At 60.4% G+C, this 57,671-nt stretch carries 50 protein-coding genes and 1 pseudogene (1 of these 51 running past the window's edge); 25 read left to right on the top strand and 26 right to left on the bottom strand.

Translation table 11 applies throughout. The features are described 5' to 3' along the window. The 5 genes from FBY04_RS16030 to FBY04_RS16010 form a co-directional block, all read right to left on the bottom strand. Nucleotides 1-434 carry the 5' end (the start) of a gamma-butyrobetaine dioxygenase gene (locus FBY04_RS16030; protein ID WP_145315784.1) on the bottom strand. Its footprint begins 730 nt before the window's first position, so only the first 434 of its 1,164 coding nucleotides appear in the window; the start codon lies at nt 432-434; its stop codon lies beyond the left edge, outside the window. A gap of 13 nt (nt 435-447) precedes the next feature. Next, a complete protein-coding gene (locus FBY04_RS16025; RefSeq protein ID WP_145315783.1) occupies nt 448-924 on the bottom strand; it encodes a thioesterase family protein in 477 nt (158 codons plus the stop codon). A gap of 126 nt (nt 925-1,050) precedes the next feature. Continuing rightward, complete coding sequence (locus FBY04_RS16020; RefSeq protein ID WP_145315782.1) at nt 1,051-2,016, bottom strand: L-carnitine dehydrogenase; 966 nt, start codon at nt 2,014-2,016, stop codon at nt 1,051-1,053. Between the two features lie 138 nt (nt 2,017-2,154). Then, nucleotides 2,155-3,042, bottom strand: a complete 888-nt coding sequence (locus tag FBY04_RS16015; RefSeq protein ID WP_017341199.1) for a 3-keto-5-aminohexanoate cleavage protein — start codon at nt 3,040-3,042, stop codon at nt 2,155-2,157. Between the two features lie 75 nt (nt 3,043-3,117). After that, complete coding sequence (locus FBY04_RS16010) at nt 3,118-4,062, bottom strand: choline ABC transporter substrate-binding protein (RefSeq protein ID WP_145315781.1); 945 nt, start codon at nt 4,060-4,062, stop codon at nt 3,118-3,120. A gap of 210 nt (nt 4,063-4,272) precedes the next feature. On the opposite strand from FBY04_RS16010, the gene FBY04_RS16005 reads away from it, so the two are divergent. Further along, a complete protein-coding gene (locus FBY04_RS16005; protein WP_145315780.1) occupies nt 4,273-5,220 on the top strand; it encodes a GlxA family transcriptional regulator in 948 nt (315 codons plus the stop codon). A 107-nt stretch (nt 5,221-5,327) separates the two neighbouring features. Here FBY04_RS16005 and FBY04_RS16000 read toward each other — a convergent pair whose 3' ends face one another. The 4 genes from FBY04_RS16000 to FBY04_RS15985 all read right to left on the bottom strand — a co-directional run bounded on the left by FBY04_RS16000 (nt 5,328) and on the right by FBY04_RS15985 (nt 6,954). Next, a complete protein-coding gene (locus tag FBY04_RS16000) occupies nt 5,328-5,744 on the bottom strand; it encodes a DUF3010 family protein (protein ID WP_084318463.1) in 417 nt (138 codons plus the stop codon). A 32-nt stretch (nt 5,745-5,776) separates the two neighbouring features. Next, a complete protein-coding gene (locus FBY04_RS15995; RefSeq protein WP_145315779.1) occupies nt 5,777-6,100 on the bottom strand; it encodes a helix-turn-helix domain-containing protein in 324 nt (107 codons plus the stop codon). Further along, nucleotides 6,084-6,338, bottom strand: coding sequence for a type II toxin-antitoxin system RelE/ParE family toxin (locus FBY04_RS15990; RefSeq protein ID WP_145315778.1), 255 nt, complete (start codon nt 6,336-6,338; stop codon nt 6,084-6,086). The genes FBY04_RS15995 and FBY04_RS15990 overlap by 17 nt, the downstream gene beginning before the upstream one ends. A gap of 214 nt (nt 6,339-6,552) precedes the next feature. After that, nucleotides 6,553-6,954 carry a lysozyme inhibitor LprI family protein gene (locus FBY04_RS15985; RefSeq protein WP_084318460.1) on the bottom strand — a complete coding sequence of 134 codons (402 nt, stop codon included), beginning with the start codon at nt 6,952-6,954 and terminating at the stop codon, nt 6,553-6,555. A 234-nt stretch (nt 6,955-7,188) separates the two neighbouring features. Here FBY04_RS15985 and FBY04_RS15975 point away from each other — a divergent pair, with 234 nt between their 5' ends. The 8 genes and pseudogenes from FBY04_RS15975 (at nt 7,189) to FBY04_RS15940 (ending at nt 16,873) form a co-directional block, all read left to right on the top strand. Next, nucleotides 7,189-8,166 (top strand): dipeptidase, encoded by a 978-nt coding sequence (locus tag FBY04_RS15975; RefSeq protein ID WP_008033250.1) that lies wholly within the window; start codon nt 7,189-7,191, stop codon nt 8,164-8,166. 78 nt (nt 8,167-8,244) lie between these two features. Then, nucleotides 8,245-8,775 carry a DUF5943 domain-containing protein gene (locus tag FBY04_RS15970; protein ID WP_007947752.1) on the top strand — a complete coding sequence of 177 codons (531 nt, stop codon included), beginning with the start codon at nt 8,245-8,247 and terminating at the stop codon, nt 8,773-8,775. A 15-nt stretch (nt 8,776-8,790) separates the two neighbouring features. Then, complete coding sequence (gene dgcA / locus FBY04_RS15965) at nt 8,791-10,851, top strand: dimethylglycine demethylation protein DgcA (RefSeq protein ID WP_084318458.1); 2,061 nt, start codon at nt 8,791-8,793, stop codon at nt 10,849-10,851. 137 nt (nt 10,852-10,988) lie between these two features. Then, entirely contained in the window at nt 10,989-12,938 is a 1,950-nt protein-coding gene (gene dgcB, locus FBY04_RS15960) for a dimethylglycine demethylation protein DgcB (RefSeq protein WP_145315777.1), read from the top strand. After that, a complete protein-coding gene (locus FBY04_RS15955; protein WP_084318456.1) occupies nt 12,938-14,158 on the top strand; it encodes an electron transfer flavoprotein subunit alpha/FixB family protein in 1,221 nt (406 codons plus the stop codon). Before dgcB ends, FBY04_RS15955 begins: the two co-directional genes overlap by 1 nt. A gap of 15 nt (nt 14,159-14,173) precedes the next feature. Beyond that, nucleotides 14,174-14,944: an electron transfer flavoprotein subunit beta gene (locus tag FBY04_RS15950; RefSeq protein WP_084318455.1), complete on the top strand. Its 771-nt coding sequence runs from the start codon at nt 14,174-14,176 to the stop codon at nt 14,942-14,944. Nucleotides 14,945-15,067: 123 nt separating this feature from the next. Beyond that, complete coding sequence (locus FBY04_RS15945; protein ID WP_145315776.1) at nt 15,068-15,634, top strand: GNAT family N-acetyltransferase; 567 nt, start codon at nt 15,068-15,070, stop codon at nt 15,632-15,634. 79 nt (nt 15,635-15,713) lie between these two features. Further along, a pseudogene (locus FBY04_RS15940) lies at nt 15,714-16,873 on the top strand (retropepsin-like aspartic protease). 803 nt (nt 16,874-17,676) lie between these two features. Here the strand turns inward: FBY04_RS15940 and gbcA are convergent. Continuing rightward, a complete protein-coding gene (gene gbcA / locus FBY04_RS15935) occupies nt 17,677-18,972 on the bottom strand; it encodes a glycine-betaine demethylase subunit GbcA (protein ID WP_031319164.1) in 1,296 nt (431 codons plus the stop codon). Between the two features lie 281 nt (nt 18,973-19,253). Between gbcA and gbcB the strand changes: the two genes are divergently transcribed. Further along, nucleotides 19,254-20,354 carry a glycine-betaine demethylase subunit GbcB gene (gbcB, locus tag FBY04_RS15925; protein ID WP_084318452.1) on the top strand — a complete coding sequence of 367 codons (1,101 nt, stop codon included), beginning with the start codon at nt 19,254-19,256 and terminating at the stop codon, nt 20,352-20,354. Nucleotides 20,355-20,474: 120 nt separating this feature from the next. Here the strand turns inward: gbcB and FBY04_RS15920 are convergent, their stop codons facing one another. After that, on the bottom strand, nt 20,475-21,299 hold the full coding sequence (locus tag FBY04_RS15920) for an NAD(P)-dependent oxidoreductase (protein ID WP_145315775.1): 825 nt from the start codon (nt 21,297-21,299) through the stop codon (nt 20,475-20,477). 159 nt (nt 21,300-21,458) lie between these two features. Continuing rightward, on the bottom strand, nt 21,459-22,499 hold the full coding sequence (locus FBY04_RS15915; RefSeq protein ID WP_084318450.1) for a low specificity L-threonine aldolase: 1,041 nt from the start codon (nt 22,497-22,499) through the stop codon (nt 21,459-21,461). A 133-nt stretch (nt 22,500-22,632) separates the two neighbouring features. On the opposite strand from FBY04_RS15915, the gene FBY04_RS15910 reads away from it, so the two are divergent. The 9 genes from FBY04_RS15910 (at nt 22,633) to FBY04_RS15870 (ending at nt 33,430) form a co-directional block, all read left to right on the top strand. Beyond that, entirely contained in the window at nt 22,633-23,343 is a 711-nt protein-coding gene (locus tag FBY04_RS15910; RefSeq protein WP_145315774.1) for a TraX family protein, read from the top strand. A 284-nt stretch (nt 23,344-23,627) separates the two neighbouring features. Continuing rightward, nucleotides 23,628-24,881, top strand: coding sequence for a serine hydroxymethyltransferase (glyA, locus tag FBY04_RS15905; protein ID WP_084318448.1), 1,254 nt, complete (start codon nt 23,628-23,630; stop codon nt 24,879-24,881). 23 nt (nt 24,882-24,904) lie between these two features. Further along, the gene (locus FBY04_RS15900) at nt 24,905-26,155 is read left to right on the top strand and encodes a sarcosine oxidase subunit beta (protein WP_007947735.1); all 1,251 of its coding nucleotides are present in this window, start codon (nt 24,905-24,907) and stop codon (nt 26,153-26,155) included. Between the two features lie 14 nt (nt 26,156-26,169). After that, on the top strand, nt 26,170-26,499 hold the full coding sequence (locus tag FBY04_RS15895) for a sarcosine oxidase subunit delta (protein ID WP_034147448.1): 330 nt from the start codon (nt 26,170-26,172) through the stop codon (nt 26,497-26,499). After that, nucleotides 26,496-29,513, top strand: coding sequence for a sarcosine oxidase subunit alpha (locus FBY04_RS15890; RefSeq protein WP_145315773.1), 3,018 nt, complete (start codon nt 26,496-26,498; stop codon nt 29,511-29,513). Before FBY04_RS15895 ends, FBY04_RS15890 begins: the two co-directional genes overlap by 4 nt. Nucleotides 29,514-29,664: 151 nt before the next feature. Next, nucleotides 29,665-30,297 (top strand): sarcosine oxidase subunit gamma, encoded by a 633-nt coding sequence (locus FBY04_RS15885; protein WP_084318446.1) that lies wholly within the window; start codon nt 29,665-29,667, stop codon nt 30,295-30,297. 136 nt (nt 30,298-30,433) lie between these two features. Continuing rightward, nucleotides 30,434-31,291 (top strand): formyltetrahydrofolate deformylase, encoded by an 858-nt coding sequence (gene purU, locus FBY04_RS15880; protein ID WP_145315772.1) that lies wholly within the window; start codon nt 30,434-30,436, stop codon nt 31,289-31,291. 207 nt (nt 31,292-31,498) lie between these two features. Continuing rightward, nucleotides 31,499-32,698: a formaldehyde dehydrogenase, glutathione-independent gene (fdhA, locus tag FBY04_RS15875; protein WP_017341178.1), complete on the top strand. Its 1,200-nt coding sequence runs from the start codon at nt 31,499-31,501 to the stop codon at nt 32,696-32,698. Between the two features lie 183 nt (nt 32,699-32,881). Beyond that, the gene (locus FBY04_RS15870) at nt 32,882-33,430 is read left to right on the top strand and encodes a DUF2780 domain-containing protein (protein ID WP_084318444.1); all 549 of its coding nucleotides are present in this window, start codon (nt 32,882-32,884) and stop codon (nt 33,428-33,430) included. A gap of 1 nt (nt 33,431) precedes the next feature. On the opposite strand, the gene FBY04_RS15865 is transcribed toward FBY04_RS15870, so the two are convergent. Further along, the gene (locus tag FBY04_RS15865; RefSeq protein WP_084318443.1) at nt 33,432-34,319 is read right to left on the bottom strand and encodes an acyltransferase; all 888 of its coding nucleotides are present in this window, start codon (nt 34,317-34,319) and stop codon (nt 33,432-33,434) included. 310 nt (nt 34,320-34,629) lie between these two features. Between FBY04_RS15865 and FBY04_RS15860 the strand changes: the two genes are divergently transcribed. The 4 genes from FBY04_RS15860 to creD all read left to right on the top strand — a co-directional run bounded on the left by FBY04_RS15860 (nt 34,630) and on the right by creD (nt 38,897). Beyond that, complete coding sequence (locus FBY04_RS15860) at nt 34,630-35,133, top strand: ATP-dependent zinc protease (protein WP_017341175.1); 504 nt, start codon at nt 34,630-34,632, stop codon at nt 35,131-35,133. 74 nt (nt 35,134-35,207) lie between these two features. Then, nucleotides 35,208-35,888 (top strand): two-component system response regulator CreB, encoded by a 681-nt coding sequence (creB, locus tag FBY04_RS15855; RefSeq protein ID WP_145315771.1) that lies wholly within the window; start codon nt 35,208-35,210, stop codon nt 35,886-35,888. Continuing rightward, nucleotides 35,888-37,306 (top strand): two-component system sensor histidine kinase CreC, encoded by a 1,419-nt coding sequence (gene creC / locus FBY04_RS15850; protein WP_145315770.1) that lies wholly within the window; start codon nt 35,888-35,890, stop codon nt 37,304-37,306. Before creB ends, creC begins: the two co-directional genes overlap by 1 nt. 220 nt (nt 37,307-37,526) lie before the next feature. Beyond that, on the top strand, nt 37,527-38,897 hold the full coding sequence (creD, locus tag FBY04_RS15845; protein WP_145315769.1) for a cell envelope integrity protein CreD: 1,371 nt from the start codon (nt 37,527-37,529) through the stop codon (nt 38,895-38,897). Nucleotides 38,898-39,123: 226 nt separating this feature from the next. Here creD and FBY04_RS15835 read toward each other — a convergent pair whose 3' ends face one another. The 8 genes from FBY04_RS15835 to FBY04_RS15800 form a co-directional block, all read right to left on the bottom strand. Next, on the bottom strand, nt 39,124-39,753 hold the full coding sequence (locus FBY04_RS15835) for a glutathione S-transferase family protein (RefSeq protein ID WP_084318439.1): 630 nt from the start codon (nt 39,751-39,753) through the stop codon (nt 39,124-39,126). 155 nt (nt 39,754-39,908) lie between these two features. Continuing rightward, on the bottom strand, nt 39,909-40,088 hold the full coding sequence (locus FBY04_RS15830) for a hypothetical protein (RefSeq protein ID WP_084318438.1): 180 nt from the start codon (nt 40,086-40,088) through the stop codon (nt 39,909-39,911). Continuing rightward, entirely contained in the window at nt 40,085-41,215 is a 1,131-nt protein-coding gene (locus FBY04_RS15825; protein ID WP_145315767.1) for a PepSY domain-containing protein, read from the bottom strand. The genes FBY04_RS15830 and FBY04_RS15825 overlap by 4 nt, the downstream gene beginning before the upstream one ends. A 72-nt stretch (nt 41,216-41,287) precedes the next feature. Then, nucleotides 41,288-43,729 (bottom strand): TonB-dependent siderophore receptor, encoded by a 2,442-nt coding sequence (locus FBY04_RS15820; protein ID WP_145315766.1) that lies wholly within the window; start codon nt 43,727-43,729, stop codon nt 41,288-41,290. A gap of 145 nt (nt 43,730-43,874) precedes the next feature. Then, a complete protein-coding gene (locus tag FBY04_RS15815; protein WP_084318435.1) occupies nt 43,875-44,846 on the bottom strand; it encodes a FecR domain-containing protein in 972 nt (323 codons plus the stop codon). Next, entirely contained in the window at nt 44,843-45,361 is a 519-nt protein-coding gene (locus tag FBY04_RS15810) for an RNA polymerase sigma factor (protein WP_084318434.1), read from the bottom strand. The genes FBY04_RS15815 and FBY04_RS15810 overlap by 4 nt, the downstream gene beginning before the upstream one ends. 188 nt (nt 45,362-45,549) lie before the next feature. Further along, on the bottom strand, nt 45,550-46,257 hold the full coding sequence (locus tag FBY04_RS15805) for a PolC-type DNA polymerase III (RefSeq protein ID WP_145315765.1): 708 nt from the start codon (nt 46,255-46,257) through the stop codon (nt 45,550-45,552). Then, nucleotides 46,254-48,194 (bottom strand): putative nucleotidyltransferase substrate binding domain-containing protein, encoded by a 1,941-nt coding sequence (locus FBY04_RS15800; RefSeq protein ID WP_145315764.1) that lies wholly within the window; start codon nt 48,192-48,194, stop codon nt 46,254-46,256. Before FBY04_RS15800 ends, FBY04_RS15805 begins: the two co-directional genes overlap by 4 nt. 254 nt (nt 48,195-48,448) lie before the next feature. Between FBY04_RS15800 and FBY04_RS15795 the strand changes: the two genes are divergently transcribed. Then, nucleotides 48,449-48,895 carry a response regulator gene (locus tag FBY04_RS15795; protein ID WP_084318431.1) on the top strand — a complete coding sequence of 149 codons (447 nt, stop codon included), beginning with the start codon at nt 48,449-48,451 and terminating at the stop codon, nt 48,893-48,895. Nucleotides 48,896-49,054: 159 nt separating this feature from the next. Here the strand turns inward: FBY04_RS15795 and FBY04_RS15790 are convergent, their stop codons facing one another. Beyond that, on the bottom strand, nt 49,055-51,232 hold the full coding sequence (locus FBY04_RS15790) for a malate synthase G (protein ID WP_084318430.1): 2,178 nt from the start codon (nt 51,230-51,232) through the stop codon (nt 49,055-49,057). 534 nt (nt 51,233-51,766) lie between these two features. On the opposite strand from FBY04_RS15790, the gene FBY04_RS15785 reads away from it, so the two are divergent. Further along, nucleotides 51,767-52,285, top strand: coding sequence for a glycine cleavage system protein R (locus FBY04_RS15785; RefSeq protein ID WP_046045336.1), 519 nt, complete (start codon nt 51,767-51,769; stop codon nt 52,283-52,285). A 215-nt stretch (nt 52,286-52,500) separates the two neighbouring features. Here the strand turns inward: FBY04_RS15785 and rarD are convergent, their stop codons facing one another. The 4 genes from rarD to FBY04_RS15765 form a co-directional block, all read right to left on the bottom strand. Continuing rightward, nucleotides 52,501-53,388 (bottom strand): EamA family transporter RarD, encoded by an 888-nt coding sequence (rarD, locus tag FBY04_RS15780; RefSeq protein ID WP_084318429.1) that lies wholly within the window; start codon nt 53,386-53,388, stop codon nt 52,501-52,503. Nucleotides 53,389-53,538: 150 nt separating this feature from the next. Then, entirely contained in the window at nt 53,539-54,513 is a 975-nt protein-coding gene (locus tag FBY04_RS15775) for a serine/threonine protein kinase (protein WP_145315763.1), read from the bottom strand. A 196-nt stretch (nt 54,514-54,709) separates the two neighbouring features. Further along, nucleotides 54,710-56,611 (bottom strand): PhoX family phosphatase, encoded by a 1,902-nt coding sequence (locus FBY04_RS15770; protein WP_145315762.1) that lies wholly within the window; start codon nt 56,609-56,611, stop codon nt 54,710-54,712. Nucleotides 56,612-56,669: 58 nt separating this feature from the next. Continuing rightward, on the bottom strand, nt 56,670-57,434 hold the full coding sequence (locus FBY04_RS15765; RefSeq protein WP_084318425.1) for a TOBE domain-containing protein: 765 nt from the start codon (nt 57,432-57,434) through the stop codon (nt 56,670-56,672). Between the last annotated feature and the right edge of the window lie 237 nt (nt 57,435-57,671).

The following is a 57,671-nucleotide window of genomic DNA, read 5'->3' as shown; positions in this document are numbered from 1 at the left end:
TTGTCATTCATCAACGCCTGATAGTCAAACACCGGCAGCGGCAAATCGCTTCTCCAAAGCGTGGATTTGGGCTTGCCGGCCCGGCGTTCGGCGCGGGAGTCGTCGTCATAGGCATGAGCCCGCAGCCAGCCCGGATCAAAGCGGCTGAGGTGGCCGTCCTGCCACTGGACGCAGAGGCAGCCTTCGGCGTCGACACTCGTCTGTGCGGGTATCAGGTTTTCAGCCACATCGACGATTTCCAGCACCTGCTCACGGGTTACGGTGTAGACACATTGCGGGCACGGGCAGTTGTCCCGCAGCCATTGATGATGAAAGGGGCTGACACGGGTATCCGCCCATGTCACATGAATGCGATCCGCCAAGGCCTGCACGCCACTCAGCGCGCTGATCAACGGATAAGTACGAAAGTCGGCAAACGCAGCGGCGGTGTTCATGGCGATCTCCTTGTTATTTTTTTGCGGGTAGAGCGATCACTCGGCCAATGTAGTCGGGGGCAGGCAGGTCGGACTGTTCGGCAACGATGGCTTGCAGCTTGCCCAGCGTTGCTTCGCTGAACGGCGCAGATCGCGGCCCGGCGAGGTCGACGTGCAGCAGCATTTGTTCGTTGCCCGCCAGTTCCTTGTCATCGCCGACCAGATGCAGGCTGTGATAGAGGTGCAGGCGTTTGCTGTCGTGAGCAATGATCTGGGTGTGCACTTCAACGTCGGCGTCGAGCTTCACTTCGTGCAGGTAGTTGAGGTGCAGTTCGAGGGTGAACAACGAGTTGCCGCTGGCTTCGCGGTTGTTGCTGTCCATGCCCAGACGGTCCATCAGTGCATCGGTGGCGTAGCTGAAAATCAGCAGGTAAAACGCGTCGCGCAGGTGGCCGTTGTAGTCGACCCAGTCGGGGATGATGGTGGTGCTGTAAGTCGTAAGCGCGGGCATGCGATCAGTTCCTGAAGTAATGAGAACCTGTAGGAGCCGGCTTGCTGGCGATGGCGGCGGCGCGGTGTTCCTGTCAAACCGCGTTGACCTCATCGCCAGCAAGCCGGCTCCTACAGGGAGCGGTGGTTAGTCGGCGAACGCCATCCCATGCTTCTCTTTGGTGTTTTTCACCGCTTCCAGCACCGCCAGCAGGCAATCATCACGATAGCGCTCCAGCGCCGAAATGCTGTGTTTGCCCAGCTGGTCGCTGGTGCCATCCACCACATCATCAATCAATTTGTCGGTCAGCTCCGGTGCCGGCAGATAGGTCCACGGCAATTGCAGCGCCGGACCGAACTGAGCCATGAAGTGCCGCATGCCGGCATCGCCACCGGCCAGGGTGTAAGTCAAAAAGGTGCCCATGAACGACCAGCGCAGACCCGCGCCAAAACGGATCGCATCGTCGATTTCACCGGTCGTCGCCACACCGTCGTTCACCAGGTGCAACGCCTCGCGCCACAGTGCTTCGAGCAAACGGTCGGCGATAAAGCCTGGCACTTCCTTGCGCACATGCAGCGGACGCATGCCCAAGGATTCGTAGACTTTCATGGCCGCTTGAACGGCTTCCGGTGCGGTATTTTTTCCGCCAACCACTTCCACCAGCGGCAACAGATAAACCGGGTTGAACGGGTGGCCAACCACGCAGCGTTCGGGGTGGGTCGAGCTCTCGTAGAACTCGCTCGGCAACAGGCCCGAAGTGCTGGAGCCGATCAGTGCATCAGGCTTGGCCGCTGCGCTGATTTTGCTGTGCAGTTCCAGTTTCAGATCGAGGCGTTCCGGGGCACTTTCCTGAATGAAATCGGCATAGCGAACGCACTCTTCAATGGTCGCGACAAAGCGCAGGCGATCCTGCGAAGCGCCGGGTGCCAGGCCTTGCTTCTCCAGCGCACCCCAAGCATTGGCGACACGTTTGCGCAGGGCGGCTTCGGCGCCGGGCGCCGGGTCCCAGGCCACCACATCGAGACCGTGGGCGAGGGCGCGGGAGACCCAGCCGCTGCCGATGACACCGCTGCCCAGGGCGGCGAAGGTTTTGATTTCGGTAATAAAAGTCATGGCAACTTCCTGAAAGAATTCGGTGATCCTCTGTAGGCGCCGGCTTGCTGGCGATGGCGGCGCTCCTGCCACAAAAATGTGAAGGATGTACCTGCGTCATCGCCAGCAAGCCGGCTCCTACAGGGTTATGTGTCTGGCTCAGCCGCGCTTGGTCAGGCCCATTTTTGCCCGGCCTTCGGCCGGTGTCAGAACCCGGGCGCCGAGGCGGCTGAGGATTTCCGAGGCACGCTCGACCAGTTGGCCGTTGGTTGCCAGCACACCCTTGTCCAGCCAGATGTTGTCTTCCAGGCCGACCCGCACGTTGCCGCCGAGCAGCACCGCTTGTGCCGCCATCGGCATCTGCATGCGACCGATGCCGAAACCAGCCCACACGGCGTTGGCGGGCAGGTTGTCGACCATGGCTTTCATGGTGGTGGTATCAGCCGGCGCACCCCAAGGGATGCCCAGGCACAGCTGGAACAGCGGGTCGTCTAGCAGGCCTTCCTTGATCAACTGTTTGGCGAACCACAGGTGACCGGTGTCGAAGATTTCCAGCTCGGCCTTCACGCCCAGCTCTTGAATGCGTTTGGCGCCAGCACGCAGCTGCGCCGGGGTGGACACGTAAATGGTGTCGCCGTCGCCGAAGTTCAGGGTGCCGCAATCGAGGGTGCAGATTTCCGGCAGCAGTTCTTCTACGTGCGCCAGTCGGGTCAGCGGGCCGACCAGGTCGGTGTTCGGGCCGAACTCCATCGGGTTCTCGCCGGCGCCGATTTCCAGGTCGCCGCCCATGCCGGCGGTGAGGTTGACGATGATGTCGACGTCGGCCTCGCGGATGCGCTCCATCACTTCGCGGTACAGCGCCACGTCACGGCTGAACTTGCCGGTTTCCGGGTTGCGCACGTGGCAGTGGACGACCGTGGCGCCTGCTTTTGCTGCTTCTACTGCGGCAGCGGCGATCTGTTTCGGGGTGACCGGCACGTGTGGGCTTTTGCTGGTCGTGTCGCCAGCACCGGTAAGTGCGCAGGTGATGATGACGTCGTGGTTCATGAGGCGGGTTCCTTGCAGGCGTGATGATTCCGTTCGCAGCCCCGTAGGGCTGCGAGTCGGTGGTTCAATCGGGGTTTATTTGCTGGTCAGTTTCAAATTGTCAGCGGCCGGTTTGCCATCGAAAGTGGTTACACCTTCGAGCCACCGCTGTTTGTCTTGCGGGTGATCTTTCAGCCATTGTTTGGCCGATTCGAGCGCGTCCTTGTGATCCAGCAGCGGCTGCATCATCCGGCTCTCGTCTTCGGCGGTGTAGGTCAGGTTACTGAGCAATTTGCCGATGTTCGGGCACTGCTGTGCGTAGTTCGGCGCGGTGACGGTCCAGACCGTGGCCATCCCTTCATTCGGGCCCAGCGCGTCGTCGCTGCCGGTGAGGTAAGTCATCTGCACGTTGACGTTCATCGGGTGCGGCGCCCAGCCGAAGAACACCACGGCTTCCTTGCGGCGTACGGCGCGATCCACTGCCGCGAGCATGCCGGCCTCGCTGGACTCGACCAACTGGAACTTGCCGAGGCCAAACTGGTTCTTGGCGATCATCGCCTTGATCTGGGTGTTGGCGCCCGAGCCAGGCTCGATACCGTAAATCTTGCCGCCCAGTTCTTTCTCGAACTTGGCGATGTCGGCAAAGGTTTTAAGACCCTTGTCGGCAAGGTAGGTCGGTACGGCGAGGGTGGCGCGAGCGTCTTTCAGGCTTGGCGCTTCAAGGACCTTGACCTGATTGGCGTCGACGAACGGCGTGATGGTCTGGGTCATCAGCGGGTTCCAGTAGCCCAGGAACAGGTCCAGGCGCTGGTCGCGGATCCCGGCAAAAATGATTTGCTGGGACGCGCTGGTTTGTTTGGTGTTGTAGCCGAGGCCGTCGAGCAGGACCTGGGTCATGGCGCTGGTGGCGATTACATCGGTCCAGTTCACGACGCCCATGCGCACGTTCTGGCATGAAGCAGGTTCGGCCGCCATGACACTGGCGCTCAGGAAAGCGGTACCGCTGAGTGCAAGAACACAGCTGCTGATCAGTCGTTTCATCTCAGGTTTCCTCGGCAGTTCGTTATTGTGGGGCCCGGCATCTTCGTGCGCCGGTGATGACCAAGTTACGCACCAACGCCCCCGTTAAAACGCACTGCGGCGACCAGCTCTTGCACTGCAGCGACCTGACCTCTTGAATGCCGCGTGCAAGTGGCGTATCAACAGCACACGCTCCCCTCCCTCTCGTTACCCGCGAATCGAGTGCGCTCCATGTCCCAGGATTTCTACTTCATGTTGATGCCGGGTTTTTCGGCCATCGGTTTTATCTCGGCCATCGAGCCGTTGCGGGTCGCCAATCGTTTTCGCGGCGAGCTGTATCGCTGGCATGTACTGAGCGCGGACGGCGGGGCGGTGCTGGCCAGTAACGGCATGTCGGTCAATGCCGACGCGGCACTGGAGCCGCTGAAGAAAGGCGCGACGTTATTGGTGGTCGCGGGTTTCGAGCCGCTGAAATTCGCCACCCCGGCGCTGGAACACTGGCTGCGCCGGCTCGATAACGAAGGCGTGACCCTTGGCGCCATCGACACTGGCAGCTTCGTCCTCGCCGAAGCCGGCCTGCTCGACGGCCATCGCCTGACCCTGCACTGGGAAGCCATCGACGCCTTCAAGGAATCTTATCCACAGCTCAGCGTCACCCAGGAACTGTTCGAGATCGATCGTCGGCGCATCACCTCCGCCGGCGGCACGGCGTCCATCGACCTGATGCTCGACCTCATCGCTCAGGCCCACGGCCCGGAACTGGCAATCCAGGTCAGCGAACAGTTCGTACTCGGCCGCATCCGCCCGCGCAAAGACCACCAGCGCATGGAAGTCGCCACGCGGTACGGCATCAGCAACAAGAAGCTCGTGCATGTGATCGGCGAGATGGAACAGCACAGCGAACCGCCGCTGACCACGCTGGAGTTGGCGGAATCGATCAAAGTGACGCGGCGGCAGCTGGAGCGGTTGTTCAGGCTGCATTTGAACGACACGCCGAGCAATTTCTACCTGCGGCTAAGGCTGGAAAAGGCACGGCAGTTGTTGCGGCAGACCAATATGAGTGTGCTGGAGGTGAGTATCGCGTGCGGGTTTGAGTCGCCGTCGTATTTCACCCGCAGTTATCGGGCGCGGTTTGAGCGGTGTCCGCGCGAGGACCGGCGACAAACACAGAAGGCCTGACGCGGGCCCTTGCAGGAGCCGGCTTGCTGGCGATAGCGGTCTCAAGATCTGCGTAGATTTTTAGGGCCTCATCGCCAGCAAGTCGGCTCCTGCAGGGGGCGGGGCGTTTACTTTTTCATTAGGGCAGAACAGGCCGCTTTGAATGCCTCATGCTGATACTTGTTCAGTGTCCCCGGCAGCTCAAAATCAAACTTCTTGTTCTGTGCATTGATCGTCTGCGGCGACAGCAACGTCACCTCGCAACTCTCCAGCAACTGAAAAATACCCTCGATCTTGAACGTCGTCGGGCCACCCGCGAATTCGCCTTTCTTGCTGCGTTTCTTGATCGCGATCCGGTCGATGGAGTTCTCACGGACAAACGACGCGACCTGAGCGGCAAACACCTTGACGTTGGCGGCCTCGTCGTCATCGTCGAGGGCGATTTTCTTGGTATTGAGCGCGACGTGGCTCAGCACCTGATCGTCGAGGGACGCCACGGCGATGATCGCTTCGCTGCCTTTGATTTCGATGCCGCAGAATTTCATGTCGATCCCTTTCACAAATGGTTGTGTGCAGCCTACAGCTCAAGTTGACTGGCCGTGATGCCAAACGCCGCGGCAATTTTCTCGCGGGTGGCTTTGCGCGGTTTTGCAACCGTCTCTTGCTGGGCGAAGGCCGGCTGGGAAATACCCATGCGTTTGGCTACTTCATCCTGGGTAAGGTTCAGGTGTTCGCGCCAGGCGCGAATCGGTGTTGCGCCACCGACGATACGGCTGACGACTTCGTGGGGAATCAGATCGGGTTCAATCTTCTGCGCCACATATTGCGCGTAGGGAATGACCACGAAAGCAGGGTTGCCCTCCGCGTCGTTGATGATTTGAACGTCAGTAGGTGCGTTCATCGCGTTTTTTGACCTCTTGAATACTGACCACTTTGATTGCGCCATCCCAGTCGAACATGACTCGATAATTACCCACTCGAAGTCGATAGGCGTAGTCATGACCGACCAGTGCTTTGACATTGACGATGTCAGGCATGTCAGTCAGCACCGCGACGGCATCACGGACCTGGATCTGGTGAGCGGAATGCAATTTCAGAAGCTGCTTAACGGCCTTTCGAGTCCAGTGAATGCTGTTCATTAGAGAATATAAGTCTTTTATAAGATTTTCCAATCGTTACTTATATTTCTCTCTTGGCCAATTAACGAAGCATGTCGGGATATTGCCCCACTGTCAGGGTCTGTTGCGAGGTGTTGGGAGCGCTGTAGGCTTGGTCAGCGAGGTTTGTAGGAAACAGCATTTCTTGAGGGCCGAAAGCTGGCGAAGTTGCCAGCTTTCCGACGGAAGTTCGGGGTCACTCCTGCCCAATCGACTCCAAAAATTCCGACCGCTCATCACTCATCCGCGCCACGCAATCATTTTGCGCAATGGTGAACGCCTTGCTGCCGCTGGTCGCTGGAAACGCTTCAACCGCGCAATCCGCGTCCCGGGTTTTCAGCCATTGTTGCTGGGCTGCCTTGATTTTGGCGGTGATGTCGGCCAGTTGCGTCGGGCTCTTGCCGTAGAGCGTTTGCATGCGCTCGGTCAGGCTTTGATAGTTGTCCTTGAGCAGGTCTTCGGCGGTGGTTCGGCTGTAGATCGAGCATTCCAGGGTCTGGACGTCGTTTTCGACCGCGTCGCAGGGGTTGGTGTCGGACTCTTCAGCCGCCTGTACGCCGGTCGCTATCAGTGCCATTGCCAGTAAGATCGATTTCATTGCGTCTCAGCCCTTTTTTTGGCCCAAATTCCGTAATGCCGCGAATTCTGGCCCATGCGTAAGCCCTTGAACAGGTGGCCTGTGACGTTCAACGACGACCCTTTGTCGCGGATTGACGCTTTCGGCAAACCCTCTGTCGTTTTTGCACCCGGCTGCACCGGTCCTCAGGCATATGCTGGCCCCAAAGCGCCGGCACACGATTCGGCGCATGAATCGCTAATAGGGGACAGCCTGATGAGCCCAGCCGAATTGCACGCCGACAGCATCGTTATCGACGGGCTGATTATTGCCAAGTGGAACCGCGAGCTGTTTGAAGACATGCGCAAGGGCGGTCTGACCGCGGCCAACTGCACCGTGTCGGTGTGGGAGGGCTTTCAGGCCACCGTCAACAACATCGCCGCCAGCCAGAAGCTGATTCGCGAGAACAGCGACCTGGTGATTCCGGTGCGCACCACGGCCGACATCCGTAAAGCCAAGGAGCAGGGCAAGACCGGCATCCTCTTCGGCTTCCAGAATGCGCACGCGTTTGAAGACCAGATCGGCTATGTCGAGGTGTTCAAGCAGCTCGGCGTCGGTATCGTGCAGATGTGCTACAACACCCAGAACCTGGTCGGTACCGGTTGCTATGAGCGCGATGGCGGTCTGTCGGGCTTCGGTCGTGAAATCGTTGCCGAGATGAACCGCGTTGGCGTCATGTGCGACCTGTCCCACGTCGGTTCGAAAACGTCCGAAGAAGTCATCCTCGAATCCAAGAAGCCGGTCTGCTACTCCCACTGCCTGCCGTCGGGTCTGAAAATTCACCCGCGCAACAAATCCGATGAAGAACTGAAGTTCATCGCCGATCACGGCGGTTTCGTCGGCGTGACCATGTTCGCGCCGTTCCTGGCCAAGGGCATCGACTCGACCATCGACGACTACGCCGAAGCCATCGAATACACCATGAACATCGTCGGCGAAGACGCCATCGGCATCGGCACCGACTTCACCCAGGGCCATGGCCAGGACTTCTTCGAATACCTGACCCATGACAAGGGCTATGCCCGCCGTCTGACCAGCTTCGGCAAGATCATCAACCCGCTGGGCATCCGCACCGTCGGCGAGTTCCCGAACCTGACCGAAACCCTGCTCAAGCGCGGCCATTCCGAGCGCGTGGTCCGCAAGATCATGGGCGAGAACTGGGTCAACGTCCTCAAGGACGTCTGGGGCGAGTAAGCCGCCGCACCTCTGAATCCTTTCCCCTGGCCTTGCGTGCCGGGGGCAACAGCAAAATTTTTCTGGAGTTAAGTTTCCATGGCCAAGATCGCCCCGCAATTGCCAATCGAAGTCGACAGCGAAACCGGTGTCTGGACCTCCGACGCCCTGCCGATGCTGTACGTACCACGTCACTTCTTCGTCAACAACCACATGGGTATCGAGGAAGTGCTGGGCGCCGAAGCCTACGCCGAAATCCTTTACAAGGCTGGCTACAAATCCGCCTGGCACTGGTGTGAAAAAGAAGCTGAATGCCACGGCCTGGAAGGCGTCGCGGTGTTCGAGCACTACATGAAACGCCTGTCGCAACGCGGCTGGGGCCTGTTCAAGATCCAGGACATCGACCTCGACAAAGGCACCGCCAGCGTCAAGCTCGAACACTCGGCGTTCGTCTACGTCTACGGCAAGGTCGGGCGCAAGGTCGACTACATGTTCACTGGCTGGTTTGCCGGTGCCATGGACCAGATCCTGCAGGCCCGCGGCAGCAAGATTCGTACGGTTGCCGAGCAAGTCTACGGTGGCTCCGAAGAAGGCCACGACGACGGTTTGTTCACCGTCAAGCCGTTGTAAGTCGAGGACCCCGCCATGGCTTTCGAAGCAATGTTCCAGCCGATCCAGATCGGCAAACTGACCATCCGCAACCGCGTGCTCAGCACCGCGCACGCCGAGGTCTACGCGACCGACGGCGGCATGACCACCGACCGGTACGTCAAGTATTACGAAGAGAAAGCCAAGGGCGGGATCGGCCTGGCGATTTGTGGCGGTTCTTCCAGTGTGGCCATCGACAGCCCGCAAGGCTGGTGGAAGTCGGTCAACCTGGCCGACGACCGGATCATTCCGCACTTCCAGAACCTGGCTGATGCCATGCACAAGCATGGCGCCAAGATCATGATCCAGATTACTCACATGGGCCGTCGTTCCCGCTGGGACGGCGAGCACTGGCCAACCTTGCTGTCGCCGTCGGGCATCCGTGAACCGGTGCACCGCGCGACCTGCAAAACCATCGAGCCGGAAGAAATCTGGCGCGTGATCGGCAACTACGCGAGCGCTGCGGCACGTGCCAAGGCCGGTGGCCTCGACGGCGTCGAACTGTCCGCCGTGCACCAGCACATGATCGACCAGTTCTGGAGCCCGCGGGTCAACAAGCGTACCGACGAATGGGGCGGCAGCTTCGAGAACCGCATGCGTTTCGGCCTGGAAGTGATCAAGGCTGTGCGGGCTGAAGTCGGCCCGGATTTCTGCGTCGGCATCCGTCTGTGCGGTGATGAGTTCCACCCGGACGGCTTGTCCCACGAGGACATGAAGCAGATCGCCAAGTACTACGACGACACCGGCATGATCGACTTCATCGGCGTGGTCGGCTCGGGTTGCGACACCCACAACACCCTGGCCAACGTTATCCCGAACATGAGTTATCCACCGGAGCCGTTCCTGCATTTGGCCGCTGGTATCAAGGAAGTGGTGAAGGCGCCGGTTCTGCATGCGCAGAACATCAAGGACCCGAACCAGGCGACCCGTATTCTGGAAGGCGGCTACGTGGACATGGTCGGCATGACCCGCGCCCACATCGCCGACCCGCACCTGATCGCCAAGATCAAGATGGGCCAGGTCGACCAGATCAAACAATGCGTCGGCGCCAACTATTGCATCGACCGTCAGTATCAAGGTCTGGACGTGTTGTGCATCCAGAACGCTGCGACCTCCCGTGAATACATGGGGGTGCCGCACATCATCGAGAAATCCACCGGGCCGAAACGCAAAGTCGTGGTGGTCGGTGCCGGCCCTGCCGGGATGGAAGCCGCTCGTGTATCCGCCGAACGTGGCCACGACGTGACCCTGTTCGAGAAGAAAGAGTTCATCGGCGGGCAGATCACGACCGCGTCGAAAGCCCCGCAACGGGACCAGATTGCCGGGATCACCCGTTGGTTCCAGCTGGAACTGGCGCGTCTGAAAGTCGACCTGCGCCTGGGCGTGGCCGCCGATGCGGCAACCATTCTCGACCTGCGTCCGGACGTGGTGGTGCTCGCCGTTGGCGGTCACCCGTTCCTGGAGCAGAACGAACATTGGGGCGCGGCTGAAGGCCTGGTGGTCAGCAGCTGGGACATCCTCGACGGCAAGGTTGCACCCGGCAAGAACGTGCTGGTCTACGACACCATTTGCGAGTTCACCGGGATGTCGACCGCCGACTTCCTCGCCGACAAGGGCTGCCAGGTCGAGATCGTCACCGACGACATCAAGCCAGGCGTAGCGATTGGCGGCACCTCGTTCCCGACGTACTACCGCAGCATGTACCCGAAAGAAGTGATCATGACCGGGGACATGATGCTGGAGAAGGTCTACCGCGAAGGCGACAAGCTGGTGGCGGTGCTGGAAAACGAATACACCGGCGCCAAAGAGGAGCGGGTGGTGGACCAGGTCGTCGTCGAAAACGGCGTGCGTCCGGACGAAGAAATCTACTACGCCATGAAGGAAGGCTCGCGCAACAAAGGCCAGATGGACATCGAAGCCCTGTTCGCGATCAAGCCACAACCTTCGTTGAGCCAGGCGGGCGACGGCTACTTGCTGTTCCGCATCGGCGACTGCGTGGCACAGCGCAACACCCACGCGGCGATCTACGACGCGCTGCGGTTGTGCAAGGATTTCTAAGCCAATCTCCTGTAGGAGCCGGCTTGCTGGCGATGAACGATAACGCGGACTGCCTGATTCACCGCGGCGTTTGAATCGCCAGCAAGCCGGCTCCTACAAGGCCCATGCAAAACCCCGAGGTCTTTGGGAGCTTCACCATGTTGAACACCCTTCTTCCAATCCTGTTGTTCGTTGCCCTGGGCCTTGCGGTTCTGGGCGCGTTGCGGCGGGTGGCTATGTGGCGCCGGGGCCGGGCTTCGAAAGTCGACCTGATCGGTGGCCTGTTCGCCATGCCCAAGCGCTACATGGTCGACTTGCACCACGTCGTCGCGCGGGACAAATACATCGCCAACACCCACGTCGCCACGGCCGGTGGTGCGGTGGCATCCGCTGTGCTGGCGATTCTGGTGCACGGGTTCGGCCTGCATAACCGCTTCCTCGGTTACGCGCTGTTGCTGATGACGGCCGTGATGTTCGTCGGTGCGATCTTCGTGTACCTGCGCCGGCGCAACCCACCGGCCCGTTTGTCCAAAGGCCCGTGGATGCGTTTGCCGAAAAGCTTGCTGGCATTTTCGGCGTCGTTCTTCCTGGTGACCCTGCCAGTGGCAGGCATCCTGCCGGAAAACTTCGGTGGCTGGATCCTGGTCGTGATCCTCGGGCTCGGCGTGCTCTGGGGCGTCTCGGAATTGTTCTTCGGCATGACCTGGGGCGGGCCGATGAAGCACGCCTTCGCCGGTGCGCTGCACCTGGCCTGGCACCGCCGCGCCGAACGTTTTGGCGGTGGTCGTTCCACCGGTTTGAAGCCGCTGGACCTCAACGATCCAAGCGCACCGCTGGGCGTGGAAAAGCCCAAGGATTTCACCTGGAACCAACTGCTCGGTTTTGACGCCTGCGTGCAGTGCGGCAAGTGCGAAGCCGCGTGCCCGGCATTCGCCGCCGGTCAGCCGCTGAACCCGAAAAAGCTGATTCAAGACATGGTCGTTGGCCTCGCCGGTGGCACCGACGCCAAGTTTGCCGGCAGCCCGTATCCGGGCAAAGCGATCGGCGAACACGCCGGCAATCCGCATCAACCGATCGTCAACGGTCTGGTGGACGCTGAAACCTTGTGGTCCTGCACCACTTGCCGTGCCTGCGTCGAGGAATGCCCGATGATGATCGAGCACGTCGATGCCATCGTCGACATGCGCCGCCATCTGACCCTGGAAAAAGGCGCGACCCCGAACAAGGGTGCCGAAGTCCTGGAAAACCTGATCGCCACCGACAACCCGGGCGGTTTCGCGCCGGGCGGGCGGATGAACTGGGCGGCGGACTTGAACCTCAATCTGATGAGCGAGAAGAAGTCGGTCGACGTGCTGTTCTGGGTCGGCGACGGTGCCTTCGACATGCGCAACCAGCGCACCTTGCGCGCCTTCGTCAAAGTGCTGAAAGCGGCCAAGGTCGACTTCGCGGTGCTCGGTCTTGAAGAGCGCGACAGCGGTGACGTGGCCCGGCGTCTGGGCGACGAAGCCACCTTCCAGTTGTTGGCCAAACGCAACATCCAGACCCTGGCCAAGTACAGCTTCAACCGCATCGTCACCTGCGACCCGCACAGCTTCCACGTGCTGAAAAACGAGTACGGCGCCTTCGACGGCAACTACGTCGTGCAGCACCACAGCACCTACATGGCGGAAATCATCAGCGCTGGCGCACTCAATCTCGGCCAGCACAAAGGCAACAGCGTGACCTATCACGACCCGTGCTACCTCGGTCGCTACAACGGCGAATACGAGGCGCCGCGTGAGGTGCTGCGTGCGCTGGGGATCGAGGTCAAGGAAATGCAACGCTCCGGTTTCCGCTCGCGCTGCTGCGGCGGCGGTGGCGGTGCGCCGATCACCGACATTCCGGGCAAGCAACGGATCCCCGACATGCGCATGGAAGACATCCGCGAAACCGGTGCCGAACTGGTGGCCGTGGGCTGCCCACAGTGCACCGCGATGCTCGAAGGCGTGGTCGAACCGCGTCCGCTGATCAAGGACATCGCCGAACTGGTGGCGGACGCGCTGCTTGAAGACGCAGCCCCAAGCAAACCGACCACACCGGCCCAACGTGAACCTGCGGAGGCCCACTGATGAGCGACATTATCCGCCGCGACCCCCGCGCCGAATGGATTGCCCGTAACCGCCTGCACCCGCTGCATGCGGCCATGCAACCGGCGCAACACAGCTGGATGGGGCCGAATGGCGTCATCCGCAAAAATCCCCATGGCATCGGTTTCATCGGCCCGAACGGCATTAAACGGATCGACCGCAGTGGCGCTCAGCAGGGCGGGGCGACCAAACGCTCGGCCGCTGTTGAAGTGCAATTGCCGCTGCATCAAGTGCCTGCACCTGCGTTTTACATCAGCGTGGTGCCGGACATGGTCGGCGGCCGCTTGAGCAGCCACGACCGCGATTTGCTCGGACTGGCGCATCAATTGGCCGGCAAAGATGGCGCGGTATTGGCCGTGGTCTTCGGCGAACACAAGGAGAGCGCCTTCGCCACCGCTGGCGTCGATCGCTTGCTGGTACTCGAAGGCGAGGAATTCAGCGGTTATGCACCGGAACAACGGGTCCAGGGCCTGCGGGCTGTGGATAACCAGTTCAGCCCGCGCCATTGGCTGCTGCCGGACAGCCGCAGCGGTGGCGGCGAACTCGGTCGACGCTTTGCCGCTGCACTGGGCGAACGCCCGGCCACGCGGGTCTGGCAGGTCAAGGATCAGGAATGCATTGGCCGCGCCGGTGCTGGCTTGCAAGACCTTGCGCGCCCGGTTGCACGCTTGATCCTGGCTGCCGTCGAATGTGCCGAACCCGTCAGCGAAACCCGACACGAAGCCTTGCCGGTGGAGTTATCCACAACCGTGGCCCGCAGCCTGTCGCGGATCGAGGATCTGGGCGCTGTGGCCGTGGACCCGGCGGCGATTCCGATGGCCGAAGCCGAGTTCATCTTCTCCGGCGGCAACGGGGTCAAGGACTGGGGACTTTTCCACAGGACCGCCCAAGCCCTTGGCGCCACCGAAGGCGCGTCCCGCGTGGCAGTGGACGATGGTTTCATGGCGCGCGACCGTCAGGTCGGTGCGTCCGGCACCTGGGTCACCGCGCGCGTTTACGTGGCGGTGGGGATTTCCGGGGCGATCCAACACCTGCAAGGCATCGGTGCCTGCGACAAGGTGGTGGCGATCAACCTCGACCCTGGCTGCGACATGATCAAACGGGCCGACCTGTCGGTGATCGGCGAGAGCGCCGAGATACTTCAAGCCTTGATCGCGGCGGTAGAGGCTTACCGCAACGAAGCCAAGCGCGATGCGGCTTAAGGGAAGGAAAGGGTTATGAGCACGAAAATCATCAGCCTGGTGTCCATCGGCGCCCACCCGACTTCCGGCCGGCCACGTCGCGCGGAGCAGGATGCGCGGGCCGTGGAACTGGGTCTGCAACTGGCTGGGGATAACCTGCAAGTGCTGCATGCCGGCGACGTCGCGGAACCGGCGTTGCGCGCTTACCTAGGCATGGGCCTGGAACAGCTGCATGTGCTGGAACAACCGCAGGGCGCCGATGCATTGCCGGCGTTGACCGCCTATTTGCGCGACGCGGGTGCGCAAGTCGTGCTGACCGGCAGCCAGGCTGAAACCGGTGAAGGCTCGGGCATGCTGCCGTTTCTGCTGGCGGAAAGCCTCGGCTGGCCGCTGGTGGTCGGGCTGGCGCAGGTCGAGTCCATCGACGGCAATTCGGCCCTGGTGCTGCAAGCCTTGCCCCGTGGCCAGCGTCGTCGTTTGAAGGTACGGCTGCCGTTTCTCGCGACAGTGGATAACGCGGCGCCGAAGCCTCGGCAGAGCGCCTACGGCCCGGCTCGGCGCGGGGTGTTGCAGGCGGATGAAGTCGAAGTGATCGACGATGAACTGCTGGCGGTCGCTACATTGCAACCTGCCAAACCGCGGCCTAAACGCTTGAAAGTGATCAAAGCCAAAAGCGGCGCAGACCGGATGAAAGCCGCGACGGCCAAGGCCAGTGGCGGCGGCGGACAAGTGCTCAAAGGCGTGACCGCGCAAGCGGGTGCCGAGGCGATTCTCAAGTTGTTGATCGAAGAAGGCGTGGTTCGCTGACTCACAACCACCACACATCAAAATGTGGGAGCGGGCTTGCTCGCGAACGCGGAGTCTCGGTCGACATTAAAATTGCCTGACACACCGCGTTCGCGAGCAAGCCCGCTCCCACAAGGGAAAACCATGACCGTAAAATTTCGTTCGGCCCAGCGCGCGGATGCGCGGGAGATTGCTCGTCTGTTCCAGATTTCGTCAGAGGGGGCTTCGGATTACATCTGGAGCCAACTGGCAGAGCCGGGCCAGGATCTGTTGGAAGTGGGGGCCAGTCGCTACGCCCGCGACGATGTGGATTTCTCCTGGCAGAACTGCCTGATTGCCGAAGCAGACGGGCAGGTCGTCGGCATGATGCACAGCTACACAATGCGTCACGATCCCCTGGCCGAACCCACCACCGACCCGGTGCTGGCGCCATATGCCGACATGGAAATCCCCGATACGCTCTACATCTCCAGCCTGGCGCTGCACGAAGGCTGGCGAAATCAGGGCCTGGGCAAACAGTTCCTCGCGCACGCTCACGAGCGCGCCAGCCAGTTGGGCCTCAAGGGGTTGAGCCTGATCGACTACGCCGTCAACACCGGTGCCCGTCGGTTTTACGAGCGCCATGGCTTTCGAATCGTCGATACCTGCCAGATCACCCCTCACCCGATGATTCGGGTGACCGGTGAGGCCTACCTCATGCAGTGGCCCTAGTGAACTACATTTCTCTATGAGCTGCCCGAACTGGCAGCAGCGCTAATTCAAACAACGCGGTTTCAGGCATGGGTCGATCATGAGCGCGGTCAATCGGCGTGTGCCATGTCTGATCTGTGCCCTGATGGTTTTTCTCTGTGTCTCCACGAATTCGACGGCCGATAGGGAAGCGCCGGATTTCTATACATGGATCGAGTCTGAACCGGGGCGCAGCGCTTCCCTGGCGCAGATGAAGCAGCAGTGCGACGACGTACGCGATCCTGAAAAAAACCTGAAGTGTTCAGTGTCCGTTCTCGCCAGAATGTTCGAGGACAAGGCCGCCAACCAGCTTCCCGATTACTACCTGGCGATCAAGCGCCGTCACGCCGGGGCCATCGCGAATGACCCTGAGCTCAAACCGTTGTTTTCCATGTTCGGCAGCGAATCGCTCGCGATCTTGCGTCAGGTCGCCGATTTCTCGGTGACCCAAACAAAGCACCACGAAGTACTGCCGATCCATCCTTACCCCAGTGACGGCCACTCGACCGACGAAGTGTTGCCCTACATCGACGTCAAAGCGGCCAATGGGGTTTCGGCGCGCTTCATTCTTGATACGGGAGCCCCTCAAACACGGGTCAACACTGAAACTGCGAAGTTGATGGGCATCAGGTTATTGACCGACTCCCATTAGGCTACAGCACGTTCTACGGTGAGCGAGACCTGGCAGCCCAACTGGGAATCCTGGAGTCCCTGAAGATAGGTACACGCGAATTCAGGAATGTCCTGGTGTTTGTCAGTGACCGGGATAACTTGTTGGGGCTTGATCTGATCGGTAAGTCAGGGCGTTTGAAGGTCACGAAAAAGACCCTGGAGATTAACGCGGCACCGCCCACGCGATGTGATTCGCCCATCACCTACGCGCGCATGGACATCAATCAACGACTGACCATTGCCGCGCGGCTGGATCGTCGGGCAACGCTGGCGATTATCGACACCGGCAATGTGGACTACCTGACCTCGTCCTTGCCCGGCCATTCACCGGACAACGTCACGCCGAGTCACCGGACCTACAGGGGCGAGTTGAGCCTGGCCGGACGCATCCGGTCGATCACCTACAAATACTACCCGGACTACACAATTCCGCCGTCCATGCTGCTCGGGCAGTACGTGCCTTCGATCCTGCTCGGCTGGGGGGCGTTCAATGACTATGAGCTGAATCTGGATATCGTCTCGGGCCCGTCTTGTTTCAACAGGGTTTGATGACGGTTACCCACAATCCCTGTTAGCGCTTCTGTGGATAACATGTTCGCCCTTCGCTGCACGCCATGGTATTCAAGCCCTGCAAGCCTTCGTACAAAAAACAACCAGCCTAACTTACGGTTTTTACGGGCTTTTTCCCGAGGATAAGTTTAGGCGGGCAACAATACTTGCCCCCAATCTCTGTTGGCGCTTCTGTGGATAAGATGTTCGCTGTCGGCTGCAGGCCTTGTAAAACGGGGCTTTCAGGTGTCTGATTAAAAAACAACCAAATCACCGCTTTACGCTGATAAGTCTCTCGCAAAGCCCGATTTATCGCGGCTTCCGGCGGTTTTCCACAGATTTGCCAAAGTTGCCCCCAAAGTCTGTTGGCGCTTCTGTGGATAAGGTGTTCGCCATCCTCCACAGGCCACGTATTGCTTAGCTTTCAGGGGGGTGGTCAAAAAACAGTCAATCGCTGTTCAAAACCCTGCTTCTGGATAAATCACGGATTTTCTTCGGTTTCTGTGGAGAAACTTATGGGTTTTCACACACTTGTCCCCATTAGCTGTGGGTGGAGGTGTGGATAACTTGTTTGCTGAAGGCTGGAAGCCACGAACGGCATAGCGCTGAGCGCAATAGATCATATTTCGTACAGATCTATGGAGGGGAGGGTATGGAGAAAGAAAGGCGGTGACCATTCGGGTGCCTTCGCGAGCAAGCCCGCTCCCACACTTGACCGTGTTGACCACAAGATTTGTGCACAACGTAGATCCAATGTGGGAGCGGCGGTGCGACGATTCGACTTGCTCGCGAAGCTTTTGCTTTTAGCCTTGAACCGGAACCCCTTTGAGGTACGGCGCAGGCTCAGCACCAAGGTTGTTCAACAGACGCTCGCTGTACCAGTCCACAAAGTTCACCACACCAAACTCATAGGTCTTGGAATAAGGCCCTGGCTGGTAAGCAGTGGAGTTGATCCCGCGCTGGTTCTCTTCGGCCAGGCGACGATCCTGATCGTTGGTGGCATCCCAGACCTGGCGCATGCGCTCCACGTCGTAGTCCACGCCTTCGACCGCGTCCTTGTGCACGATCCACTTGGTGGTGACCATGGTTTCCTGCGCGCTGATCGGCCATACGGTGAACACAATGATGTGGTCGCCCATGCAGTGGTTCCACGAGTGCGGCAGGTGCAGGATGCGCATCGAGCCCAGGTCCGGGTTCTTGATGCGGCCCATGAGTTTGGCGCAGCCCTGTTTGCCGTCCATGGTCATCGACACGGTGCCCTTGAGCAGCGGCATGCGCACGATGCGGTTACGCAGGCCGAAACTGGCGTGGGCGTAAGGGATCTTCTCGGCTTCCCAGGCAGCGGCGGAGGCTGCGACGTGATCCTTGAACGCCTGATCGGCGCGCGGGTCGGTGACGTCGTCCCATTCCAGCAGGGTTTTCAGCAATTCCGGGTGCGACGCGTTGCAGTGGTAGCACTCGCGGTTGTTTTCCAGCACCAGCTTCCAGTTGGCCTTTTCCATCAAGGTGGTTTGCACCGCCACCTTGGTGTTTTCCATGTCGTACGGTTCCATGTAATGGTTGAGCGTCGACAGGAAGTCATCAATGGCCGGCGGGTTCTCCGACAGGCTGATGAAGATGTAGCCACCGGCAGTCTTCACGTTCACCGGCTTGAGGCCGTACTGCTTCATGTCGAAGTCGGCGCCCATTTCAGTGCCGGCGAACAGCAGGCGACCGTCCAGTTCGTATGTCCACTGGTGGTAGTGGCAGACCAGCTTGGCAACCTTGCCTTTTTCACTGGTGCACAGCCGCGAACCGCGGTGGCGGCAGACGTTGTGGAACGCATGCACCACGCCCTCGGCACCGCGAATCACGATGATCGGGTTCTTGCCGACCTGCAGGGTCAGGTAGTTGCCCTTGGTCGGGATTTCGCAGGTCATGCCGGCGATCAACCACTCTTTCTGGAAGATCTCCTGCATGTCGATATCAAACAGCCGCTCGTCAGAGTAAAACGGCTGCGGCAGCGAGAAAGTACGTTCGCGCTCTTGCAGCATCTGCGCGGTGGCCTTGCGTGCGGGTTCCAGTGGATCGCCCAGGCTCAGGGTAGTGGTGACGTCCATCGTGTGTTTCCTCAAGGCCATCTGCGTGGCCGCGAAAGTGGCTGATCAGGTTTGCTACGCAAGGTGTAAAGGTTGTGTCTTGGTATGGAGCGAGTGTGGGGCCGGCGCTGGCCAGAACCTTATCCATGGGCGACATGGCCCAATCTGTTCCCGACGCGCAACCCCCGGTATATGCGGGCTGGTCGCGATAAGTATGTGAATGTCGCAGATAGGTAAATGGGTGTTCTGCGCTATACGCAGAATCGCCAACATAAGGCCGACCATCGGCGGTGGAGAACAGCATGTCCAACAGCTTCCTGAATCCGGTAACCACCCAGACCTGGGCCAATGGCCGACACATCGTCCGTTGCGTCAAAGTCATCCAGGAAACCTGGGATGTGCGCACCTTCTGTTTTATGGCTGACCAGCCGATCCTGTTCTTCTTCAAGCCCGGGCAGTTCGTCACCCTGGAGCTGGAAATCGAAGGCGTGCCGATCATGCGCTCCTACACCATTTCCAGCTCGCCGTCGGTGCCGTACAGCTTCTCGGTAACGATCAAGCGCGTGCCGGGCGGCAAGGTCTCCAACTGGCTGCACGACACCCTGCATGAAGGCCAGGAACTGGCAGTGCACGGGCCGGTCGGGCTATTCAACGCCATGGACTTTCCCGCGCCCAAGGTCCTGTACCTCAGCGGCGGCGTCGGCATCACACCTGTCATGTCCATGGCGCGCTGGTTCTACGACACCAACGGCAACGTCGACATGGTGTTTATCCACAGCGCCCGTTCGCCCAAAGACATCATTTATCACCGCGAGCTGGAACACATGGCGTCGCGAATCGACAACTTCAGCCTGCACCTGATCTGCGAGAAGCATGGTCTGGGCGAGCCGTGGGCCGGTTATCGCGGTTACCTGAACCACAAGATGCTTGAACTGATGGCACCGGACTTCATGGAGCGCGAAGTGTTCTGCTGCGGGCCGACGCCGTACATGAACGCGGTGAAGCGCATGCTCGAAGCCGTCGGTTTCGACATGAAGCGGTATCACGAGGAGTCCTTCGGTGCCACGCCACCGGAAGCCCGTGCCGATGCGGTGGAGCAAGCCGAAATTGCCGCAGATGCACCGGACATCGACGTGGCGGATCTGCACCAGGTGGAATTCACCGCGTCCGGCAAGAGCATTCGCGTTGCACCGGGGGAAACGGTCCACGCCGCTGCTGCCAAGCTGGGTCTGTTGATTCCAAAGGCCTGCGGGATGGGGATCTGCGGGACGTGCAAGGTGATGAAGCTGGGAGGCGAGGTCGAGATGGACCACAACGGCGGGATCACCGAGGAAGACGAAGCCGAGGGATACATTCTTTCGTGCTGCAGCGTGCCGAAGGGTGATGTGCGCATCGAGTTTTAACGCACACCGCAAAACCAAATGTGGGAGCGGGCTTGCTCGCGAAGGCGTACTGACAGTCAACACTGATGTTGACTGATCCGGCGCTTTCGCGAGCAAGCCCGCTCCCACAGGGGTGGTATTTCAGTCGACAAACAGGTCTGGCATCAGGTTGTCGGTGGAGCCCGGCTCAAACCGATACCCTTCAAAATCCGTCACCCCGTTTTCCCGCAGAATCTCCTCATCAATCAGCAACCGCCCGGTAATGCTGCGACCGCTGCTGTCCAGAATCACATGGGCGGCGTCCGCCATGATCGCCGGTGTGCGCGCATGTTTGAAGGACTCGCGAGAACCCAGCTGAAACTCGATGGCGGCGGTGGCGATCATGGTTTGCGGCCACAGCGAGTTGACGCTGATGCCGTAATTCCTGAATTCCTCGCTCATGCCCAGCGTGAGCATGCTCATGCCGTATTTGGTTACGGTGTACGGGCTGTATTGGGCGAACCATTTGGTGGCCAGGTTGAGTGGCGGTGACAGATTGAGGATATGGCCGCTGCTCTTCTTCAAATAGGGCAGGGCGGCCTGACTGCACAGCAACACGGCGCGGGTGTTGATCTGGTGCATCAGGTCAAAGCGCTTGAGTTCGATGTGCTGAACGCCGGTCAGCTTGATTGCGCCGGCGTTGTTGATCAGCGCATCAATACCGCCGAAATGTTCGTTGGCCCGGGCCAAGGCTTCACGCACCGCTACTTCATCGCGCACATCCACCTGCAAGGCCAGTGCCTTGCCTCCCACCGCTTCGACTTCCTTCGCGACGCTGAAAATCGTGCCCGGCAGCTTCGGATGCGGTTCGGCACTTTTGGCCGCAATCACAATGTTGGCCCCATCCCGCGCAGCCCGCAGTGCGATCTCACGGCCAATCCCGCGACTGGCGCCAGTAATGAACAGGGTTTTGCCTTGTAATGACATGCGTGCGCTCCTGATTATTGTTATGTGAGCGACTTAATGTAGACCAAGGCGTGGTCACCTGTAGAAGCCGGCTTGCTGGCGAACGCTGCAATGCGGCATGTCTGACACACCGCCATCGCCAGCAAGCCGGCCCCTACAAGTTGTCGTGTGTCAGATGGCTTATCTCGACATGACTTCGCGGATATCCGCCGCCAGTTCGCGAACGCGCTCTTCCTCGGTGTCCCACGAGCACATGAAGCGTGCGCCACCGTTGCCGATGAAGGTGTAGAAGCGCCAGCCTTTGGCGGTCAGTGCGGCGATGGCCGGTTCCGAAAGTTGCAGGAACACGCCGTTGGCCTGCACCGGGAACATCAGTTCCACGCCGGGAATGTCGCTGACCAGCTCGGCCAGCAACTGCGCGCAATGGTTGGCGTGGCGGGCGTATTTGAGCCAGGCGTCGTTTTCCAGAATCCCGACCCACGGCGCCGAGAGGAAGCGCATCTTGGACGCCAGCTGACCGGCCTGCTTGCAGCGGTAGTCGAAGTCTTCGGCCAGTTTGTGGTTGAAGAACAGAATCGCTTCACCTACGGCCATGCCGTTTTTCGTGCCGCCGAAGCACAGGACATCGACCCCGGCTTTCCAGGTCAGGTCCGCTGGCGAGCAACCAAGAAATGCGCAGGCGTTGGAGAAGCGTGCGCCGTCCATGTGCAGGTTCAGGCCCAGTTCTTTGCACGTGGCACTGATGGCGCGGATTTCTTCCGGGGTATAGACGCTGCCGACTTCGGTGGCTTGGGTCAGGGTCACGACGCGCGGTTTCGGGTAGTGGATGTCCTGGCGCTTGAGGGCCACTTCGCGGATCGATTCCGGGGTCAGCTTGCCGTTTTCGGTGCGGGCGACCAGCAGTTTGGAGCCGTTGGAGAAGAATTCCGGCGCGCCGCATTCGTCGGTTTCGACGTGAGCGGTTTCCGAGCAGATTACGCTGTGGTAACTCTGGCACAGCGACGACAGGGCCAGTGAGTTGGCGGCGGTGCCGTTGAAGGCGAAGAACACTTCACAGTCGGTTTCGAACAATTTGCGGAATTGATCGGACGCGCGGGCGGTCCATTCATCGTCGCCGTAGGCGCGCTGGTGGCCGTGGTTGGCCAGTTCCATCGCCGCCCAGGCTTCAGGGCAGATACCGGAATAGTTGTCGCTGGCGAATTGTTGGCTCTTATCGGTCATAGCCCTGCTTTCCGTGGTCGGGGCGCTTATGGTGAAGCGCCTCGTGGTCAATGATGGTGCGCACTTTACCGAAGATCATCCGGGGAGCACACAGGATGCGTCTGACAGAAAAATACCGAGACGACGGGCAATTATGCACATGACACAAAGGGATGGGGCACTGGATCTGCTGAAGTGGCTGGCGCTGCTGAGCATGGTGCTCGATCACCTGCGATATGTCGGTTACTCCGTCGATATTCTTTATGCTCCCGGCCGGTTGGCGTTTCCGTGGTTTTGTCTGGCGATGGCGGCGAATGTTTCGCGGGCACGGGAAGTCACACATCAGTGGCGGTATCTGGGCTGGTTGTTGCTGTTCAGTGCCGTCAGCGAAATCCCTTACAGGATGTTCATTCCCGATCCCGATACGTTGAACGTGTTGCCTACGCTGGCGCTTGGATTGTTGGTCGCACGTGGCTGGCAGCAGGAAACGCTGCAATCGCGACTGCTCGCGGCTGGCGCGCTGGTCCTGGCGGCGGTGTTCTCGGAACGCCTGATGTTCGGTTTCTTTGGCGTTCTACTGCCGCTGGCGATGCTGCTGGTGATCAGGCGCCCCTGGTATTTCAGTCTGTTGCCGGGATGGGTGTGCATGGCTGCCAATCAATGGCAGGTGTTGTTTGCCTCGGCCCGGTTCGGCAGCAGCGCCGCCCTGTTCGGCATAGCCATTTGTCTGATCGCGCCATTGCTCGGTTTGTTCTTGTTGCGACATGCCGGGCATTTCAAGCCACCGCCGATGCGGCGTTGGGCGTATGCGCTCTATCCGCTGCACTTTCTACTGCTATTGCTCGTCCGCCAGATCGCCGCATAACCCTTGTGGGAGCGGGCTTGCTCGCGATGGCGGCGTCACATCCGGCATGGATGTCGGCTGACCCGCCGCCATCGCGAGCAAGCCCGCTCCCACTGGGATCTATGTTGATCTTGCGATCGAGTCAGGTGCGGCCATTTCAGTCCATGTCGTAAACGCACCTTTGCGTGGCGTCCGTAGGCATTTGACCTGTCTGCGCCGGTCATACCATCGCATCAAAGGGCACTGCCGACAGGTACGTGCCTCACCGAGACGAATGGCGCACCGCCGCCGCTGGGAGAGACGCGATGTTCAGCAAGCAAGACCAGATCAAGGGTTACGACGATGCACTGCTGGCGGCGATGAATGCCGAGGAGCAACGCCAGGAAGATCACATCGAGCTGATCGCGTCAGAGAACTACACCAGCAAACGCGTCATGGAAGCGCAAGGCAGTGGCCTGACCAACAAATACGCCGAAGGCTATCCGGGCAAGCGCTACTACGGTGGCTGCGAGCACGTGGACAAGGTTGAAGCCCTGGCCATCGAACGCGCCAAGCAACTGTTCGGCGCCGATTACGCCAACGTGCAGCCTCACTCCGGTTCCTCGGCCAACAGCGCCGTGTACCTGGCCCTGCTGCAAGCCGGCGACACCATTCTGGGCATGAGCCTGGCCCATGGCGGTCACCTGACCCACGGCGCCAAAGTGTCGTCCTCGGGCAAGCTGTACAACGCCGTGCAGTACGGCATCGACACCAAGACCGGCCTGATCGACTACGACGAAGTCGAGCGCCTGGCCGTCGAATGCAAGCCGAAGATGATCGTTGCCGGCTTCTCGGCTTACTCCAAGACCCTCGATTTCCCACGTTTCCGTCAGATCGCTGACAAAGTCGGTGCGCTGCTGTTCGTCGACATGGCTCACGTCGCCGGTCTGGTCGCTGCCGGTCTGTACCCGAACCCGCTGCCGTATGCCGACGTGGTCACTACCACCACCCACAAGACCCTGCGCGGTCCACGTGGCGGCCTGATCCTGTGCAAGGCCAACGAAGAAATCGAGAAGAAGCTCAACGCAGCAGTCTTCCCGGGTGCCCAGGGCGGCCCGCTGATGCACGTGATCGCGGGTAAGGCCGTGTGCTTTAAGGAAGCGCTGGAGCCAGGTTTCAAGGCTTACCAACAACAAGTGATCGATAACGCCCAGGCCATGGCCGGCGTATTTATCAAACGCGGCTACGATGTAGTGTCCGGCGGCACCGACAACCACCTGTTCCTGGTCAGCCTGATCCGTCAGGGCCTCACCGGCAAAGAGGCGGATGCAGCACTCGGTCGCGCCCACATCACTGTGAACAAGAACGCTGTCCCGAATGATCCACAGTCGCCGTTCGTCACTTCCGGCCTGCGCATCGGCACCCCGGCGGTGACCACGCGCGGCTTCAAGGTGACCCAGTGCGTCACGCTGGCCGGCTGGATCTGCGACATCCTCGACAACCTCGGCGACGCCGATGTCGAGGCCAATGTCGCGCAGCAAGTGTCGGCCCTGTGCGCAGATTTCCCGGTTTATCGCTGAGCGCGGTTTTGGAGTAAATGACTATGCAACGCTACTCGGGCTTCGGCCTCTTCAAACACTCCCTCAGCCATCACGAAAACTGGCAGAAAATGTGGCGCACGCCGACCCCTAAAAAGGTCTATGACGTGGTCATCGTCGGCGGTGGCGGGCATGGTCTCGCCACGGCTTACTACCTGGCCAAGGAACACGGCATCACCAACGTGGCCGTGGTCGAAAAAGGCTGGCTGGGCGGCGGTAACACCGCGCGCAACACCACCATCGTTCGCTCCAACTACCTGTGGGACGAGTCGGCGCACCTGTACGAACACGCGATGAAATTGTGGGAAGGCCTGTCCCAGGACCTGAACTACAACGTGATGTTCTCCCAGCGCGGCGTTTACAACCTGTGCCACACCCTGCAGGACATCCGTGATTCCGAGCGTCGGGTCAGCGCCAACCGCCTCAACGGCGTGGACGGTGAGCTGCTCGATGCCAAGCAAGTGGCTGACGAGATTCCGTACCTCGACTGCTCGAAAAACACGCGCTACCCGGTGATGGGCGCTACCGTCCAGCGTCGCGGCGGCGTGGCCCGTCACGATGCCGTGGCGTGGGGCTTTGCCCGTGCCGCTGACGCACTCGGCGTGGACCTGATCCAGCAGACAGAAGTGATCGGTTTCCGCAAGGAAAACGGTGTGTGCATCGGTGTTGAAACCAACAAGGGCTTCATCGGTGCCAAGCGCGTCGGTGTGGTCACGGCCGGTAACTCCGGGCACATGGCCAAGCTCGCCGGTTTCCGTCTGCCGATCGAATCCCATCCGCTGCAAGCGCTGGTATCCGAGCCGATCAAGCCGATTATCGACAGCGTGATCATGTCCAACGCCGTACACGGCTACATCAGCCAGTCCGACAAGGGCGACCTGGTGATCGGCGCCGGTATCGACGGCTACAACGGCTACGGCCAGCGTGGTTCGTACCCGGTGATCGAACACACCATCCAGGCCATCGTCGAGATGTTCCCGGTGCTGTCGCGCGTACGCATGAACCGTCAGTGGGGCGGCATCGTCGACACCACGCCGGACGCGTGCCCGATCATTTCGAAAACCCCGGTCCCGAACATGTTCTTCAACTGCGGTTGGGGCACCGGCGGCTTCAAGGCTACACCTGGCTCGGGCAACGTATTTGCCGCAAGCCTGGCCAAGGGTGAAATGCACCCATTGGCCGCACCTTTCTCCATCGACCGTTTCCACAACGGTGCGTTGATCGATGAACACGGCGCTGCTGCGGTTGCCCACTAACAGGAGAAATCCCCATGTTGCATATCTTCTGTCCTCACTGCGGCGAGCTGCGCTCCGAAGAGGAATTCCACGCATCCGGCCAGGCGCACATCCCGCGTCCACTGGATCCGAACAGCTGCACCGACGAGGAGTGGGGCGACTACATGTTCTTCCGCGATAACCCTCGCGGTCTGCACCACGAACTGTGGATTCACGCCGCCGGTTGCCGTCAGTACTTCAACGCCACCCGCGACACCGTGACCTACGAGATTCTCGAGACCTACAAGATCGGCACCAAGCCACAATTCACCGACAAGACCGATAGCCCGAAAGCGGCCACCACGGCTCTGGGAGAGAAGGTATGAGCCAGATCAATCGCCTGTCCAACGGCGGACGGATCGACCGCAACAAAGTGCTGAGCTTCACCTTCAACGGCCAGGTCTACAAAGGCTTTGAAGGCGACTCCCTGGCCGCTGCCCTGTTGGCCAACGGTGTCGACATCATCGGCCGCAGCTTCAAGTATTCCCGTCCGCGCGGCATCTTCGCCGCCGGCGCCGAAGAGCCGAATGCCGTGCTGCAGATCGGCGCGACCGAAGCCACGCAGATCCCGAACGTACGCGCCACGCAACAAGCGCTGTACCAAGGCCTGGTCGCCACCAGCACCAACGGCTGGCCGAGCGTGAACAACGACATGATGGGAATTCTCGGCAAGGTCGGTGGCAAGCTGATGCCGCCGGGCTTCTACTACAAAACCTTCATGTACCCGCAATCGTTCTGGATGACTTACGAGAAGTACATTCGTAAGGCCGCCGGTCTTGGCCGCTCGCCGACCGAGAACGATCCGGACACCTACGACTACATGAACCAGCACTGCGACGTGCTGATCGTCGGCGCCGGCCCTGCTGGCCTGGCCGCTGCACTGGCCGCTGCGCGCAGCGGTGCCCGCGTGATCCTGGCTGATGAACAGGAAGAGTTCGGCGGCAGCCTGCTCGATTCCCGCGAAAGCCTCGACGGCAAGCCAGCCACCGAGTGGGTCGCCAGCGTCATTGCCGAACTGAAAGACACCCCGGACGTGCTGCTGTTGGCGCGCGCCACCGTCAACGGTTACCACGACCATAACTTCCTGACCATTCACGAGCGCCTGACCGATCACCTCGGCGACCGCGCCCCGATTGGCCAGGTGCGTCAGCGCATTCACCGGGTTCGCGCCAAGCGCGTGGTCCTGGCGACCGGCGCTCACGAGCGTCCGCTGGTTTACGGCAACAACGACGTGCCGGGCAACATGCTTGCCGGTGCAGTCTCGACTTACGTGCGCCGTTACGGCGTGGCACCGGGCAAGAAGCTGGTGCTGTCGACCAACAACGATCACGCCTACCGCGTTGCGCTGGATTGGCTCGACGCCAGCCTGCAAGTCGTGGCCATCGCTGATGCCCGCAGCAACCCGCGTGGTGCGCTGGTGGAAGAAGCCCGTGCCAAAGGCATTCGCATCCTGACCGGCAGTGCCGTGATCGAGGCCCGTGGCAGCAAACACGTGACCGCCGCTCGCGTTGCCGCGATCGATGTGAAAGCACACGCCGTGACCAGTCCTGGCGAATGGCTTGATTGCGACCTGATCGCCAGTTCCGGCGGTTACAGCCCGGTGGTTCACCTGGCGTCGCATTTGGGCGGCAAGCCGATCTGGCGTGAAGATATCCTCGGTTTCGTACCGGGCGAGGCACCGCAGAAACGCGTGTGCGTCGGTGGCATCAACGGCGTCTATGGCCTCGGCGATTCCCTGGCCGATGGTTTCGAAGGCGGCGCTCGCGCAGCCAGCGAAGCCGGTTTCAGCGTGGTCGAAGGCACCTTGCCGAAAGCCCTGAGCCGTCTGGAAGAGCCAACCCTGGCGCTGTTCCAGGTGCCGCACGAAAAGAGCACCGCACGTGCGCCGAAGCAATTCGTCGACCTGCAAAACGACGTCACCGCCGCCGCCATCGAACTGGCGACCCGCGAAGGCTTCGAGTCGGTCGAGCACGTCAAACGCTACACCGCACTGGGCTTCGGTACTGACCAGGGCAAGCTCGGCAACGTCAACGGCCTGGCCATCGCCGCCCGTTCGCTGAACGTGACCATCCCGCAGATGGGCACCACCATGTTCCGTCCGAACTACACGCCGGTCACCTTCGGCGCCGTGGCCGGCCGTCACTGTGGGCACATCTTTGAACCTGTCCGCTTCACCGCGCTGCATCATTGGCACGTGAAGAACGGCGCCGAGTTCGAAGACGTCGGTCAATGGAAGCGTCCTTGGTACTTCCCGAAAAACGGTGAAGACATTCATGCCGCGGTGAAACGCGAATGCAAAGCCGTTCGCGACAGCGTCGGCCTGCTGGATGCGTCGACCCTCGGCAAGATCGACATTCAAGGCCCGGATGCGCGTGAGTTCCTCAACCGCATCTACACCAACGCCTGGACCAAGCTCGACGTGGGCAAGGCCCGTTACGGCCTGATGTGCAAAGAAGACGGCATGGTTTTCGACGACGGCGTGACTGCCTGCCTGGCCGACAACCATTTCGTGATGACCACCACCACCGGCGGCGCTGCACGCGTGCTGCAATGGCTGGAAATCTACCAACAGACCGAATGGCCAGACCTGAAGGTGTACTTCACTTCCGTGACGGATCACTGGGCAACCATGACCCTGTCCGGGCCGAACAGCCGCAAGCTGCTCAGCGAAGTGACCGACATCGATCTGAGCAACGAAGCTTTCCCGTTCATGACCTGGAAAGAAGGCCTGGTCGGCGGTGTGCCGGCGCGGGTGTTCCGGATCTCGTTTACCGGTGAGCTGTCGTACGAAGTCAACGTACAGGCCGACTACGCCATGGGCGTGCTCGAGAAAATCGTCGAGGCCGGCAAAAAGTACAACCTGACGCCGTACGGCACCGAAACCATGCACATCCTGCGGGCCGAGAAAGGCTTCATCATCGTCGGTCAGGACACCGACGGCTCGATGACTCCGGATGACCTGAACATGGGCTGGTGTGTCGGTCGCACCAAACCGTTCTCGTGGATCGGCTGGCGTGGCATGAACCGCGAAGACTGCGTGCGTGATCAACGTAAACAGCTGGTGGGCCTGAAGCCGATCGATCCGACCAAATGGCTGCCGGAAGGTGCGCAACTGGTGTTCAACACCAAGCAGACGATCCCGATGACGATGGTCGGTCACGTCACCTCCAGCTACCTGCACAACTCCCTGGGCTATTCGTTTGCCATGGGCGTGGTCAAAGGCGGCCTGAAGCGCATCGGTGAGCGCGTGTTCGCACCGCTGGCCGATGGCAGCGTGATCGAGGCGGAAATCGTTTCTTCGGTGTTCTTCGATCCAAAGGGTGATCGCCAGAACGTGTGATTGCCGGATGTGATTATGACTGTAGGAGCCGGCTTGCTGGCGATGAACGATAACGCGGTGCACCTGATACACCGCGTCGTCCGGATCGCCAGCAAGCCGGCTCCTACAGGAGGCAACCGCACCATCAACAGAATTCAGGAACAGGTGCTTTATGACCGCAGCCAATGTTTACCAACAACGCCCAACCACCGGGGCCAAGGCCGAGTCGTCGCTGCATCATGCCGACCTCGCCAGCCTGGTCGGCAAGGGCCGCAAAAACGCCGGCGTGATCGTGCGTGAGAAAAAACTCCTCGGCCACCTGACCCTCCGTGGTGATGGCCACGATGCCGCGTTTGCCGCAGGCGTGCACAAGGCCCTCGGCATCGAATTGCCAGGCGCACTGAGTGTCATCGTCAAAGGCGAAACCAGCCTGCAATGGATGGGGCCGGATGAATGGCTGCTGATCGTGCCAACCGGCGAAGAGTTCGCCGCCGAGCAGAAACTGCGTGAAGCGCTGGGCGACCTGCACATCCAGATCGTCAACGTCAGCGGCGGTCAGCAGATCCTCGAACTGAGCGGCCCGAACGTACGCCAGGTGCTGATGAAATCCACCAGCTACGACGTGCACCCGAACAGCTTCCCGGTCGGCAAGGCAGTGGGCACCGTGTTCGCCAAGTCGCAACTGGTGATCCGCCACACCGCCGAAGACACTTGGGAACTGCTGATCCGCCGCAGCTTCTCGGATTACTGGTGGTTGTGGTTGCAGGATGCGTCGGCTGAGTACGGGCTTAGCGTCCAGGCTTGAGATTTTATCGCCAGCAAGCCGGCTCCTGCAGGCCCGTGTCCTACACATCATTTGTGAACGACAGAAAACTGTAGGAGCCGGCTTGCTGGCGATCAACCGCGCAGCGGTTGCCCATAACAACAGGAGTCACCGCACTATGAGCCGCGCCCCAGACACATGGATTCTGACCGCCGACTGCCCAAGCGTTCTCGGCACCGTGGACGCGGTGACCCGCTTTCTGTTCGAGCAGGGCTGCTACGTCACTGAGCACCATTCCTTCGATGATCGGCTTTCGGGCCGGTTCTTCATTCGCGTGGAGTTCCGTCAACCCGACGGCTTTGACGAACAAGCCTTTCGCGCAGGCCTCGAAGAACGTGGTCAGTCCTTCGGCATGATCTTCGAGCTGACCCCGCCGCACCATCGGCCCAAAGTGGTGATCATGGTCTCCAAGGCCGATCACTGCCTCAACGATTTGCTTTACCGCCAACGCATCGGCCAGCTGTCGATGGACGTCGCCGCCGTGGTCTCCAACCACCCGGACCTCAAGCCGTTGGCCGACTGGCACCAGATCCCGTATTACCACTTCCCGCTCAACCCCAACGACAAGCCGGCGCAAGAGCGTCAGGTGTGGCAGGTGATCGAGGATTCCGGCGCCGAACTGGTGATCCTTGCGCGGTACATGCAGGTTCTGTCACCGGAGCTGTGCCGCAAACTCGACGGCAAGGCGATCAACATCCATCACTCCCTGCTGCCGGGTTTCAAGGGCGCCAAGCCTTATCACCAGGCCTACAACAAGGGCGTGAAACTGGTTGGTGCCACAGCGCACTACATCAACAACGATCTGGACGAGGGGCCGATCATCGCCCAGGGCGTGGAGGTGGTGGATCACAGTCATTACCCGGAAGATTTGATCGCCAAGGGGCGGGATATCGAAGGGCTGACATTGGCCAGGGCGGTTGGGTATCACATCGAAAGAAGGGTGTTTTTGAACGCGAACAGAACCGTCGTTCTTTAGATCGCCATCGCTGGCAAGCCAGCTCCCACAGGTTTTGTATCGTTCACAAATTCTGTGAACACCCCCAATCACTGTGGGAGCTGGCTTGCCAGCGATGAGGCCATAACAGACAACACAAGACACACACAGGCAATAACCCGAGCAATCAACGCGCCGCCGATCCATGGCGACGCGACCGCTACATAAAAACAACAGCGAGGTGAAAGCATGTCTGGCAATCGTGGTGTGGTGTATCTCGGCGCTGGCAAGGTCGAAGTACAGAAAATCGACTATCCGAAAATGCAGGACCCGCGTGGCAGGAAGATCAATCACGCTGTCATCCTGCGCGTGGTTTCCACCAACATCTGTGGTTCTGACCAGCACATGGTGCGCGGCCGTACCACCGCTCAGACCGGTCTGGTGCTGGGCCACGAAATCACTGGCGAAGTGATCGAGAAGGGCAGCGACGTCGAGAACCTTCAGATCGGCGACCTGGTGTCCGTTCCGTTCAACGTGGCTTGCGGGCGCTGCCGTTCCTGCAAGGAAATGCACACCGGCGTCTGCCTCAGCGTGAACCCGGCGCGTCCGGGCGGTGCTTACGGTTACGTCGACATGGGCGACTGGACCGGCGGCCAGGCTGAATACGCGATGGTGCCGTACGCTGACTTCAACCTGCTGAAACTGCCTGATCGCGATCGCGCGATGGAAAAAATCCGCGACCTGACCTGCCTCTCCGACATCCTGCCAACCGGTTACCACGGTGCAGTGACGGCCGGCGTTGGCCCGGGCAGCACCGTGTACATCGCTGGCGCCGGCCCGGTCGGTCTGGCTGCAGCCGCTTCCGCTCGCCTGTTGGGCGCTGCGGTGGTGATCATCGGCGACGTCAACACCGTTCGCCTGGCCCACGCCAAGGCGCAAGGTTTCGAAATTGCCGACCTGTCCCTGGACACGCCGCTGCACGAACAGATCGCTGCGCTGCTGGGTGAGCCGGAAGTGGATTGCGCCGTCGACGCCGTGGGCTTCGAAGCGCGCGGTCACGGCCATGACGGCGTGAAACACGAGGCTCCGGCCACTGTCCTCAACTCGTTGATGGGCGTGGTTCGGGTTGCTGGCAAAATCGGTATCCCGGGCCTGTACGTGACCGAAGATCCGGGTGCTGTGGATGCTGCCGCGAAAATGGGCAGCCTGAGCATTCGATTCGGTCTGGGCTGGGCCAAATCCCACAGCTTCCACACCGGCCAGACCCCGGTGATGAAGTACAACCGCCAGTTGATGCAGGCGATCATGTGGGATCGCATCAACATCGCCGAAGTGGTGGGCGTTCAGGTGATCAGCCTGGATCAAGCACCGCAAGGCTATGGCGAGTTCGATGCGGGCGTGCCGAAGAAGTTTGTGATCGATCCGCACAAGCTGTTCAGCGCGGCATAAGGCTTCACGCAATACAGAACGGCGACCTTCGGGTCGCCGTTTTTGTTTGAGCCATGCATCAATCCGCAGACGAGCGGGCTGAAAATGGATGTAGCGCTGAGGAACATGCCGACGGAAGACCGGTCAAAACGGCAGCTTTTCCGCCTGTTACCGGCGGTTTTCATGGCACAAGAGGATGTCTGGATGAAGTTTTCACGTGGTTTTGTACTGGCATCGCTCATGACCCTGGCGGCCAGCCCGGTCTTTGCTCAGTTCAGCCTGAGCGATGCGGCCAATGCCATTTCCGGCATGAATGGCGATAACGCTGCCACAGCGGCAGCGCCGACCTCTGAAACGGCAGGTCTGCTGGGTGCGCTCAGCCAATTGAACCTGACACCACAGCAAGTCGTTGGCGGCACCGGAGCGATGCTCGGTCTGGCCAAGAATCAATTGAGTTCGACCGACTATTCGGAACTGGCCAAAAACGTACCGGGCATCGACATGTTGTCCGGCGGTGGTGAACTGGGTGTCCTCGCCGGGTTGCTCGGTTCGTCCGGTAAGGCGGCCGGCCTGGATAACGCGCTGGGCAACGTCAAGGACACCAACGACCTGAACAACGCGTTCAGCGCATTGGGCATGGACAGCGGCATGATCGGCCAGTTTGCCCCGCTGATTCTGCAATACTTCGGCCAACAGGGCGTGGGCGGTTCACTGCTGCAGAGCCTGGGCGGAATCTGGGGCGCCGGCATCTGATTCAGCGGCGCTCGGCGCGCAAGGCGTCGATGCGCCGGTCCTTCTCGATCCAGAGCTGGTTGACCCAGTTCTGGACCGTCTCGCGAAACGCCGGATCGTTCTCGTAATCACCCTGCCACAGCGCGGGGTCGAGTTCGCGGGTGTTGATGTCGATGATCACCCTCGGCACGTTACCGCTGATCAAATCCCAGAACCCCGGAATCTTCTGCTGCGGATACACCACCGTCACATCGAGAATGGCGTCCAGCTGTTCACCCATTGCCGCCAGCACAAACGCCACGCCGCCGGCCTTGGGCTTGAGCAGATGGGTGAACGGTGACTGCTGCTGAGTGCTTTTCGCCGCCGTGAACCGGGTGCCTTCGAGGTAATTGACCACCGTCACCGGCTGACGTTTGTACAGATCGCACGCCGCTTTGGTGATCTCCAGGTCCTTGCCGGCCAACTGCGGGTTCTTTGCCAGAAACGCCTTGGTGTAGCGCTTCATGAACGGGTAATCCAGCGCCCACCAGGCCAGGCCCAGGAACGGTACCCAGATCAGTTCTTTCTTGAGGAAGAATTTGAAAAACGGCGTGCGCCGGTTGAGTGCCTGGATCAGCGCCGGGATATCGACCCAGGATTGATGGTTGCTGATCACCAGATACGACGTGTCGACCCGCAGGTCCGCGCCGCCGCGAATGTCCCATTGTGTGGGGATGCACAGACGGAAGATCAGCTTGTCGATCTCGGCCCAGGTCTCGGCGATCCACATCACCGCCGTGGATGCATAATCACGCCAGCGGCCGGGCAGGACCAGTTTGAGCAGGGCAAACACCATTAGCGGTCCGAACAGGACGAGGGTGTTGAGCAACAGCAGCAGGGTAACGAAACAGCCGGTGAGCAGGCGGCGCATAAGTAACTCTTGGAAGCGTTTGGGCGCGCCATGATAAGCAGCTTCGGGCGACAGGCCAAATCGGTGGTGACGAATGTTTCACCTTTGTCTCGGTATATTTCGATGCCATTCAGATCAAATTGCTCCAGTGACTGTTCCGGCCTCTTCGCGGACAAGCCCGCTCCCACAGTGGATTGGGGTGTACGCAAGTTTTTTGAACGACACAAAACCCTGTGGGAGCGGGCTTGCCCGCGAAGCGATCTCAAGAACGAACGAATTGCCCACTGACGGTCTAAAATTGCGCTGCCCATCTCCCAAGGACATCCATCACGTGAAATCCCTCCTCGCATTGCTGTCCCTCGTGGCCCTGCCGGTCCTGGCCGCCGAGCCGACCCTGTACGGGCGCTACGAATACATTGCGCTGCCGGAAATCGGCGGCGAAGTCCTCAAGGCGAAAATGGACACCGGCGCCCTGACCGCGTCGCTGTCGGCCAAAGACATCGAAACCTTCACCCGCGATGGCGATGAGTGGGTGCGCTTCCGCCTCGCGACCAAAGATGCGAGCAACAAGGTCTACGAGCACAAAGTCGCGCGGATCAGCAAGATCAAGACCCGTTCCGAAGAAGACGAGGATGAAGATGCCGCGGCGCCCACCAAACGTCCGGTAGTCGATCTGGAACTGTGCCTGGGCAACGTCAAACGCACGGTCGAGGTCAACCTGACCGACCGCAGCAGCTTCAACTACCCGCTGCTGATCGGCGCCAAAGCCCTGCGTGAATTCGGCGCGGCCGTGAACCCGGCGCGACGTTTCACCGCCGACAAACCCGACTGCTGATTTCAAGTGGTCTCATTGACGTGAGGTGAGGCTTGGGGCACCGTTCGCCCACCCAACTGCCGGGCTCGGACGCCATGCCTCATATCCTGATTGTCGAAGACGAAGCGGCGATTGCCGACACCCTGATTTTCGCCTTGCAGGGCGAAGGGTTCACCACGACGTGGCTGAGCCTCGGCGCCGCCGCGCTGGAGCTTCAGCGGCAGACGCCAGCGGATCTGATCATTCTCGACATCGGTCTGCCCGATATCAGTGGCTTCGAAACCTGCAAGCAACTGCGGCGTTTCAGTGACGTGCCGGTGATTTTTCTCAGTGCCCGTGATGCGGAAATCGATCGCGTCGTGGGTCTGGAAATCGGCGCCGACGATTACGTGGTCAAGCCGTTCAGCCCACGGGAAGTGGCAGCGCGCGTGCGGGCCATCCTCAAACGCATGGCGCCGCGTGCGGTGGTCGAGGTTGCATCGACACTCTTTCGCATCGACAGCGAGCGAGTGCAGATCAACTATCGCGGCCAGTTGCTGACCCTGACGCGCCACGAATTCCGTCTGCTGCAATGCCTGCTCGAACAACCTGAACGTGTCTTCAGCCGCGAGCAACTGCTCGATGCGCTGGGCGTCGCCGCCGATGCCGGGTACGAGCGCAGCATCGATAGCCACATCAAGAGCGTGCGCGCCAAATTGCGCCAGGTGAAGGCCGACGCCGAGCCGATCCAGACCCATCGCGGCCTCGGCTACAGTTACAGCCCGGGACACAGCTGATGCCATTGGGGATCCGGATTTTCCTGGTCTATGTGCTGTTCATCGGCCTGACGGGTTACTTCGTGCTCAGCACCGTGATGGAAGAAATCCGCCCCGGCGTGCGTCAGTCCACAGAAGAAACCCTGGTCGACACCGCCAACCTGATGGCCGAAATCCTGCGCGACGACTTCAAGGCCGGCACGCTTAACCAGAACCGCTGGCCGGAATTGCTCAGGGCCTATGGCGAGCGGCAGCCAAAAGCCAATATCTGGGGGCTGCCGAAGAATCAGGTCAACCACCGTATCTACGTTACTGACGCCAAGGGCATTGTGGTCCTGGATTCCAGCGGCGTGGCGGTGGGCCAGGATTACTCGCGCTGGAACGACGTTCTGCTGACCCTGCGCGGCGAATACGGCGCCCGCTCCAGTCGCAGCGATCCGAACGATGCCAGCTCTTCGGTGATGCACGTTGGCGCGCCGATCCGCGATAACGGCCGGATCATCGGCGTGGTCACCGTCGCCAAACTCAACAGCTCGTTGCAGCCTTACGTCGATCGCACCGAGCGTCGATTGCTCGCCTATGGCGCCGGGCTGATCGGCCTCGGTCTGCTGTTCGGCGCGCTGCTCTCGTGGTGGCTGAGCGCAGCGCTGCGGCGCTTGACCGCTTATGCGAAAGCCGTGAGTGAAGGCCGGCGGGTCGAGGTTCCGCATTATCGCGGCGGCGAAATGGAGCAACTGGCGACCGCTGTGGAGCAGATGCGCACGCAGCTCGAAGGCAAAGCCTACGTCGAGCGCTACGTGCACACGCTGACCCATGAACTGAAAAGCCCGCTGGCGGCGATTCGCGGCGCGGCGGAGTTGCTACAGGGTGAGATGCCGTTGGCTCAACGGCAGCGTTTCGTCAGCAACATCGACAGCGAAAGCGTGCGGATGCAGCAGTTGATCGAGCGTCTGCTGAACCTGGCTCAGGTTGAGCAGCGCCAAGGGCTGGAAGAGCGAGTGGCCGTGCCGTTGGCGAGTCTGGTCGATGAGTTGCTGAATGCGCAGGCTGCGCGCATCGAAGGCAAACAGCTGCGCGTGGATCAGGCGATTCCAGCGGATCTGACGATCACTGGCGAGCCGTTTCTGTTGCGTCAGGCGCTGGGCAACCTGCTGGACAATGCGCTGGATTTCACGCCGGCGAATGGCGTGCTGCGATTCAGCGCGAAGCCGGTTGGGGAGCAGATTGAATTCACACTGTTCAACCAGGCCGAGGCCATTCCCGACTACGCATTGCCGCGATTGAGTGAGCGCTTCTATTCCTTGCCGCGTCCGGACAGCGGGCGCAAGAGCACCGGGTTGGGGCTTAACTTTGTTGAGGAAGTGGTGAAGTTGCATGGTGGGACGTTGCACGTCGGCAATGTCGAGGGTGGGGTTGAAGTGACTTTGCGCCTGACTTAGGACCGAGTCGCGGCCTCTTCGCGAGCAAGTCGAATCGTCGCACCGCCGCTCCCACATTCGATCTTCAGCGAATATGGATTTTGTGTACGGCCGAGATTAAATGTGGGAGCGGGCTTGCTCGCGAAGAGGCCGGCCCAGTCTCCACATAAACTCCATATTCCCCCCACAAACCCTCCACACACCGCTACCAGACTCTCCCCATCCAAACAGGGAGAGTCCCATGAACCGAAATCTGACCATAAAACTCGGGGCCATTGCCCTGCTGATTCTGTTGTTGCTGATCCCGTTGCTGATGATCAACGGCGTGATCCAGGACCGTCAGCAACTGCGTGACGGCGTGCTCGAAGACATCGCGCGCAGTTCCAGCTACAGCCAGCGTCTGAGCGGACCGTTGATGGTGGTGCCGTATCGCAAAGTGGTGCGCACCTGGAAGCTCAACGAGAAAACCAACGAGCGTTACCAGGAAGTCGGCGAAGAACGCGGTCGTTTGTATTTCCTGCCGGAGCGTTTCGAGCTCGACGGGCAGGTGCAGACCGAACTGCGTTCCCGGGGCATTTACGAGGCGCGGCTGTTTCACGCCGACAACCGCATCAGCGGGCACTTTTCGGTTCCGGCACAACTGGGCATCAAGGAAGACTTCGCCGACTACCAGTTCGATCAGCCGTTCCTCGCGGTCGGGATCAGCGACATTCGTGGCATCGAGAATGCGCTGAAACTGGAGCTCAATGACCTGCGCCTGGATTTCGTACCGGGCAGCCAGGTGGGCTGGCTGGGTGAGGGCGTGCATGTGACGTTGCCGGCGCTGAACACCAGGCAAGCCACGGAGCTGGCCTTCGGTTTCGACCTGCGTTTGCAAGGCACCGGTCAACTGCAAATTCTCCCGGTGGGCAAGACCAGCAAAGTCTCGCTGGCCGCCAACTGGCCGCATCCGAGCTTCATCGGCAACTATCTGCCGGCCCAGCGCGAAGTCTCTGATCAGGGCTTCACGGCCAACTGGCAGACAACGTTCTTCTCCACCAACCTGCAAGAAGCCCTGAGCAGTTGCGTAGCCGGCAACGACTGTGACGCGTTCAACGGCCGCAGCTTTGGTGTGAGCTTCATCGATCCGGTGGATCAGTATTTGAAAAGCGATCGGGCCATCAAATATGCACTGCTGTTCATCGTTCTGACTTTCGCCGGTTTCTTCCTCTTCGAAGTCCTGAAAAGCCTGGCGGTGCACCCGGTGCAATATGCGTTGGTCGGCGTGGCGCTGGCGTTCTTCTACCTGTTGTTGCTGTCATTGTCCGAACACATCGGCTTTGCACTGGCGTATCTATTGTCGGCGAGCGGATGTGTGTTGTTGATCGGCTTTTATGTCTGCCACGTGCTGCGCAGCGTGCGCCATGGCTTGAGTTTTTCGGCGGGATTGGCGGCGTTGTATGGTCTGCTCTATGGCTTGTTGAGTGCCGAGGATTACGCGTTGCTGATGGGCTCGTTGCTGCTGTTCGGCTTGCTGGGCGTGTTCATGGTGCTGACCCGCAAACTGGATTGGTACGGGATCGGGCAGAAAGCAGCCAAGCCGCTGGAATTTGATATCGGGGTGGTGGAATGAGCCGGTCGTTGGGGTTGCGTGAGGATCAGCGGGTGGGGGAAGTGTTGGCGACGCTGGTATGTGGCTTGTTTCCGGTAGATCCGGTGTGGTGCATTCGCGAGCAAGCCCGCTCCCACAAGGGCTCTCTAGTGAACACAAAATGTATGTTCACCACAGATCAACATGTGGGAGCGGCGGTACGACGATTCGACTTGCTCGCGAAGAGGCCGGTCCAGTCAGTGCAAATCTAGACCTTAGGCATCGTCACCACCATCGAAGGCCGCTGACTCACCTCGAAATACCACGCGGCCAATTGCGGATTCGACTCGCGCCATTCCAGATCCGGATGGCGCAGGTCGAGGTAACCCAGCGCACACGCCACGCTGATCGCCGCGACATCGAAATGGCTGGTCAGCTCGGCAATCGCGTCTTTTTCCAGCAGTGCCAAGGCGCGGCGAATCTTGTCGCGCTGGCCATCGAGCCATTCGTCCCAGTGTTTTTCCGGGGCGCGCAGGGCGACTTCATAACGAACCAACACCGCAGCGTCCATGATCCCGTCGGCCAGGGAGGCCAGGGTCAGGCGCCGCCAGCGGGCCGAGCCTTCACGGGGGATCAGCGGGTTGCCGACGTGCTGGTGGTCGAGGTAATCGAGGATCACCCGGCTGTCGTGAATGACGTTGCCGTCCGCCAGGCGCAGGGCCGGGATTTTGCTCAGCGGGTTGTCATGGGTAAGCGGCAGGTCCGGGGCGACCGGGGTCAGCACACAGTTTTGCAGGGCGACGCGGTCTTGCTGACCGGTTTCGTGCAGCAGCACCATGACTTTGCGAACGAAAGGTGACAGCGGATTGTGGTAGAGGGTCATGCTCGGGGCGGACATGGCAGTGTCTCGGTCGGTGGACAGTGTCGGGAGCATAGCGCGTGGATCACGCAACTTGTAGGAGCCGGCTTGCTGGCGATGGCATCGACTCGGTTTTTCAGATGCACCGGGGTGATGCCATCGCCAGCAAGCCGGCTCCTACAGGTTGGGTGTTGTCAGCGGCGTTGCAGCAGGCCGCGCAGGGCGAGGATTGCGGGAACACCCAGGCCCAGCCAGCTCAGGGCATCCCAAACGCCATCCCCCAGCAACGCGGCAAACAACCCCGCCGCGCTGAGCAAGGCGATGACGACGGGCGTTGCGAAGACCTTCCAGAAGTTTGACTGTCGGGGTGTCATGCCACGCTCTCCGCTTTCTCCAGTACGGGTTTTGCCGCCTTGCGCCGTACCATCCACAGGTAAACCCCGCTGCCGAGCACGATGATGGTCAGTACATCCAGCGTCGCCCAGAGGATTTTCATCGGCATGCCGCCGTAATCGCCGAAGTGCAGCGGCTGCGACATGCCCATGGCGTCCATGTACCAAGGCCGTTCAGCCACGGCGGTGACTTGCAATGTACTGGCGTCGATCAGCACCGGTGTCAGCAAGTGCGATGTCAGGTGCGTGCTGCCCTTCATGAACACCGCGTAATGGTGTTCGCTGGAAAACCGCGTGCCGGGGAAGGCAATAAAGTCCGGCTGCATGCCGGGCGCGACTTCCTTGGCGATGTCGAGCAAGCGAGTGGCCGGCGCCAGTTGTGTCAGGGCGGGGGCGTCGCGGTACGGCGCGACCATCGCACTCAGGCTGTCGTTGCGCCACGCGGCGATCAGCAGGTCGGCGCAAGCACTGATGACGCCGGTCACGCCAACTACCAGCGCCCAGGTCAGGGTGACCACACCGATCAGGTTGTGCAGGTCGAGCCAGCGCAGGCGAGTGGATTTGTCCTGGCGCACGGTGGCGAATTTCAAGCGGCGCATGAACGGCAGGTACAGCACCGATCCGGAAATAATGGCCACGACAAACATCAGTCCCATGAACGCCAGCAACAGCTTGCCCGGCAGGCCGGCAAACATGTCCACGTGCAAACGCAGCATGACCATCATGAAGCCGCCGTTGGCCGACGGCATCTCCCGCGCTTCGCCGGTGCGGGCGTCGAGCATGAAGGTGTGGGACGAATTCGGCTCGGTACCGGCGGTGGCGGCCATGATCGTGATCGCGGCGTCGGGTTCGTCTTCGTCGAAGCCGAAATACTGCATGACTTCACCGGGACGATGTTTTTCCGCGGCCTGCACCAACTGCTGCAAATTCAGCTTCGGGGTGTCGGCCGGCATTGCTTTCAACTCGGCGGCATCGCCCAGCAGGTGGTCGATCTCGTGATGGAAGATCAGGGGCAAGCCGGTCAGCGCCAGCATCAGCAGGAAGACCGTGCAGATCAGGCTGGTCCAGGTGTGGACGAAGGACCAGCGACGAATTGTTTTGCTTTTCATTTCTCAGCCTTCAGAAATACCAAAGCCGTCCACGAAGGACGGCCTGGTTACAGCGCGTATCCAATCAAGCGTTTACCACTTGTACGTGGCACTGGCGACGACACTGCGCAGGTCGCCGTAATAGCAGTAAAAGCCGTCACAGGTGGAGATGTAATCCTTGTTGAGCAGGTTGGTCGCGTTCACGGCCAGCGAGGCACCTTTCAAGCTGTTGTCCAGGCGACCCAGGTCGTAATGAACCGCCGCGTCGAACACGGTATAGGCATCCGCCTTGCCCAGCGTGGTGTTGCCCTGGTCGCCGTAGGTATTGCCGGTGTAACGCGCGCCGGCACCAATGCCGAAGCCATCCAGCACGCCGTTGTGCCAGGTGTAATCGGTCCACAGCGAAGCCTGCTGGTTGGGCATCAGTTGCAGACGGTTGCCTTTGAAGTCGCCTTTTTGCACTTCGGACTTCGCCAGGGTGTAGGCGGCGATGATTTTCAGGTTGTCGGTGACGTCGGAGACCGCTTCCAACTCCAGGCCTTTGACTTTCACTTCACCGGTCTGGCTGGTGATCGGCACGTTGCCGACGGTGGTGGTGACGGAGACGTTTTTCTGGGTCAGGTCGTACACCGCAGCGCTCAGCAACGTGTTACTGCCCGGCGGCTGGTACTTGATGCCCAGTTCCCACTGCTGGCCTTCGGTCGGCTTGAATGATTGAGTGGACGATGCGGTGGCATTGCTGGTGGGCTGGAACGACTCGGCGTAAGACAGGTAAGGCACGATGCCGTTGTCGAATACATAGCTGATCGCCGCGTTACCGCTGAATTTCTTGTCGCGCTCGGTGTTGGTGGCATCTTCCTTGAAGAACTTGGTGCCGGTGTGTACCCAGTCCTCACGGCCGCCCAGCGTCAGGCGCCATTGGTCGAGGGCCATCTGGTCCTGGACGTACAAACCGGTCTGATGGGTCTTCTGATCCTGGTCATAGAAGGCATCGGACCGTGCCGGGCGAGTGATCGGCAAACCATATTGCGGGGTGTTGACGTTGATGCCCGGCGCGGTCCCGAAGATCGACAGGTAGTTGGTGTTGTTGCGCTGGTGGTCCAGCCCGATCAGCAAGGTGTGACGGACATCACCGGTGGAAAAATCGCCCTGGAAGTTGTTGTCCACCGCGAACTGGCTGATGTCTTCCTCGACATTTGTCGTGCCGCGCCCTGTGTTGCCCTGATCGTCGACGACAAAACCGAACGCGGCAAACGCCGGGTTGTAGGCGTTGACGGTAATGGCCTGGAACGACAGGTCGGACTTGGTGTAGCGCAGGTTCTGACGGAACTGCCAGACATCGTTCAGGCGATGTTCGAAGGCGTAGCCCAGCGCGTAGTAAGTGCGGTCGTAGTACTCGTAGTTCGGATCTCCCAGGTTCTTGTGGTGGGAAATATCGCCGAACGGCATGTCGATTTTGGTGCCCTGGATCGAGTGGAACTGGCTGGTGATGCCGGTATCGTCACGGGTGAATTGCGTGAGCAGGGTGAATTTGGTGTCGTCGTCGATGTTCCAGGTCAGGCTCGGCGCGATGTTGTAGCGCTTGTTGTCGATGTGGTCGATCTGCGTGCCGCTGTCGCGAACCACGCCGCTGACGCCATAGAGGAACTGGCCTTCGTCGTCGATTTTGCCGGTGCTGGCGAAGTTGATCTGACGATGATTGTCACTGCCGTATTGCACCTGGATTTCATTGCTCGACTCGGCGCTGGGACGACGGCTGACCATGTCCAGCAAACCGCCTGGCGGGGTCTGGCCGTACACGGATGAAGCCGGTCCGCGCAGCAGCGCGAGGCGGTCGAGGTTCCAGGTTTCCGGTTTCGGGTTGGCGTACACGCCTTTGGGCAGCGGCAAGCCGTCGAGGAACTGGGTCGGTTCAAAGCCGCGTACCCGCAGCCAGTCGGCGCGGGTGTCGCTGCCGAAACTGCTGGCGGTGATGCCCGGCATGTAACGCACAGCGTCATCGAGGCTGTGCACACTGCGGTCGTCCATTTGTTCGCGGGTGGCGATCGAAATCGAACGCGGCGCCTCAACCAGCGCGGTGTCGGTCTTGGTGCCGGCGGCGGTACGCTTGGCCAGGTAACCGTCAACCGGGCCCCAAGCGCTTTCGGTGTTTTCTACGCCAATCACGCTGGTTTCCGGCAACGCCATCACGCCCTCAGGCGCGGCGACCAGGCTGTAGGTGCCAGTGCTGCTCTGTTCCAGTTGCAGACCGGTGCCGAGCAGCGCGGCGCGCAAGGCACCCGCGGCATCATATTGGCCATTGACCGGTGCCGACGTCTTGCCCGCCGCCAACGCCGGATTCAGCGACAACGCGAGGCCGGACTGGCTGGCGATCTGGTTCAACGTGCTGGCCAATGGCGCGGCCGGCAGGTTGTAGGCGCGAACGCTGGACGCCTGTTCAGCTGCGATCAGTTGGCTGCTGGCCAGAGGGGTGCAAAAGGCAATGGCGACCGCCAGCAAACTGGGGCGCAACAAGGTGTCTAGCGAACGGGACATACGGCGGCTCCTGAAAGGGAATACTTCTCAATTGCCTAGGTGCCGAACGAAAAACCAAAAGTGATAGGGCTGGATGAAAATAATTTCGATTCAGCAATTGTGGTGAGGCTTGCCCGCGAAGGTGCCCGTTCAGACGACATCGTGCTCAGGGCTTGGCATCCGCCTTCGCCACCGTCACCCACCATTGCGTGTGCTGCTCGATCTGCACCGGTAAGGTAGGCAACAGGGCGCTCAACGCCAGATCGGTATCGTGCAACGGGAAACTGCCGGTGATCCGCAGGTCGGCAACCTCTGGCGCAACACCCAGATGCCCGCGGCGATAGCGCCCGAGTTCATGGACCAGATCCTCCAGGCGTGCGTTATCCACCACCAGCATGCCGCGGGTCCAGGCATCGGCACCGAGGTTGAGCGCGATGATCGGGCCCAGGCCATTGTTGCGCATCAACACTTGCTGGCCTTCGCGCAGAATCCGTTCTTCAACGCTCGACTCTGGATGGGCTGCCACGGCGGACTGCAGCACGCTCAGGCGCGTGCCTTCTTCTTCGCGCTTGACCAGGAACCGCGTGCCGAGTGCGCGCATGCTGCCTTCACGGGTTTCGACGATAAACGGCCGGGCATCGCCGTGGCCGGTTTCGACGAGGATTTCCCCGTCCTGAAGAATTACCCGGCGCTGCTTCTCATCAAAGCGCACGTCCACGGCACTGTGGGTGTTGAGGTTGATCACGGTGCCGTCGCTCAGGCGCAAGGTGCGTTGCTCGCCAGTGGCGGTGCGCTGATCGGCCAGCCAATAGTCGACCGGCAAATAACGTTCACCGGCGAACAGTGCCAAACCGATCACCGCCACGATGCTTGCCACGCCGCTGCCCAGCTTGCGCACACGTCGGCGAATGCTTTCACGCGATTGCAGCAACGCGGTGCGGGCGGGGCCGCTGGCCACGCTGAAACGCTGGTCGAGCATGCCCAACTGACGCCAGGCGCGGGCGTGTTCTTCGTGGGCGGCGTGCCATTTGGCGAACTCTTCGCGCTCCACCGGGTTGCCGGAGTCCAGCGACAATTGCCAGGCAATCGCCGCATCCAGCACCTGCGCCGAGACCGGTTTGGAACTGACCGCGCTCATACCGGCTCACCGTACAGCGCGATGTAGCACTGACGAATACCCTGAGCCAGGTATTGACGCACTCGCGGCACTGAAACCCCCAGGCGCTGGGCGATTTCCATGTGGCCGAGGCCGTCGAGACGGTTGTAGAGAAACGCTGCCCGGGCTTTGCTGGAGAGTGTGCCGAGCAGGCGATCGATGTTTTTCAGGTCTTCGAGGATCAGTTGCTGTTCCTCCACCGACGGTTGCTCGCCTTCGGGGATCAGCATCAGCTCGGTGAGGTAAGCCTGTTCCAGCGCGGCACGCCGGAAATAGTCGAACAGCAAGCCCTTTGCGATCGCCACCAGAAACGCCCGCGGCTCGCGCGGTTCATTCAGTTGATCACGGCCCAGCAACCGCACGAAGGTGTCCTGACTGAGGTCTTCGGCCCGTTGCGGGCAGGCGACATTGCGTCGAAGCCAGGCCAAAAGCCAGCTGCGGTGGTCGCGATACAACGCACCGACGAGCTCATTGTGGGGGCTTTGGACTGACGACACGCAGTATCACCGATTGGGAAGTGTTAACTAACGAGAATTATTCGCGATTGTGGCAGAGGCGGGGGAGGTAAGCAATTGGCCACTGGTCAGGTGGATTGAGGGCAGGTGGACCGCGTTATCGTTCTTCGCGGGCAAGCCATGCTCCTACAGGGTTTGCCCGCGAAGGCGTCAGAACAGGCACTAAAGATTTAGAAGGAAGGCACGCGCTGTCTGCGCTTCCACTGATTCACCCGCTGCTGCAAATTCAACGGGCTATGAATCTGCTGCTGCCGCGCCCGGCTGAACAGGATCAACGCCAGTTCCGCAGTCGCCAGCGCATCGGCACTGGCGTTGTGGCGCTCGAACACTTCGAGCTTGAACCAGTCGATCCATTCATCCAGCCCCGCCTCGCGGATATGCGCCTGCGGGCACAGCATCGGCGCGATGTCCGCCACATCAAGAAACGTATGCTGCAGCTTGTAACCCAGATGATCCTTCAACGCGCGCCCAAGCATGTGCTGATCAAACGGCGCATGAAACGCCAGCACCGGGCTGTCACCCACAAACTCCATGAACTCGAGCAGGGCCTGCGCCGGATCAGTGCCAGCAGCAATCGCACTCGGCCCCAAGCCGTGAATCAATACGCTGGGCGCCACTTTCATATCCGTGCACTGCAGGGTGCGTTCGAACTGCTGGCTGAAGTCTATAGCGCCGTCCTCGATCACCACCGCGCCAATGGACAGCACCCGATCCTTGTTCATATTCAACCCGGTGGTTTCCAGGTCCAGTACCACCCAGCGCTGTTCGCGCAGGCTGCATTCGCTCAGCTCGGCTGCCGCCGGCAAGTCTTTCAGACGTTGCTGCAAGTCGCCGGACAGCATCGGACCTGCCGGGCGCAACCACGAAAACAGGCTCATAGCTGATACCGCAGCGTCAGGCTGCTTTGCAGGCGTTGGGCCTGGCGCAGGGATTCGCGCAGGATGCGTCGGTCCAGATGATTGAGGCTGTCGGGATCTACCCGGTTGGAGTAGGGCAAATTCTCCCGGGTCTGTAGCTGATGTTGCTGCATGCGGGTTTGCTGGATGAAGTGATACGCCTCTTCGTACGCCGCACCGTCCAGCCGTTCGATAACCTCTTTTTCGACCAGTTGGCGAAAGCGCTCCAGCGTATTGTTGGCTTCGATGCCGTGGGCCAGTGCGAGCAATCGGGCGCCATCGACAAAGGGCGTCAAGCCCTGGACTTTCAGGTCCAGCGTGGCTTTCTCGCCATTCTTGCGCGCCAGCACGAACTCGCGGAAACGGCCTACAGGCGGGCGGTTGCGCAGGGCGTTTTCGGCCATCATCCGCTGGAACAGCCGGTTGTCGGCGACCTGGTCGAGAATCCCTCGACGCAACTGCTCGCAGCTTTGCTCGTCGCCCCAGACCACGCGCAGGTCGAAATAGATGCTCGAACCCAGCAGGTTTTCCGGCGTCGCTTCACGAATAAACGCCGCAAAACGCCGCGCCCATTCGGCCCGGGACAAACACAGCTCGGGATTGCCAGCCATGATGTTGCCCTTGCACAGAGTGAAACCGCACAGCGCCAGGCTCTGGTTGATGTGTTGAGCGATGGGCAGCAACTTGCCGCGTATCTCGGCGGCGTGCGCCGCGTCCCGCGCTTCGAACAGAATGCCGTTGTCCTGATCGGTGTGCAGCGTTTGCTCACGGCGGCCTTCGCTGCCGAAACACAACCAGCTGAAGGGCACACCGGGGTCGCCTTTCTCGGCGAGGGTCAGTTCGATCACCCGGCATACGGTGTGGTCGTTGAGCAGGGTGATGATGTGGGTGATCTGGGTCGAGGACGCGCCGTGGGCCAGCATGCGCTCGACCAGTTGGCCGATTTCGCCGCGCATCGCCACTAGGTTTTCCACGCGCTGGGCGCTTCGGATGGTGCGCGCCAGGTGCACCAGATCCACCCGTTGCAGGGAAAACAGGTCACGTTCCGAGACCACGCCGCACAGGCGATGATCCTTGACCAGGCAAACGTGGGCGATATGCCGCTCGGTCATCGCAATCGCCGCATCGAAGGCACTGTGGTCCGGCGTCAGGAAAAACGGCGCACGGGTCATGTGCAATTCGATGGCTTCGTTGAAGTCGTTGGTACCTTCGGCCACCACGTGGCGCAGGTCGCGCAGGGTGAAAATCCCCAGCGGCGCTTTGTGTTCATCCACCACCACAATGCTGCCGACCTGCTGCTCGTGCATCAGGGTCACGGCTTCGCGCAAAGGCGTTGCCGGGCTGCATGTCACCGGATGGCGCATGGCCAATTCGCCAAGACGCGTGTTCAGCGAATACTGAGTGCCGAGGGTTTCCACGGCTTTTTGCTGGACTTGCTGGTTGACCTGATCCAGCAAACTGCTGACGCCGCGTAGGGCAAAGTCGCGAAACGCGTTGGAAAGTGCGAACAGTTTGATGAACGCCAGCTTGTTCAGTTGTAGGCAAAAAGTGTCTTCGGCTGCCAGATGTTCGGTGCGCGTCGCACGCTCACCCAGCAGCGCGGCGAGGGGAAAGCACTCGCCGGTGGCGATTTCGAAGGTGGTTTCGGTGCCGCCCTTGGCCGTGTGGGGGCGTTCACCCACGACGCGGCCCTGTTTGACGATGTAGAAATGTTCAACCGGGCCATCGGCGGGCTTGATGATGCTTTCGCCGGGCGCATAAAAACGCAGCTGACATTGTTCCACCAGGTACGCCAGGTGAGCGTGTTCCATTTGATTGAAGGGCGGGAAGCGCTGAAGGAATTGCAAAGTGCCCTGGATGTTTTGCAACACCGCGGTTTTCCCTGCCTGTGTGAAGGCGTCCGCTTTACTCATAACCATTACCGCAGTCTTTTTTCGAATTGTTGTTGTCGGATGACTCAGCCATGGTCGGCCCAGGAACGCAGGGTGCCCATTGGACGTAAGTCTAGGTCGGGCCTTCCGGTGATGAAATTTCGGAAATTCCTTACGCAATCGTAGGAAGAATCTATCCTTTCCCCTATAGGAAATAAATCCGACGAAGTGCACATTCAAGGTCTGCTTAGCGATGTCTCAGCACTGTGCTAGGGAATGAAATTGATTATTTAGAGAACGCTATGTCCGACCACGATATTTTGAGTGACGCCGAGCGCGAGGCGCTGAGTGCCGTCATGCTGGAGCCCGACCTGCCGCCACAACGGGTACTGATCGTCGATGACGATAAAGATGCGCGTGAGCTGCTGTCGGAAATCCTGGGGCTGGATGGCATTCGTTGCATGACCGCGGCCAGCGGTGAAACCGCACTCAAGATGTTGAGCGAGAAACCTTCGATCGGCCTGGTGATCACCGATCTGCGGATGGGCCATGTCGATGGTCTGGAGTTGGTCCGTCAGGTTCGAGAGTCAGTACGCGCAGCCATGCCCATCATCATCGTTTCAGGCGATGCCGACGTGAAGGACGCGATTGCTGCAATGCATTTGAGCGTGGTGGATTTCCTGCTCAAGCCGATTGATACCGCGAAACTGCTGGAACTGGTCAAGCATGAGTTGGGGATGGATGTGTGAATTGTTAAAGGATCAAAAGATCGCAGCCTTCGGCAGCTCCTACATGGGATTGCGTACATCTGTAGGAGCTGCCGAAGGCTGCGATCTTTTGACTTCGCTTTAAAAAAAAAGCCCTGATCGGAAGATCAGGGCTTTTTCATGTCCGGCATCACCGCTCAGTTACAGGCCATTTGCAGCCTTGAACTCGCGACGACGACGATGCAGCACCGGCTCGGTGTAGCCGTTTGGCTGTTTGGTGCCCTCAACCACCAGTTCGACCGCCGCCTGGAAGGCGATATTGCTGTCGAAATCCGGTGCCAGCGGGCGGTACAGCGCGTCGTTGGCGTTCTGACGGTCAACCACCGGCGCCATGCGCTTGAGGCTTTCCATCACTTGCTCTTCGGTGACGATACCGTGACGCAGCCAGTTGGCGATGTGCTGGCTGGAAATCCGCAGCGTGGCGCGGTCTTCCATCAGGCCGACGTCGTTGATGTCCGGCACTTTCGAGCAGCCAACACCCTGGTCGATCCAGCGCACCACGTAACCGAGAATGCCCTGGGCGTTGTTGTCCAGTTCGTTCTTGATCTGTTCCGCGGTCCACTGCGGGTTTACCGCCAGCGGGATGGTCAGGATGTCATCCACCGAGGCGCGCGCACGTTTGGCCAGTTCGGCCTGGCGGGCGAACACATCGACCTTGTGGTAATGCAGCGCATGCAGCGCAGCCGCCGTTGGCGATGGAACCCACGCGGTGTTGGCACCCGCCAGCGGGTGAGCGATTTTCTGTTCGAGCATCGCCGCCATCAGGTCGGGCATGGCCCACATGCCTTTACCGATCTGCGCGCGACCTTGCAGGCCGGTGCTCAAACCGATATCGACGTTCCAGTTCTCATAAGCGCCGATCCACTTCTCAGCCTTCATGTCCGCCTTGCGCACCATCGGGCCGGCTTCCATGGAGGTGTGGATTTCATCGCCCGTGCGGTCGAGGAAACCGGTGTTGATGAACACCACGCGCTCGCTGGCCGCCTTGATGCACGCCTTGAGGTTGACCGTGGTGCGGCGTTCCTCGTCCATGATCCCGACTTTCAAGGTGTTGCGCGGCAAGCCCAGTGCATCTTCGATGCGACCGAACAGCTCGTTGGTGAACGCGGCTTCATCCGGGCCGTGCATTTTCGGCTTCACGATGTAGACCGAACCGGTGCGGCTGTTCTTGCGCGAACTGTTGCCGTTGAGGCTGTGGATCGCCGCAAGGCTCGTCACCAGACCGTCGAGAATGCCTTCCGGCACTTCGTTGCCGTCTTTATCGAGGATCGCGTCGATGGTCATCAGGTGACCGACGTTGCGCACGAACAACAACGAACGACCGTGCAGGCTGAATTCCTTGCCATCAACGCCGGTGTAGGTGCGGTCGGCGTTCATGGTGCGGGTAAAAGTCTGACCGCCCTTGGAGACTTCTTCCGACAGGTCGCCCTTCATCAGGCCGAGCCAGTTGCGGTAGATCACCACTTTGTCATCGGCATCGACGGCAGCGACGGAGTCTTCGCAGTCCATGATGGTGGTCAGCGCGGCCTCCATCAGAATGTCTTTGACGCCGGCAGCGTCGGTCTGGCCGACCGGGGTGCTGGCGTCGACCTGGATTTCGAAGTGCAGGCCGTTGTTTTTCAGCAGGATTGCGGTGGGGGCCGCTGCATCGCCGTGGAAACCGATCAACTGAGCGTCGTTGCGCAAGCCGCTGTTGCTGCCGCCTTTGAGGGCGACCACCAGTTTGCCGTCAACGATCTTGTAGCCGGTGGAATCGACGTGGGAGCCGGCGGCCAATGGCGCGGCTTCGTCGAGGAAGGCGCGGGCGAAGGCAATCACCTTGTCGCCGCGAACCTTGTTGTAGCCTTTGCCTTTTTCCGCGCCGTCAGCTTCGCTGATCGCGTCGGTGCCGTAGAGCGCGTCGTACAGCGAGCCCCAGCGGGCGTTCGAGGCGTTGAGCGCGAAGCGGGCGTTCATCACCGGCACCACGAGCTGCGGGCCGGCCATGCGGGCGATTTCGTCATCGACGTTTTGCGTCGTTGCCTGGAAATCAGCCGCTTCTGGCAGCAGATAACCGATGTCTTGCAGGAAGGCTTTATAAGCCACGGCGTCGTGCGCCTGACCGGCACGCGCTTGGTGCCAGCCGTCGATACGAGCCTGGAAATCATCGCGTTTGGCGAGTAGGGCTTTGTTCTTCGGTGCCAGGTCGTGAATGACCTTGTCGGCACCGGCCCAGAATTTATCGGCGGTGAGGCCGGTTCCGGGAATGGCTTCGTTGTTCACGAAGTCGAACAGGACTTTGGCGACCTGCAGGCCACCGACTTGAACGTGTTCAGTCATTGCTTGCCTCACTCTGCTCAGCTATTTCGCTTTTCAGCTCTTCAAATTAACAATGAAGCCTCTGGCTATTTAAACCACAAACCCCTTCCACCAGTACATGCCATTTCGGGCGGCTGGGATGGAACCGATCAACGGCGTTGAGGCCTTGCTGATAGGGCTTTCAGGGCTGCGACCGCGCCTGTGGCAGACATCGATCCAACGTTATGTAGTGCGCGCTGCGGCATACTACATGATGAATTGCGGTTGTGAAAATTAGACTAATTACGTCGTTCTGCGACCCCGTGACGCATTGCAGTCACGTCGGGGATGGGGATGTTCTCAAAAAAGTATGAGATTGTTCCAGTTAAATATAAGAAGTTGTACACGATTTGTTGTCCGCTTCAGATTGGCGGTGCTCCGGATCGCTGGCAAGCCAGCTCCTACAAGGTTTGCGCAAGACCCTGGAGCTGGCTTGCCAGCGATGGCGCCAGACGAATCAACACAGGATCGCCCCTTGCCTATACTTCTCTTTCTATAACAAAAGAGGGCTGCGCCATGGACCACCTCGTACTCACTGTTTTCGCACCGGACAAACCTGGGCAGGTCGAGCGCATCGCCCAGTGCATTGCCGAGCACGGCGGCAACTGGCTTGAAAGCCGCATGTCACGCATGGCCGGGCAGTTTGCCGGGATTCTTCGGGTGGGCGTGCCGGCCGAAGCCTACGACGAATTGGTCGATGCCCTGCAGGCGTTGTCGACCCATGGCATTCGCGTGTTGATTGCCGAAAGCGGCATCGAGCAATCTTGCACCTGGAAACCAATTGCCATGGAATTGGTAGGCAACGATCGTCCGGGGATCGTGCGCGACATCACGCGACTGTTGAGTGAGCAGGGGGTCAACCTGGAACGACTGGTGACTGAAGTGCGCCCGGCGCCGATGAGCAGCGAGCCGCTGTTCCACGCCGAAGCGATTCTCGCCGTGCCGCTGACGCTTTCACTGGATGTGTTGCAGTCGCGCCTGGAAACCCTGGCGGACGATTTGATGGTGGAATTGGTCCTGCGCAGCGAACCCTGACAGGGTTATCCAAGTTATACGTGCACCTGCCTGTGGATAACCTGTAGAGACAGCCCGCCAGCCCAAGCCGGCCGGGCTTCTTCAACATCTGATCAAAAAACCATCAGTTTCAACAAGTTGCGCACAAACGCCGGGGATCACGCTGTGGATAACCTTGGGAAGGATCGATGCAGGCCACGAAATATGTGGCCTGCAGAGGTTCGTACGATTTTTGATCAGCTGCGTCGGCGCAAACTTATCCACGCATCGACGCTGTAAACCGCCAGGCCGGCCCAGATAAAGATAAACGCCACCAGTGTGCTCGACGACAAATGTTCGCCAAACAGCAGCACGGCCTGCAGCAGCACCAATGTCGGTGCCAGGTACTGGAGGAATCCCAGCGTGGTGTAGGGCAAATGCCGTGCGGCGGCGTTGAAACACACCAGCGGCACGAGGGTTACCGGCCCGGCGGCAACCAGCCACCAGGCTTCGGTCGTCGTCCAGAACTCGGGCTGAGCGCTCATGGCCGTCTGATTGAATAGCAGCCAGGCCAAGGCAATCGGGACCAGCATCCAGGTTTCCACCACCAGGCCGGGCAGGGCTTTGACCGGCGCCTGCTTGCGGATCAAACCGTAGAAGCCAAACGTCAGCGCCAGCACCAGCGACACCCACGGCAGACTGCCGACCTGCCATACCTGTTGCGCCACGCCGATCGCGGCCAGCCCCACCGCGATCCACTGCATGCGCCGCAGCCGTTCGCCGAGGATCAACATCCCCAACAGCACGTTCACCAGCGGGTTGATGTAGTAACCGAGGCTGGCCTCGAGCATGCGCCCGTTGTTCACCGACCAGACGTACGTCAACCAGTTGGCCGCGATCAGCGTGCCGCTCAGCGCGAGGATCGCCAGTCGTTTCGGGTTGTCACGCAGCTCGCGCCACCAGCCAGGATGCTTCCACACCATCAGTAGCAAGGCACCGAACAGCGCGGACCAGAGCACGCGGTGGATGATGATCTCCACGGCGGGCACGTTGGCGATGGCTTTGAAGTAGATCGGGAACAGGCCCCAGATGATGTAGGCACTCAGGCCCAGAATGTACCCGCGACGCGGGTTGGCGGCTTGCATGCAGAATCCTTGCTTAGGCAGCTAACAAAGGAGGGATTGTATAGATGTGTCAGGAGTTTTGTAGAAGCCGGCTTGCTGGCGATGCAGGCGCCTCGGTTTGTCAGCAATGCCGAGGAGATGCTATCGCCAGCAAGCCGGCTCCTACAGAGGTCAGAAGAGTTTGAGGGGTTCTTCGTTGAGCGCAGCCAATTGCTCGCGCAACGCCAACACCTGATCACCCCAATACCGCTCGGTCCCGAACCACGGAAAACTGTGCGGGAACGCCGGATCATCCCAACGACGCGCCAGCCACGCGCTGTAGTGCATCAGGCGCAACGCGCGCAGCGGTTCGATCAGTGCCAGTTCCCGCGGGTCGAAGTCGTGAAATTCGTTGTAACCGTCCATCAGTTCCGACAACTGACCCAGGCATTCCTGACGGTCGCCGGCGAGCATCATCCAGATGTCCTGCACCGCCGGGCCCATGCGGCAATCGTCGAGGTCGACGATGTGGAACATCTCGTCGCGGCACATCATGTTGCCGGGGTGGCAATCGCCGTGCATGCGGATGTTCTGGTGTGGCGTGGTGTTGTAGACCTCTTCGACACGCTTGAGCAGGTCGCGGGCCACGGACTCGTAAGCCGGCAGCAGGCTCTTGGGGATGAAATTGCCTTCGAGCAGCGTCGTCAGCGAATCGTGACCGAAGTTCTTCACGCCCAGCGCCTCGCGGTGAGCGAAGGGTTTTGTCGAGCCCACGGCATGCAGGCGGCCGAGCAATTGGCCCAGGCGATACAACTGATCGAGATTGCCCGGCTCCGGAGCGCGCCCGCCACGGCGGGGGAACAGGGTGAAACGGAAACCGTTGTGTTCGTGCAGGCTGGCACCGTTGTGAATCATCGGCGCCACCACCGGCACGTCGCACTCGGCGAGTTCGAAGGTGAACTGGTGCTCTTCGAGAATCGCTTCGTTGGTCCAGCGCTGCGGGCGGTAGAACTTGGCGATCAGTGGCTCGGAGTCTTCGATGCCGACCTGATAGACGCGGTTCTCGTAGCTGTTGAGCGCCAGAATGCGCGCGTCACTGAGAAAGCCGATGCTTTCGACGGCATCGAGCACGAGGTCTGGGGTGAGGGTTGCAAACGGGTGGGCCATGCTGACTCCTGCGCGCAGCAGGCTGCCGCGTCCGGCCAAGCATGGTAGCGCAGACGGGCTGTCTTTAGTGTTTGAGGTTGAGATGAGTGTTGTTCGGGCTGACGCTTTCGCGAGCAAGCCCGCTCTCACATTTGACCGCATTCTTCTGGGCAATGTCGGTCAGTGTGGGAGCGGGCTTGCTCGCGAAGGCGGCTAATCAGGCGCCGACGATCCCGCCATCCTCACGGGAAATCGCCATCACCGAAGACCGCGGCTTGCCATTCGGCAAATGCTCAGGGAACGTCGACCCACCGTTTTCCCCCGGATGCTGAATCCCGACAAACAGCGTCTTCTGATCCGGCGAGAAGCTGATCCCCGTCACCTCGCAGCCAATCGGCCCGACCATGAAGCGGCGGATCTCCCCGGTGACCGGGTCGGCGCAGAGCATCTGGTTATTGCCCATGTCGGCAAAATCACCGGCGTTGCTCGAGTCGCCATCGGTCAGGATCCACAAGCGCCCAGCCTTGTCGAAACCCAGGCCATCCGGGCTGTTGAACATATTCTGTGGCGTGATGTTCGACGAACCGCCTTTCGGCGTGCCAGCGTGGACGCCAGGGTTGCCAGCGACCACAAACAGGTCCCAGGCAAAGCTTTTCGAACCGTGATCATCACGGTCGGTGCGCCAGCGCAGAATCTGCCCGTAAACGTTCTTCTCGCGCGGATTGGGCCCGCCCACCGGTTGACCGTCTTCACCGCGCTTGGCGTTGTTGGTCAGCGTGCAATAGACCTGGCCATCCTTGGGGCTGACAACGATCCACTCCGGACGGTCCATGCGCGTGGCTTTCACCACGGTAGCTGCGAGGCGCGCGTGAATCAGCACTTCGGCCTGATTGGCAAAACCGCTATTGGCGTCGATGCCGTTTTTGCCGTGGGTCAGTTCGATCCACTGGCCCTTGCCTTTCGGGTGATCGGCATTGCCGTCGCCCGCATCGAAGCGCGCCACGTACAAGGTGCCGTGGTCCAGCAGGTCACGATTGGCTTTCGGGTTTTTGTGGTTGATCTTGTCGCGGCTGACGAACTTGTAGATGAACTCTCCGCGCTCATCGTCGCCCATGTACACCACGGCGTGGCCGTCATGGGTTTCGGCCAGGGCAGCGTTTTCATGTTTGAAGCGGCCCAGTGCGGTGCGCTTGACGGGGGTCGACTGCGGATCGAACGGGTCGATTTCCACCACCCAGCCGTGACGGTTGAGTTCGTTGGGGTTTTTTGCCAGGTCGAAACGCTCGTCATGCGGGTGCCAGTTGATCTCTTTGCTGGCGGCCACTACGCCGTAGCGTTTCTGCGCGGCGTCGAACTTCTGCTCGGCATTGCTGCTGCCGAAGCAGTCGGTGAAGTTCTCTTCGCACGTCAGGTACGTGCCCCACGGCGTCTTGCCGTTGGCGCAGTTCTGGAAGGTGCCGAGCACGTTCTTGCCATGCGGGTCGGCGCTGGTTTTCAACAGGTCATGGCCGGCAGCAGGGCCGCTGAGGCTGATCGGCGCGTTACCGTGAATGCGGCGGTTGTAGCGCGAACCTTGAACGAATTGCCATTGGCCGTTCTTGCGCTGCACTTCGATGACCGACACACCTTCGCAGGCCAGCGCCTTGCGCACTTCTTCCTTCGATTGCGGCATGCCGCCGTGTGGGTAGAGGTAGCGGTAGTTAGTGTATTCGTTGTTGATCGCCATCAGCGCCCGGTCTTTCTCACCCGGAAACTCGAACAGGCTCATGCCGTCATTGTTGTCACCGAACTGCACTTCCTGCTGTTCTGCGCTGCCGTTACCGCTAGGGTCGAACGCCGGACCGTTCTTTTGCAACGGCTGGCCCCAGCTGATCAGCACCGAAGACTTGTAGCCAGGCGGCAGGGTAATGGCGTCGCTGGTAGCGGCGGGGATGCTGTCAAAGCCCAGCAGTTTGCTGGTGCCTGCGCTGACACTGGCCGCGAGCACGCTGCGGCTCAGCAGGTTGCCGCCCAGGAACATGGCTGCACCGCACAGGGCGCCCGCGCTGATGAAGCCACGACGGCTGAGGCCGACCATGTTTTCGAGGTCGGTGTTTTGGTTGTCTTCTAATAGGCTCACATCAGGCTCCCTGCGGGTTTTTGCAGTCACCTTAAAGAGCGTTAATGACGCTTGTGTTTCAGAGCGGTGTACCGAGCAAAACGTTTGATGGCGCAAATTGCACCCGTACCGGTTTATGGGTGGCGAGGCCGAGGGTTTTCAGGTGCAGCGGCTCGGCCAGTGCGCACAACGTCTGGCCATTGGGCAGGCCGATGCGCACTTCGCTGGGTCCGTCTTCGGCGTCGAGGATTTCTTCGATGATGCCGGTCAGGTCATTGTGTCCGGGTGTTGCAGTGTCTTCGATGGCCAGCAGCTCGAGCCAGCCCGCCTTGATCAGGGCGACGACTTCGGTGCCGGGCTCCAGATCCAGGCGCAAGGTGCTGTCGTGGGTGATCTGTGCATCGAGGGCCAGGCCTTCGGCCAGTTCAAGGCGAATCAGGTCATTGCGCCCCTGAGCTTCAATCGCCACGACCTTGCCGTGCAATTGATTGCGCGCGCTGGTTCTGAGCATCAGGCGGCCGAGCAGGTCCAGGTCGCTGGCGTCTTCGGCCGCTTCCAGCACCTGAGCCTGCAGCGTTTGCAGTTTTTGATACAGGCGCAGTACGCGTTCGCCCTCGCTGGACAGCTTCGCGCCCCCGCCGCCCTTGCCGCCGACACTGCGCTCCACCAGCGGTTTTTGCGCCAGGTTGTTCAACTCGTCGATGGCATCCCACGCGGCTTTGTAACTCAGCCCCGCACTTTTCGCGGCGCGGGTGATCGAGCCCTGTTCGGCGATGTGTTGCAGCAATGCGATGCGCTGCGGGCGACGGACAATGTGTTGGGACAACAATGTGGGCAATGACATGGCAGGCGCTTTGGCTGGTGACGATGGTGAGGACGTTGGCGGCTCGGGCTGCGGGAGTCAAGTCAGGTGCAATCTCTGTGGGAGCGGGCTTGCTCGCGATGAGGTCGCCACATTCAACATTGATGTGGCTGATAAACCGCCATCGCGAGCAAGCCCGCTTGTGTCTAGATCTAGGAATAAGCTCTGGGGTGAGAGGGGTGGATGGCAAGCTGTGAGTCCGCGGTGCTTGAAGCACGT

It is taken from the genome of Pseudomonas sp. SJZ080 (assembly GCF_007828295.1).
Classification (GTDB): domain Bacteria; phylum Pseudomonadota; class Gammaproteobacteria; order Pseudomonadales; family Pseudomonadaceae; genus Aquipseudomonas; species Aquipseudomonas migulae_A.
The sequence above is the reverse complement of the archived record's forward strand: the minus strand, read 5'-3'. Positions and strand labels throughout refer to the sequence as shown.

Coding starts and splice junctions, on each gene's coding strand:
- FBY04_RS16025 (WP_145315783.1), bottom strand. CDS start 924: ATGCCCGCGCTTACGACTTACAGCACCACCATCATCCCCGACTGGGTC.
- FBY04_RS16020 (WP_145315782.1), bottom strand. CDS start 2,016: ATGACTTTTATTACCGAAATCAAAACCTTCGCCGCCCTGGGCAGCGGT.
- FBY04_RS16015 (WP_017341199.1), bottom strand. CDS start 3,042: ATGAACCACGACGTCATCATCACCTGCGCACTTACCGGTGCTGGCGAC.
- FBY04_RS16010 (WP_145315781.1), bottom strand. CDS start 4,062: ATGAAACGACTGATCAGCAGCTGTGTTCTTGCACTCAGCGGTACCGCT.
- FBY04_RS16005 (WP_145315780.1), top strand. CDS start 4,273: ATGTCCCAGGATTTCTACTTCATGTTGATGCCGGGTTTTTCGGCCATC.
- FBY04_RS16000 (WP_084318463.1), bottom strand. CDS start 5,744: ATGAAATTCTGCGGCATCGAAATCAAAGGCAGCGAAGCGATCATCGCC.
- FBY04_RS15995 (WP_145315779.1), bottom strand. CDS start 6,100: ATGAACGCACCTACTGACGTTCAAATCATCAACGACGCGGAGGGCAAC.
- FBY04_RS15990 (WP_145315778.1), bottom strand. CDS start 6,338: ATGAACAGCATTCACTGGACTCGAAAGGCCGTTAAGCAGCTTCTGAAA.
- FBY04_RS15985 (WP_084318460.1), bottom strand. CDS start 6,954: ATGAAATCGATCTTACTGGCAATGGCACTGATAGCGACCGGCGTACAG.
- FBY04_RS15975 (WP_008033250.1), top strand. CDS start 7,189: ATGAGCCCAGCCGAATTGCACGCCGACAGCATCGTTATCGACGGGCTG.
- FBY04_RS15970 (WP_007947752.1), top strand. CDS start 8,245: ATGGCCAAGATCGCCCCGCAATTGCCAATCGAAGTCGACAGCGAAACC.
- dgcA (WP_084318458.1), top strand. CDS start 8,791: ATGGCTTTCGAAGCAATGTTCCAGCCGATCCAGATCGGCAAACTGACC.
- dgcB (WP_145315777.1), top strand. CDS start 10,989: ATGTTGAACACCCTTCTTCCAATCCTGTTGTTCGTTGCCCTGGGCCTT.
- FBY04_RS15955 (WP_084318456.1), top strand. CDS start 12,938: ATGAGCGACATTATCCGCCGCGACCCCCGCGCCGAATGGATTGCCCGT.
- FBY04_RS15950 (WP_084318455.1), top strand. CDS start 14,174: ATGAGCACGAAAATCATCAGCCTGGTGTCCATCGGCGCCCACCCGACT.
- FBY04_RS15945 (WP_145315776.1), top strand. CDS start 15,068: ATGACCGTAAAATTTCGTTCGGCCCAGCGCGCGGATGCGCGGGAGATT.
- gbcA (WP_031319164.1), bottom strand. CDS start 18,972: ATGGACGTCACCACTACCCTGAGCCTGGGCGATCCACTGGAACCCGCA.
- gbcB (WP_084318452.1), top strand. CDS start 19,254: ATGTCCAACAGCTTCCTGAATCCGGTAACCACCCAGACCTGGGCCAAT.
- FBY04_RS15920 (WP_145315775.1), bottom strand. CDS start 21,299: ATGTCATTACAAGGCAAAACCCTGTTCATTACTGGCGCCAGTCGCGGG.
- FBY04_RS15915 (WP_084318450.1), bottom strand. CDS start 22,499: ATGACCGATAAGAGCCAACAATTCGCCAGCGACAACTATTCCGGTATC.
- FBY04_RS15910 (WP_145315774.1), top strand. CDS start 22,633: ATGCACATGACACAAAGGGATGGGGCACTGGATCTGCTGAAGTGGCTG.
- glyA (WP_084318448.1), top strand. CDS start 23,628: ATGTTCAGCAAGCAAGACCAGATCAAGGGTTACGACGATGCACTGCTG.
- FBY04_RS15900 (WP_007947735.1), top strand. CDS start 24,905: ATGCAACGCTACTCGGGCTTCGGCCTCTTCAAACACTCCCTCAGCCAT.
- FBY04_RS15895 (WP_034147448.1), top strand. CDS start 26,170: ATGTTGCATATCTTCTGTCCTCACTGCGGCGAGCTGCGCTCCGAAGAG.
- FBY04_RS15890 (WP_145315773.1), top strand. CDS start 26,496: ATGAGCCAGATCAATCGCCTGTCCAACGGCGGACGGATCGACCGCAAC.
- FBY04_RS15885 (WP_084318446.1), top strand. CDS start 29,665: ATGACCGCAGCCAATGTTTACCAACAACGCCCAACCACCGGGGCCAAG.
- purU (WP_145315772.1), top strand. CDS start 30,434: ATGAGCCGCGCCCCAGACACATGGATTCTGACCGCCGACTGCCCAAGC.
- fdhA (WP_017341178.1), top strand. CDS start 31,499: ATGTCTGGCAATCGTGGTGTGGTGTATCTCGGCGCTGGCAAGGTCGAA.
- FBY04_RS15870 (WP_084318444.1), top strand. CDS start 32,882: ATGAAGTTTTCACGTGGTTTTGTACTGGCATCGCTCATGACCCTGGCG.
- FBY04_RS15865 (WP_084318443.1), bottom strand. CDS start 34,319: ATGCGCCGCCTGCTCACCGGCTGTTTCGTTACCCTGCTGCTGTTGCTC.
- creB (WP_145315771.1), top strand. CDS start 35,208: ATGCCTCATATCCTGATTGTCGAAGACGAAGCGGCGATTGCCGACACC.
- creC (WP_145315770.1), top strand. CDS start 35,888: ATGCCATTGGGGATCCGGATTTTCCTGGTCTATGTGCTGTTCATCGGC.
- creD (WP_145315769.1), top strand. CDS start 37,527: ATGAACCGAAATCTGACCATAAAACTCGGGGCCATTGCCCTGCTGATT.
- FBY04_RS15835 (WP_084318439.1), bottom strand. CDS start 39,753: ATGTCCGCCCCGAGCATGACCCTCTACCACAATCCGCTGTCACCTTTC.
- FBY04_RS15830 (WP_084318438.1), bottom strand. CDS start 40,088: ATGACACCCCGACAGTCAAACTTCTGGAAGGTCTTCGCAACGCCCGTC.
- FBY04_RS15825 (WP_145315767.1), bottom strand. CDS start 41,215: ATGAAAAGCAAAACAATTCGTCGCTGGTCCTTCGTCCACACCTGGACC.
- FBY04_RS15820 (WP_145315766.1), bottom strand. CDS start 43,729: ATGTCCCGTTCGCTAGACACCTTGTTGCGCCCCAGTTTGCTGGCGGTC.
- FBY04_RS15815 (WP_084318435.1), bottom strand. CDS start 44,846: ATGAGCGCGGTCAGTTCCAAACCGGTCTCGGCGCAGGTGCTGGATGCG.
- FBY04_RS15805 (WP_145315765.1), bottom strand. CDS start 46,257: ATGAGCCTGTTTTCGTGGTTGCGCCCGGCAGGTCCGATGCTGTCCGGC.
- FBY04_RS15800 (WP_145315764.1), bottom strand. CDS start 48,194: ATGGTTATGAGTAAAGCGGACGCCTTCACACAGGCAGGGAAAACCGCG.
- FBY04_RS15795 (WP_084318431.1), top strand. CDS start 48,449: ATGTCCGACCACGATATTTTGAGTGACGCCGAGCGCGAGGCGCTGAGT.
- FBY04_RS15790 (WP_084318430.1), bottom strand. CDS start 51,232: ATGACTGAACACGTTCAAGTCGGTGGCCTGCAGGTCGCCAAAGTCCTG.
- FBY04_RS15785 (WP_046045336.1), top strand. CDS start 51,767: ATGGACCACCTCGTACTCACTGTTTTCGCACCGGACAAACCTGGGCAG.
- rarD (WP_084318429.1), bottom strand. CDS start 53,388: ATGCAAGCCGCCAACCCGCGTCGCGGGTACATTCTGGGCCTGAGTGCC.
- FBY04_RS15775 (WP_145315763.1), bottom strand. CDS start 54,513: ATGGCCCACCCGTTTGCAACCCTCACCCCAGACCTCGTGCTCGATGCC.
- FBY04_RS15765 (WP_084318425.1), bottom strand. CDS start 57,434: ATGTCATTGCCCACATTGTTGTCCCAACACATTGTCCGTCGCCCGCAG.